59 protein-coding genes (2 of these 59 cut by a window edge) are annotated in these 55,998 nt (G+C 73.4%); 35 read left to right on the top strand and 24 right to left on the bottom strand.

Annotated features, from left to right (window positions below; translation table 11 throughout):
- Positions 1-565: the 3' portion of an HU family DNA-binding protein gene (locus JOF41_RS23865; RefSeq protein WP_209622099.1), read on the top strand. 266 nt of this gene lie to the left of the window's left edge; 565 of the gene's 831 nt are visible here — the last part of the coding sequence; the start codon falls outside the window, past its left edge; it ends in the stop codon at positions 563-565.
- Between the two features lie 474 nt (positions 566-1,039).
- Here the strand turns inward: JOF41_RS23865 and JOF41_RS23860 are convergent, their stop codons facing one another.
- From JOF41_RS23860 to JOF41_RS23850, 3 genes are all read right to left on the bottom strand, one after another.
- A complete protein-coding gene (locus JOF41_RS23860) occupies positions 1,040-1,966 on the bottom strand; it encodes an NUDIX hydrolase (protein WP_209622096.1) in 927 nt (308 codons plus the stop codon).
- A 3-nt stretch (positions 1,967-1,969) separates the two neighbouring features.
- Complete coding sequence (locus tag JOF41_RS23855) at positions 1,970-4,303, bottom strand: RNA degradosome polyphosphate kinase (RefSeq protein WP_372448493.1); 2,334 nt, start codon at positions 4,301-4,303, stop codon at positions 1,970-1,972.
- Between the two features lie 67 nt (positions 4,304-4,370).
- Positions 4,371-4,580: a cupin domain-containing protein gene (locus JOF41_RS23850; RefSeq protein ID WP_189222797.1), complete on the bottom strand. Its 210-nt coding sequence runs from the start codon at positions 4,578-4,580 to the stop codon at positions 4,371-4,373.
- Positions 4,581-4,689: 109 nt separating this feature from the next.
- On the opposite strand from JOF41_RS23850, the gene JOF41_RS23845 reads away from it, so the two are divergent.
- Entirely contained in the window at positions 4,690-6,231 is a 1,542-nt protein-coding gene (locus tag JOF41_RS23845; protein ID WP_229795348.1) for an LVIVD repeat-containing protein, read from the top strand.
- A 55-nt stretch (positions 6,232-6,286) separates the two neighbouring features.
- Here JOF41_RS23845 and cofC read toward each other — a convergent pair whose 3' ends face one another.
- Positions 6,287-6,892 (bottom strand): 2-phospho-L-lactate guanylyltransferase, encoded by a 606-nt coding sequence (gene cofC / locus JOF41_RS23840; protein ID WP_189222798.1) that lies wholly within the window; start codon positions 6,890-6,892, stop codon positions 6,287-6,289.
- Between the two features lie 82 nt (positions 6,893-6,974).
- Between cofC and JOF41_RS23835 the strand changes: the two genes are divergently transcribed.
- From JOF41_RS23835 to JOF41_RS23820, 4 genes are all read left to right on the top strand, one after another.
- Positions 6,975-7,676 (top strand): lysophospholipid acyltransferase family protein, encoded by a 702-nt coding sequence (locus JOF41_RS23835; RefSeq protein ID WP_189222799.1) that lies wholly within the window; start codon positions 6,975-6,977, stop codon positions 7,674-7,676.
- Between the two features lies 1 nt (position 7,677).
- Positions 7,678-8,682, top strand: coding sequence for an NAD(P)H-dependent glycerol-3-phosphate dehydrogenase (locus JOF41_RS23830; RefSeq protein WP_209622093.1), 1,005 nt, complete (start codon positions 7,678-7,680; stop codon positions 8,680-8,682).
- Positions 8,679-9,743 (top strand): cystathionine gamma-lyase, encoded by a 1,065-nt coding sequence (locus tag JOF41_RS23825; protein WP_189222801.1) that lies wholly within the window; start codon positions 8,679-8,681, stop codon positions 9,741-9,743. The genes JOF41_RS23830 and JOF41_RS23825 overlap by 4 nt, the downstream gene beginning before the upstream one ends.
- A gap of 207 nt (positions 9,744-9,950) precedes the next feature.
- Entirely contained in the window at positions 9,951-10,397 is a 447-nt protein-coding gene (locus JOF41_RS23820) for a cysteine dioxygenase (RefSeq protein WP_189222802.1), read from the top strand.
- 105 nt (positions 10,398-10,502) lie between these two features.
- Here the strand turns inward: JOF41_RS23820 and JOF41_RS23815 are convergent, their stop codons facing one another.
- Positions 10,503-11,150, bottom strand: coding sequence for a pyridoxamine 5'-phosphate oxidase family protein (locus JOF41_RS23815; RefSeq protein ID WP_209622090.1), 648 nt, complete (start codon positions 11,148-11,150; stop codon positions 10,503-10,505).
- A gap of 66 nt (positions 11,151-11,216) precedes the next feature.
- Between JOF41_RS23815 and pdxR the strand changes: the two genes are divergently transcribed.
- Positions 11,217-12,638 carry a MocR-like pyridoxine biosynthesis transcription factor PdxR gene (pdxR, locus tag JOF41_RS23810; RefSeq protein WP_189222804.1) on the top strand — a complete coding sequence of 474 codons (1,422 nt, stop codon included), beginning with the start codon at positions 11,217-11,219 and terminating at the stop codon, positions 12,636-12,638.
- An 11-nt stretch (positions 12,639-12,649) separates the two neighbouring features.
- A complete protein-coding gene (locus tag JOF41_RS23805; protein WP_189222805.1) occupies positions 12,650-13,717 on the top strand; it encodes a D-alanine--D-alanine ligase family protein in 1,068 nt (355 codons plus the stop codon).
- Between the two features lie 535 nt (positions 13,718-14,252).
- On the opposite strand, the gene JOF41_RS23800 is transcribed toward JOF41_RS23805, so the two are convergent.
- Both JOF41_RS23800 and JOF41_RS23795 read right to left on the bottom strand, forming a co-directional pair.
- On the bottom strand, positions 14,253-14,813 hold the full coding sequence (locus JOF41_RS23800) for a DUF3515 domain-containing protein (RefSeq protein WP_189222806.1): 561 nt from the start codon (positions 14,811-14,813) through the stop codon (positions 14,253-14,255).
- A gap of 20 nt (positions 14,814-14,833) precedes the next feature.
- Entirely contained in the window at positions 14,834-15,067 is a 234-nt protein-coding gene (locus JOF41_RS23795) for an Lrp/AsnC family transcriptional regulator (RefSeq protein ID WP_189222807.1), read from the bottom strand.
- Positions 15,068-15,164: 97 nt separating this feature from the next.
- On the opposite strand from JOF41_RS23795, the gene JOF41_RS23790 reads away from it, so the two are divergent.
- The 4 genes from JOF41_RS23790 to JOF41_RS23775 are packed head-to-tail and all read left to right on the top strand — an operon-like array spanning position 15,165 to position 17,840.
- Complete coding sequence (locus JOF41_RS23790; RefSeq protein ID WP_209622086.1) at positions 15,165-16,130, top strand: thiamine-phosphate kinase; 966 nt, start codon at positions 15,165-15,167, stop codon at positions 16,128-16,130.
- Positions 16,131-16,145: 15 nt separating this feature from the next.
- Complete coding sequence (locus JOF41_RS23785) at positions 16,146-16,619, top strand: GNAT family N-acetyltransferase (RefSeq protein ID WP_189222809.1); 474 nt, start codon at positions 16,146-16,148, stop codon at positions 16,617-16,619.
- Positions 16,620-16,629: 10 nt separating this feature from the next.
- Positions 16,630-17,151 carry a gamma carbonic anhydrase family protein gene (locus tag JOF41_RS23780; RefSeq protein WP_189222810.1) on the top strand — a complete coding sequence of 174 codons (522 nt, stop codon included), beginning with the start codon at positions 16,630-16,632 and terminating at the stop codon, positions 17,149-17,151.
- A 38-nt stretch (positions 17,152-17,189) separates the two neighbouring features.
- Positions 17,190-17,840, top strand: coding sequence for a uracil-DNA glycosylase (locus JOF41_RS23775; protein WP_229795485.1), 651 nt, complete (start codon positions 17,190-17,192; stop codon positions 17,838-17,840).
- A 143-nt stretch (positions 17,841-17,983) separates the two neighbouring features.
- Here JOF41_RS23775 and JOF41_RS23770 read toward each other — a convergent pair whose 3' ends face one another.
- From JOF41_RS23770 to JOF41_RS23760, 3 genes are all read right to left on the bottom strand, one after another.
- Entirely contained in the window at positions 17,984-19,321 is a 1,338-nt protein-coding gene (locus JOF41_RS23770; protein WP_209622083.1) for a DUF6297 family protein, read from the bottom strand.
- A complete protein-coding gene (locus tag JOF41_RS23765) occupies positions 19,318-19,935 on the bottom strand; it encodes an ABC transporter ATP-binding protein (RefSeq protein ID WP_307867512.1) in 618 nt (205 codons plus the stop codon). The genes JOF41_RS23770 and JOF41_RS23765 overlap by 4 nt, the downstream gene beginning before the upstream one ends.
- Positions 19,936-20,178: 243 nt before the next feature.
- Positions 20,179-20,637, bottom strand: a complete 459-nt coding sequence (locus JOF41_RS23760) for a MarR family winged helix-turn-helix transcriptional regulator (RefSeq protein ID WP_209622077.1) — start codon at positions 20,635-20,637, stop codon at positions 20,179-20,181.
- 91 nt (positions 20,638-20,728) lie between these two features.
- On the opposite strand from JOF41_RS23760, the gene JOF41_RS23755 reads away from it, so the two are divergent.
- On the top strand, positions 20,729-21,613 hold the full coding sequence (locus tag JOF41_RS23755; protein ID WP_209622073.1) for an NAD-dependent epimerase/dehydratase family protein: 885 nt from the start codon (positions 20,729-20,731) through the stop codon (positions 21,611-21,613).
- Between the two features lie 44 nt (positions 21,614-21,657).
- Positions 21,658-22,473: an alpha/beta fold hydrolase gene (locus JOF41_RS23750; protein ID WP_209622070.1), complete on the top strand. Its 816-nt coding sequence runs from the start codon at positions 21,658-21,660 to the stop codon at positions 22,471-22,473.
- 73 nt (positions 22,474-22,546) lie between these two features.
- Here JOF41_RS23750 and rpmB read toward each other — a convergent pair whose 3' ends face one another.
- A complete protein-coding gene (rpmB, locus tag JOF41_RS23745) occupies positions 22,547-22,738 on the bottom strand; it encodes a 50S ribosomal protein L28 (RefSeq protein ID WP_073891577.1) in 192 nt (63 codons plus the stop codon).
- 147 nt (positions 22,739-22,885) lie between these two features.
- Here rpmB and JOF41_RS23740 point away from each other — a divergent pair, with 147 nt between their 5' ends.
- Genes JOF41_RS23740 through JOF41_RS23730 form a run of 3 tightly spaced genes read left to right on the top strand, consistent with a single transcriptional unit; the run spans position 22,886 to position 27,538 of the window.
- Positions 22,886-24,484: a DAK2 domain-containing protein gene (locus JOF41_RS23740; RefSeq protein WP_209622067.1), complete on the top strand. Its 1,599-nt coding sequence runs from the start codon at positions 22,886-22,888 to the stop codon at positions 24,482-24,484.
- Positions 24,485-24,498: 14 nt separating this feature from the next.
- Entirely contained in the window at positions 24,499-26,715 is a 2,217-nt protein-coding gene (gene recG / locus JOF41_RS23735) for an ATP-dependent DNA helicase RecG (protein ID WP_209622064.1), read from the top strand.
- Positions 26,716-26,734: 19 nt separating this feature from the next.
- Positions 26,735-27,538 (top strand): hypothetical protein, encoded by an 804-nt coding sequence (locus JOF41_RS23730; protein ID WP_209622061.1) that lies wholly within the window; start codon positions 26,735-26,737, stop codon positions 27,536-27,538.
- Positions 27,539-27,548: 10 nt separating this feature from the next.
- Here the strand turns inward: JOF41_RS23730 and JOF41_RS23725 are convergent, their stop codons facing one another.
- On the bottom strand, positions 27,549-28,628 hold the full coding sequence (locus JOF41_RS23725; protein WP_307867511.1) for a coiled-coil domain-containing protein: 1,080 nt from the start codon (positions 28,626-28,628) through the stop codon (positions 27,549-27,551).
- A 381-nt stretch (positions 28,629-29,009) separates the two neighbouring features.
- On the opposite strand from JOF41_RS23725, the gene JOF41_RS23720 reads away from it, so the two are divergent.
- Positions 29,010-32,387, top strand: a complete 3,378-nt coding sequence (locus JOF41_RS23720; protein ID WP_209622057.1) for a pyruvate carboxylase — start codon at positions 29,010-29,012, stop codon at positions 32,385-32,387.
- A gap of 110 nt (positions 32,388-32,497) precedes the next feature.
- Here the strand turns inward: JOF41_RS23720 and JOF41_RS23715 are convergent, their stop codons facing one another.
- The 3 genes from JOF41_RS23715 to JOF41_RS23705 all read right to left on the bottom strand — a co-directional run bounded on the left by JOF41_RS23715 (position 32,498) and on the right by JOF41_RS23705 (position 34,175).
- Positions 32,498-32,986 carry a nitroreductase/quinone reductase family protein gene (locus tag JOF41_RS23715; protein WP_209622054.1) on the bottom strand — a complete coding sequence of 163 codons (489 nt, stop codon included), beginning with the start codon at positions 32,984-32,986 and terminating at the stop codon, positions 32,498-32,500.
- 152 nt (positions 32,987-33,138) lie between these two features.
- A complete protein-coding gene (locus tag JOF41_RS23710) occupies positions 33,139-33,330 on the bottom strand; it encodes a DUF397 domain-containing protein (RefSeq protein ID WP_189222824.1) in 192 nt (63 codons plus the stop codon).
- Complete coding sequence (locus tag JOF41_RS23705) at positions 33,327-34,175, bottom strand: helix-turn-helix domain-containing protein (RefSeq protein WP_209622052.1); 849 nt, start codon at positions 34,173-34,175, stop codon at positions 33,327-33,329. The genes JOF41_RS23710 and JOF41_RS23705 overlap by 4 nt, the downstream gene beginning before the upstream one ends.
- 246 nt (positions 34,176-34,421) lie before the next feature.
- On the opposite strand from JOF41_RS23705, the gene JOF41_RS23700 reads away from it, so the two are divergent.
- The 11 genes from JOF41_RS23700 to mutM all read left to right on the top strand — a co-directional run bounded on the left by JOF41_RS23700 (position 34,422) and on the right by mutM (position 40,934).
- Positions 34,422-34,577, top strand: a complete 156-nt coding sequence (locus JOF41_RS23700) for a hypothetical protein (RefSeq protein ID WP_189222826.1) — start codon at positions 34,422-34,424, stop codon at positions 34,575-34,577.
- Positions 34,574-35,659: an MBL fold metallo-hydrolase gene (locus JOF41_RS23695; RefSeq protein ID WP_189222827.1), complete on the top strand. Its 1,086-nt coding sequence runs from the start codon at positions 34,574-34,576 to the stop codon at positions 35,657-35,659. Before JOF41_RS23700 ends, JOF41_RS23695 begins: the two co-directional genes overlap by 4 nt.
- Positions 35,660-35,724: 65 nt before the next feature.
- The gene (gene rsmD / locus JOF41_RS23690) at positions 35,725-36,291 is read left to right on the top strand and encodes a 16S rRNA (guanine(966)-N(2))-methyltransferase RsmD (RefSeq protein ID WP_209622049.1); all 567 of its coding nucleotides are present in this window, start codon (positions 35,725-35,727) and stop codon (positions 36,289-36,291) included.
- Positions 36,292-36,344: 53 nt separating this feature from the next.
- The gene (gene coaD / locus JOF41_RS23685) at positions 36,345-36,827 is read left to right on the top strand and encodes a pantetheine-phosphate adenylyltransferase (RefSeq protein ID WP_189222829.1); all 483 of its coding nucleotides are present in this window, start codon (positions 36,345-36,347) and stop codon (positions 36,825-36,827) included.
- A gap of 64 nt (positions 36,828-36,891) precedes the next feature.
- Positions 36,892-37,311 carry a guanyl-specific ribonuclease gene (locus JOF41_RS23680; protein ID WP_209622046.1) on the top strand — a complete coding sequence of 140 codons (420 nt, stop codon included), beginning with the start codon at positions 36,892-36,894 and terminating at the stop codon, positions 37,309-37,311.
- 90 nt (positions 37,312-37,401) lie between these two features.
- On the top strand, positions 37,402-38,118 hold the full coding sequence (locus JOF41_RS23675; RefSeq protein WP_189222830.1) for an SPFH domain-containing protein: 717 nt from the start codon (positions 37,402-37,404) through the stop codon (positions 38,116-38,118).
- A 95-nt stretch (positions 38,119-38,213) separates the two neighbouring features.
- Positions 38,214-38,801, top strand: coding sequence for a YceD family protein (locus tag JOF41_RS23670; protein WP_189222831.1), 588 nt, complete (start codon positions 38,214-38,216; stop codon positions 38,799-38,801).
- Positions 38,802-38,803: 2 nt separating this feature from the next.
- Entirely contained in the window at positions 38,804-38,986 is a 183-nt protein-coding gene (gene rpmF, locus JOF41_RS23665) for a 50S ribosomal protein L32 (protein WP_189222832.1), read from the top strand.
- Between the two features lie 27 nt (positions 38,987-39,013).
- Complete coding sequence (gene rnc, locus JOF41_RS23660; RefSeq protein ID WP_189222833.1) at positions 39,014-39,817, top strand: ribonuclease III; 804 nt, start codon at positions 39,014-39,016, stop codon at positions 39,815-39,817.
- 7 nt (positions 39,818-39,824) lie between these two features.
- On the top strand, positions 39,825-40,052 hold the full coding sequence (locus tag JOF41_RS23655; RefSeq protein WP_209622043.1) for a hypothetical protein: 228 nt from the start codon (positions 39,825-39,827) through the stop codon (positions 40,050-40,052).
- Between the two features lie 9 nt (positions 40,053-40,061).
- Entirely contained in the window at positions 40,062-40,934 is an 873-nt protein-coding gene (gene mutM / locus JOF41_RS23650) for a bifunctional DNA-formamidopyrimidine glycosylase/DNA-(apurinic or apyrimidinic site) lyase (protein WP_189222835.1), read from the top strand.
- 66 nt (positions 40,935-41,000) lie between these two features.
- Here the strand turns inward: mutM and JOF41_RS23645 are convergent, their stop codons facing one another.
- Positions 41,001-41,438: a MarR family winged helix-turn-helix transcriptional regulator gene (locus JOF41_RS23645; RefSeq protein WP_189222836.1), complete on the bottom strand. Its 438-nt coding sequence runs from the start codon at positions 41,436-41,438 to the stop codon at positions 41,001-41,003.
- A 282-nt stretch (positions 41,439-41,720) separates the two neighbouring features.
- On the opposite strand from JOF41_RS23645, the gene JOF41_RS23640 reads away from it, so the two are divergent.
- A complete protein-coding gene (locus JOF41_RS23640) occupies positions 41,721-42,407 on the top strand; it encodes a response regulator (RefSeq protein ID WP_189222837.1) in 687 nt (228 codons plus the stop codon).
- Positions 42,408-42,468: 61 nt separating this feature from the next.
- Here JOF41_RS23640 and JOF41_RS23635 read toward each other — a convergent pair whose 3' ends face one another.
- The 4 genes from JOF41_RS23635 to JOF41_RS23620 form a co-directional block, all read right to left on the bottom strand.
- Positions 42,469-43,563, bottom strand: a complete 1,095-nt coding sequence (locus JOF41_RS23635; RefSeq protein WP_209622037.1) for an NAD(P)/FAD-dependent oxidoreductase — start codon at positions 43,561-43,563, stop codon at positions 42,469-42,471.
- Positions 43,564-43,632: 69 nt separating this feature from the next.
- Positions 43,633-44,136 (bottom strand): hypothetical protein, encoded by a 504-nt coding sequence (locus JOF41_RS23630; protein ID WP_189222839.1) that lies wholly within the window; start codon positions 44,134-44,136, stop codon positions 43,633-43,635.
- 125 nt (positions 44,137-44,261) lie between these two features.
- On the bottom strand, positions 44,262-44,792 hold the full coding sequence (locus tag JOF41_RS23625; RefSeq protein ID WP_209622034.1) for a hypothetical protein: 531 nt from the start codon (positions 44,790-44,792) through the stop codon (positions 44,262-44,264).
- Positions 44,793-44,810: 18 nt separating this feature from the next.
- Positions 44,811-45,578: a CAP domain-containing protein gene (locus JOF41_RS23620; protein ID WP_209622032.1), complete on the bottom strand. Its 768-nt coding sequence runs from the start codon at positions 45,576-45,578 to the stop codon at positions 44,811-44,813.
- A 45-nt stretch (positions 45,579-45,623) separates the two neighbouring features.
- On the opposite strand from JOF41_RS23620, the gene JOF41_RS23615 reads away from it, so the two are divergent.
- The 4 genes from JOF41_RS23615 (at position 45,624) to smc (ending at position 50,791) form a co-directional block, all read left to right on the top strand.
- The gene (locus JOF41_RS23615) at positions 45,624-45,911 is read left to right on the top strand and encodes an acylphosphatase (protein WP_189222842.1); all 288 of its coding nucleotides are present in this window, start codon (positions 45,624-45,626) and stop codon (positions 45,909-45,911) included.
- Between the two features lie 32 nt (positions 45,912-45,943).
- Entirely contained in the window at positions 45,944-46,450 is a 507-nt protein-coding gene (locus tag JOF41_RS23610; protein WP_189222843.1) for a sigma-70 family RNA polymerase sigma factor, read from the top strand.
- On the top strand, positions 46,447-47,127 hold the full coding sequence (locus tag JOF41_RS23605; RefSeq protein WP_209622030.1) for an anti-sigma factor family protein: 681 nt from the start codon (positions 46,447-46,449) through the stop codon (positions 47,125-47,127). Before JOF41_RS23610 ends, JOF41_RS23605 begins: the two co-directional genes overlap by 4 nt.
- A gap of 73 nt (positions 47,128-47,200) precedes the next feature.
- On the top strand, positions 47,201-50,791 hold the full coding sequence (gene smc, locus JOF41_RS23600; RefSeq protein ID WP_209622027.1) for a chromosome segregation protein SMC: 3,591 nt from the start codon (positions 47,201-47,203) through the stop codon (positions 50,789-50,791).
- 408 nt (positions 50,792-51,199) lie between these two features.
- Here the strand turns inward: smc and JOF41_RS23595 are convergent, their stop codons facing one another.
- Together JOF41_RS23595 and JOF41_RS23590 are read right to left on the bottom strand one after the other, a co-directional pair.
- On the bottom strand, positions 51,200-51,898 hold the full coding sequence (locus JOF41_RS23595; protein WP_189222846.1) for a lysophospholipid acyltransferase family protein: 699 nt from the start codon (positions 51,896-51,898) through the stop codon (positions 51,200-51,202).
- 100 nt (positions 51,899-51,998) lie between these two features.
- Entirely contained in the window at positions 51,999-52,334 is a 336-nt protein-coding gene (locus JOF41_RS23590) for a hypothetical protein (RefSeq protein ID WP_189222847.1), read from the bottom strand.
- A gap of 112 nt (positions 52,335-52,446) precedes the next feature.
- On the opposite strand from JOF41_RS23590, the gene JOF41_RS23585 reads away from it, so the two are divergent.
- Positions 52,447-53,370: a GNAT family N-acetyltransferase gene (locus tag JOF41_RS23585; protein ID WP_209622023.1), complete on the top strand. Its 924-nt coding sequence runs from the start codon at positions 52,447-52,449 to the stop codon at positions 53,368-53,370.
- Positions 53,371-53,415: 45 nt separating this feature from the next.
- On the opposite strand, the gene JOF41_RS23580 is transcribed toward JOF41_RS23585, so the two are convergent.
- Together JOF41_RS23580 and JOF41_RS23575 are read right to left on the bottom strand one after the other, a co-directional pair.
- Positions 53,416-54,987, bottom strand: a complete 1,572-nt coding sequence (locus tag JOF41_RS23580) for a sodium:solute symporter (protein ID WP_189222849.1) — start codon at positions 54,985-54,987, stop codon at positions 53,416-53,418.
- On the bottom strand, positions 54,974-55,998 hold the 3' portion of the coding sequence (locus JOF41_RS23575; protein WP_209622020.1) for an anhydro-N-acetylmuramic acid kinase. It continues 130 nt past the right edge of the window; the window shows 1,025 of its 1,155 coding nt (coding positions 131-1,155); its start codon lies off the right edge, out of view; the stop codon is at positions 54,974-54,976. Before JOF41_RS23575 ends, JOF41_RS23580 begins: the two co-directional genes overlap by 14 nt.

Raw genomic sequence — 55,998 nt, 5'->3', positions numbered from 1 at the left:
CGGCACCAAGAAGCTGCCGCGCGTCACGGCCGCCAAGTCCGCCGCTTCGGCGGGCGCCAAGGCCGCCTCGGCGAAGGCGCCTGCCACCCGCGCCACCACGGCGCGCGCCGCGCGCGGCACCACCGCCACCACCACGACGCGCGCCGCCGCCGCCGCGACCAAGGCCCCGGCCACCCGCCGGACCGCCGCGGCCACCGCCACCAAGGCCCCGGCCACCAAGGGCGCGACGGCGAAGACCACGGCCAAGGCCACGGCGCCCAAGGCGACCGCGCCGAAGGCGACCGCGGCGAAGACCACGGCGCCCAAGGCGACCGCGGCCAAGTCCACGGCCGCCAAGGCGACCGCGGCCAAGTCCACGGCCGCCAAGACCACGGCGGCCAAGCCCGCGGCTGCCAAGCCCGCGGCCAAGAGGACCACCACGGCCAAGGCGACGGCGGCCAAGTCCACCGCGGCCACCGCGGCCACCACGACCACCGCGGACAGCACCGCCGCCACCCCGGCGGCCAAGCCCGCGGCGAAGCGGACCAGCGCGGCGAGGAAGACCACGGCGGCCAAGGCGAAGTGACCCGCCTGCCCGGTTCCGCGGCGCGATGCCGGTGGAACCGGGAAAGCGGTCTGACCCGTGGTTCGGGAGTCGGTGGGAGAAGCGGTTCCCGAACCGCCCGCGACACGGGCGGGAGCGGTCGCGGTCGGCGCCGCAATGGCGTGCGCCGCGCCGGGAATCCCGTTCCGGTGGCGGAAGGGGTGGCCCGTTCCGCCCGTCGAATGGAGTTCGGCGGGCGGGTGCGGAATCGGGGCGGCGCACCCCGGTTCCGGTGGGCCGGTCATTCCACCCGAGCGCGGACTCGGGTGGGCGCGGTGAACCCCGGCGGTGCGAGAGGCCGGGGGAGGACGTGCGGGGCGGCGCGAACCGGAATTCCGGTCGGGCACGATTCCCGCCGACACGTCGAGGGCCCGGTGCGGACGCGCACCGGGCCCTCAACTCGTCAGAGGCGAAAACGGCCTCCAGCGGGCCCGTGAGCGGGCCTGCGGGGCTCGCTCAGGGGCCGGGCCTGCCCAGCGCCGTCGGCACGTAGTGCGCGCCCACGAGCTGCGGCCACCGCCGCGGCTCGTCCGCAGTGGACCACCCGCCTGCCCGCTCGCGGAACGCCAGCACCCACGCGCTGCCCTTCTTGCACGGCACGCCGTCGTCCAGCTTCACGCCGCCCAGCTCGGCCAGCGCCGACACCAGGTCCGGGATGACCCCGCCCTGGCTGCACACCACCGGCACGCCCCCGGCGCCCGCGATCTCCAGCAGCCGCACCAGTGCCGCGTCGCGGTCGGGCCAGTAGCCCTCCTCGCTCAGCCTCGGCTCCCGCGCCACCTCGACCGACAGGTCCTCCGCCACGCCCTGCACGGTCTGCGCGCACCGCACGCGCGGGGCGGCGTGCACCCGCGTCACGCCCCACAGCGGCAGCATCGACCGCAGCGCCTCGGCCTGCCGCCACCCCGCCGGGCTGAGCGGTCGCAGGTCGTCGTCGCCCTGCCAGTGGTCCCGCTTGCCCGCCTTGGCGTGCCGCACCAGCAGCAGCGTCCGCAGGTCCGCCGGGGCCGCCGCGAACGCGTGCAGCACCTCGCGGTCCTCGTCCCGCGTCACCAGCCGCAGCGCCAGCGGCACGGGCAGCCAGCGCAGCTCGTCCACCTCCTCGTTGGGGACGAACTCGCCGGAGGTGGCGCGGGCGCTGTAGTAGTCCACCGTTTTCGGCTTGCCGAACGCGGTGTAGCGGACCTGCGCGAGGTGGCGGCCGAGCACGGCGTGGAAGCCGGTCTCCTCCAGCACCTCGCGGACCGCCGCCGCCGCGACGGTCTCACCGGGGTCGAGCTTGCCCTTGGGCAGCGACCAGTCGTCGTACCTGGGCCGGTGCACCACCGCGACGCGGTCGTCGCGCCACAGCACGGCACCGGCCGCGCGGATCGTGGAACCCAATGCTCACCCCAACGCGCGGTGCTTGCGCAGCAGATCGGTCTGGTGGTCGCGGACGCGGCTGCCGTCGGAGGGCGAGGCCTCCCACTCGCCGTCCGGGCGCAGCACCCAGCAGCGGGTGGTCGGCTCCAGCGCGGAGTCCAGCACCTCGTCCAGCTGGGCGGTCAGCTTCGGGTCGGTCACCCGCACCTGCACCTCGACGCGGCGGTCGAGGTTGCGGTGCATCATGTCCGCGCTGCCGATCCAGTGCTCGCCGCAGCCGACGAAGTGGAACACCCGCGAGTGCTCCAGGAACCGGCCCAGGATCGAGCGGACGTGGATGTTCTCGCTCAGCCCCTTGATGCCCGGCTTGAGCGAGCACACGCCCCGCACCACCACGTCCACCGGCACACCGGCCTGCGACGCCCGGTACAGCGAGTCGATGACCTGCTCGTCCACCAACGAGTTCACCTTGATGCGCACGCCCGCGCGCTTGCCCTCGCGGGCCAGCTCGATCTCGCGCTCGATGCGCTCGACGATGCCGCGCCGCACGCCGTAGGGCGCCACCAGCAGGCTGCGGTAGTGGTCCTGGCGGGCGTAGCCGGTCAGCACGTTGAACAGGTCGGTGAGGTCCGCGCCGATGGTGGGCTCGGCGGTGAGCAGGCCGATGTCCTCGTACAGCCGAGCGGTCTTCGGGTTGTAGTTGCCGGTGCCGATGTGGCAGTAGCGGCGGATCGTCGAGCCCTCCTGGCGCACCACGAGCGCGGTCTTGCAGTGCGTCTTGAGGCCCATCAGGCCGTAGACCACGTGCACGCCAGCCTTTTCCAGCGCCCGCGCCCACTTGATGTTGGCCTGCTCGTCGAAGCGGGCCTTGATCTCCACCAGCGCCACGACCTGCTTGCCCGCCTCGGCCGCGTCGATCAGCGCGTCGACGATCGGCGAGTCGCCGGAGGTGCGGTACAGCGTCTGCTTGATGGCCAGCACCTGCGGGTCGGCGGCGGCCTGCTCGACGAACCGCTGCACGCTGGTGGAGAACGAGTCGTAGGGGTGGTGCACCAGCACGTCGCCCTCGCGCAGGGTGGCGAAGATGCTCTTGGGCGTCTCCCGCTCGCCGAACGCCGGGTGCGTGGACGGCACGAACGGCCGGTCCTTGAGCTGCTTGTTGTCCAGGCCGTAGAGCTGGAACAGGCACGACAGGTCCAGCAGGCCGGGCACCTGCACCACGTCGTGCGGGTCGACCTCCAGCTCCCGCAGCAGCCGCTCCAGCATGTCCTCGGTCATGTCGTCGGCGACTTCCAGCCGCACCGGCGGGCCGAACCGGCGGCGCGCCAGCTCCCGCTCCAACGCCTGCAGCAGGTCCTCGTCGCGGTCCTCCTCGACCTCCAGGTCGGCGTTGCGGGTGACCCGGAAGGCGTGGCACTCGATGACCTGCATGCCCGCGAACAGCTCGCCCAGGTGCGCGGCGATCAGCTCCTCCAGCGGCAGGAACGTCGCGGTGCTGCTGGAGCGGTCGGTCTCCACCCGCACCAGCCGAGGCACGTTGTCGGGCACCTTCACGCGGGCGAACCGGTCGGTGCCGCCCTCCGGGTCGCGCACGCTCACCGCGAGGTTCAGCGACAGCCCGGAGATGTAGGGGAAGGGGTGGGCGGCGTCCACGGCCAGCGGCGTGAGCACCGGGAAGACCTGGTCGGTGAAGTAGCCGGACAGCCGCATCCGCTCGCTGTCGGTCAGCTGCGCCCAGGTGACCAGGCTGATGCCGTGCTTCTCCAGCTCCGGCCGCACGTGGTCGAGGAAGGCGCGGGCGTGCTGCTCCACCAGTTCCTGGGTGCGCTTGGAGATGTTGGCCAGCTGCTCGCGCGGGGTGAGCCCGTCCGCGCTGCGCACCGACAGGCCGGTCTCGGCGCGGCGCTTGAGGCCCGCGACGCGCACCATGTAGAACTCGTCGAGGTTGGAGGCGAAGATGGCCAGGAACTTGGCCCGCTCCAGCAGCGGCTGGGACGGGTCCTCGGCCAGCGCCAGCACCCGCGCGTTGAAGTCCAACCAGGACAGCTCCCGGTTGAAGTAGCGGTCGTCGGGCAGGTCCGCGGGGACCTCGGCGGCGGTCTCGGCGGGCGGTGAGCTCGGGAACGCGCGGGCGGGCGCCTCGGCGACGGCCGGGGGCGCCGCCGGGTGCACCACCGAAGGCGCCGCCGGGGGGTCGGCCGGTTGGGGAGCAGCGGGTTGCGAGGAATCCCGGACCGCACCGCGGCGGGCCGCCGGGCGCGGGCGCCTGCGCGGTGCGCCTGCTGCGGAGGTGGTGGTCCGGGGGGCTCTGGCGCGTCGCGCGGGCTTCGGCTGCTGGTCGCTGTTGTCCGTGCTCACGGTGGCATTGTCCCCCAGATCGGGGATGCACGCGCTGATCGGAACCGTCCTGGAGGTGAACTCCCGGTCACACCGGAGGGCGCAGCGCGTCCACCCGGCCACCCTCGGCGCGTTCCAGGGTGACCCGCTGGCCGGGGCGCAGCGAACGCCACCCGCCCGCCGCCACCGCCCGCGCGGGCACCTCCACCAGAACGCCGTCGTCGCGCAGCACGGTGGCGGAGCCGTCCGGGTGGTGCGCGCTGACGGTCGCCTGCTCGGGACGGGGTGCCTCTGCCACGCGGGCAACGCTAGCCGATCGGCAGTGCGACGCCAGCCGATCGGCAGTAGTCCGCCCGCCCGTCCGCCTGCCACGCTGCGCGGTGACGCCGTCGCGGAAGGGAGCGACCATGAGGGTGTTGGCAGGGATCACCGCCGTGCTGGTCGGTTTCACCGGCCACGGCGCGGCGGACGCGGCCCCGCGCGCGGAGACCGGGCGGCCGGGCCTGCCCGCGGCGTCGAGGAACGTCGAGCTGCGCGCGGCGATCCCGGAGACCGAGGGCGCGATCTCCATCAACTTCCTGCGCTACCGCGACCGGGACGTCATGTTCCTCAGCGGCGAGTTCGGGCTCAAGACCTTCGACGTCACCGACCTCGACGCGCCGGTGCCGCTGGACCACCTGACCAAGCGGGAGCTGGCGCTGCCGGGCGACGACCCGGAGCAGAGCTTCTGGGAGAACGAGGACGTCGACGTCGATCCCAAGCGCAAGCTGGTGTTCCTGGCGCGGGAGCGCAGCGCGTTCGGGCGGGAGCAGGGCGAGGGGCAGCCCACCGGCGTCTACTTCGTCTCCGCCGCGGACCCGGCGCACCTGGAGCTGCTCAGCTTCGCGCCGATGGGCACCGGGCACATCACCACGTGCGTCAACGACTGCTCGTACCTGTGGACGACCGGCTACGACGGGACGCCCTCCACCGACCCCGATCCCTACCGGATCTCCGGCAAGGTCTTCGTCACCGACATCCGCGACCCGCGCCACCCGCGGACCCTGGACCAGCACGTGGACCTCCACCGCAACCAGGGCGAGACGCACATGACCCACGACGTGCAGGTCGACGCCGAGGGCGTCGCCTGGGTCGCGGGCACCGGCGGCACGCGCGGGTACCACACGCGCGGTTGGCATCGCGACCCGCTGACCGGACGGGTCCGCCAGGCCACGGCGGTCGACCCGGTGCCGTACGCGGGCGGGGCCGCGCCCCCGCCGGACATGCCCACGTCGTTCTCGCACAACTCGTTCCGGCCGGTGGGGGCGACCCTGGCGGACGGGCCGCGACCGACCCGCGAGCACCCGGCGGGGTCGCTGCTGCTGCACACGGAGGAGGCGTTCGGCTCGCCCACGTGCGAGGACCAGGGGCGGTTCGTGATCTCCTCGCTGGAGGGCTCGCGCGACGGCGAGTCCTGGCGGGCCACCCCGGAGCGGCCGTTCCACCTCAGGACCGTGGGCGTGTGGAGCCCGGACGACCAGGAGGGCACGCTGCCCGGCCCCGACGCGTTCTGCTCCGCGCACTACTTCGACGTGCACCGGCGGATCGTGGCCTACTCCTGGTACCAGCAGGGGACGCGGTTCCTGGACATCACCGACCCGACCGCGCCGCGCCAGGTCGGCTACTGGCGGCCCGAGGGCGCGGTGTCGTTCGCGCCGTACTGGCACCGGGGCCGGGTGTTCCTGGCCGACCTGGCTCGCGGGGTGGAAATCCTCAAGCTCACCAAGGGCGCCTACGACGCGCAGGCGTCCGGGACCTCCGTGACGCTGAGGACCCGACCGGTGTCGGTGTCGTTCCGGCCGTTGGAGAATCCGCGCGAGCGCCTGCCGCTGGCCCCCGACCCCGTCTACGGCTCGGCCTGCCCGATGCTGGTGGGTCGCGGCTGCGGCTCCGGCTCCGCCTGCTGCTGACACCGGCGTCTGCAAGTACCACCCGACCCCCGTCGGGTGGTACTTGCAGACGCGGTCAGCAGACCGGGGCCAGCGCGGCGCGCGTGCGCCTGCCCAAGCCGAAGGCCGCGGCGACGTCCAGGTCCTCCGCGGTGTCCACGTCGCAGCGCAGCGTCGGCCACGGCCCCACCAGCGGTCGCGCCCCGGCCGCCTCGTGCGCCGCCGCCGAGCCCACGCCGAACTCCGGCGCCAGGTCACCGCCCGGTTCGGACAGCAGCAGCGTCGTGCCGGTGCCCTGGCGGTCCGGGCAGAACGCCCGCCCGTCCGCCGCCGCGATCGCCGCCCGCAGCTCCTCCGGGCGCAGCGCGGGCAGGTCGGCCTGCAGCGCGCCGACCACCGAGCGCGGGTCGCGCGACCGCAGCAGCGCCGCCCCGTGCCGCAGCGCCGGGTTCAGCCCCTCGGGGCCGGGGGTGGTCTCCACGCCCAGCACCGCCAGCTCCGCCACCACCACCGGGTCGTCGGTGATGGCCACCACGCTGCGCACCACCGGCAGCGCCGCGCGGATCGTGTCCAAGGCGAACGCCAGCGCCAGCGCGGGCCGGTCCGCGGTCACCCCGCGCAGCCTCGACTTCGCCCTGTCCAGGGTCTTGACCGGCACCACCAGGTCCACGTCCGCGCGCACCCCGCCATACTCCCCGATGCCGGCTGGACCTGGCCGGGGGCTCCGGGGAAGACTCCAGGTCCACGACGAGTAGGGAGAGCACGTGGCCAGAGAGAAGGGCGGCTTCTGGGTGGGGTTCGCCGCGGCGGTCTTCTACCCGGCCACCGCGCTGATGACGCGGTGGCGCACCGAGGGCGCGCACCACATCCCGGAAACCGGTGGCGTGCTGCTGGTCATGAACCACGTGTCCCACCTCGACCCGGTCTACGACGCGGTGCTGGTGCACCGCAGCAAGCGGGTGCCGCGGTTCCTGGCCAAGCACAGCCTGTGGAAGGTGCCGGTGCTGGGCAGCGTGCTGCGCGGCGCGCAGCAGATCCCGGTCTACCGCGGCAGCGCCGACGCCCAGCAGTCGCTGCGCGCCGCGCACGAGGCGCTGGAGGCGGGCAAGGTCGTGGTGATCTACCCGGAGGGCACCATCACCCGCGACCCGGACGGCTGGCCGATGGCCGCGCGCACCGGCGTGGCCCGGCTGGCGCTGGAGCACGACGTGCCGGTGCTGCCCGCCGCCCGCTGGGGCACCAGGGACGTCTACGACCACTACCGCAAGAAGTTCCGGCCGCTGCCCCGCAAGACCGTGGTCACCGCGGTCGGCGAGCCGGTCGACCTCGACGCGCTGCGCGCCCAGCCGCAGAACCTGGCGCTGCTGCGGGAGACCACCGACCTGATCATGGGCCGGGTCAAGGACCTGCTCGCGGACATCCGCCACGAGCAGGCGCCCGACGGCTTCTACGGCAAGAAGGTCTGACGTGGACCGGATCGCCGTGCTGGGTGCCGGGTCGTGGGGCACCGCCTTCGCCAAGGTGCTCGCCGACTCCGGCACCGACGTCGTGCTGTGGGCGCGCCGCCCCGAGGTGGCCGACGCCATCGCCGGTTCCCGCGCCAACCCCGACTACCTGCCGGGCGTGTCGCTGCCCGCGAACCTCACCGCCACCTCGGACGCGGAGAAGGCGCTGGACGGCGCGCGGGCCGTGGTGCTGGCCGTGCCCAGCCAGACGCTGCGGGAGAACCTGACCGCGTGGCGGCCGTGGCTGCCGCCGGACGCGACCCTGGTCAGCCTCGCCAAGGGCGTGGAGCTGGGCACGCTCAAGCGGATGAGCGAGGTCATCCGCGAGGTCGCGGGCGTGCCCGAGGACCAGGTGGCCGTGGTGACCGGGCCGAACCTGGCCAAGGAGATCGCCGCCGAGCAGCCCACCGCCACGGTCATCGCGTGCACCGACCACGACCGCGCCGTGCAGCTCCAGCTGGCCTGCACCAACTCCTACTTCCGGCCCTACACCAACGTCGACGTGATCGGCTGCGAGCTGGGCGGGGCGTGCAAGAACGTCATCGCGCTGGCCTGCGGCATGGCCGCCGGGCTCGGCTTCGGCGACAACACCATGGCCTCGATCATCACCCGCGGCCTGGCCGAGACCGCGCGGCTGGGCGCGGCGCTGGGCGCGGACCCGCTGACCTTCGCGGGCCTTGCCGGACTGGGTGATCTCGTGGCCACGTGCGCGTCACCGCTGTCGCGCAACCGGACGTTCGGCGAGAGGCTGGGGCGCGGTGAGTCGCTGGCGCAGGCGCAGCGGGCCGCGCACGGCCAGGTCGCGGAGGGCGTGAAGTCCTGTTCGTCCATCCGGGAGCTGGCCGCCAGGAAGGGAGTGGACATGCCGATCACCGACGGCGTGCACCGGGTGTGCCACGACGGGCTGGACCCGAGGGTGCTCACCGCGGCGCTGCTGGGCCGGGAGCCGAAGGCGGAGCGGCAGTGACCGCGCGGGGCGACGGGACGCGGGTGGTGCACTCCGCGCCCACCTCGGAGGGCGAGCCGTTCCTGGCCGGTCCGGTGTTCGCCGCGCCGTACCACCTGGGCGGCGCGGATACCTACGGGCGCGCGCACAACCCGACGTGGCGCGCGTTGGAGGCCGCGCTGGGCGAGCTGGACGGCGGCGAGTGCGTGCTGTTCCCGTCCGGCATGGCGGCGATCTCGACGCTGCTGCGCGTGGTGCTGAGCCCCGGCGACACCGTGGTGGTGCCCAGCGACGGCTACTACCTGACCCGCACCCTGCTGGCCGAGATGCCGGTGCGGGTGCTGGAGGCGCCCACCGCCGGGCCGTACCCGCCGTTCGACGGCGTGCGGCTGGTGCTGCTGGAGTCGCCGTCCAACCCCGGACTGGACGTGTGCGACATCGCCGAGCTGTCGGCGCGGGCGCACGCGGCGGGCGCGCTGGTGGCGGTGGACAACACGACCGCGACCCCGCTGGGGCAGAAGCCGCTGGAGCTGGGCGCGGACGTGGTGCTCAGCAGCGACACCAAGGCCGTGTCCGGGCACAGCGACCTGGTGCTGGGGCACATGTCCACAGCGGACGTCGAGCTGGCCGAGCGGGTGCGCACCGCGCGGACCACCAGCGGGGCGATCCCCGGCCCGTTCGAGGCGTGGCTGGCCCACCGCGGCCTGGGCACGCTGGACCTGCGGCTGGCGCGGCAGGCGCAGAACGCGGCGGCGCTGTACCGGGCGCTGCGCGAGCACCCGGCGGTGACCGGCCTGCGCTGGCCGGGCGCCCCGGAGGACCCGGCGCACGAGGTGGCGTCGCGGCAGATGCGGCGCTTCGGCGGGGTGCTGACGTTCGTGCTGGCCGACGAGGCGGCGGTGGCGGAGTTCCTGGCGCGGTCGCGGCTGGTCGCGGCCAGCACCAGCTTCGGCGGCCTGCACACCAGCGCGGACCGGCGCGCGCAGTGGGGCGACCCGGTGCCGGAGGGGCTGGTCCGGCTGTCCGCCGGCTGCGAGGACACCGAGGACCTGGTGGCCGACGTGCTGGCGGCGCTGGCCTGATGTCGTTTCGGGTCCACTTCGTGGGACTCGGTTGCCCGCTCGCGGGCGGCCTGCCACCCTCGACGGCATGTCCTTCCGCGCCATGATCGACGGGCGGGGTCACATCGACCTCCGCCTGGTCGCCAGCGCGCTGTGTCTCCCTCGGTGATCGACTCGCGTCCGGCGGGCCGCTGACGCCCGCACTCCCGAGCACCCCGAGAAGGAACCATGTTCGCCGTTCCGGAGAACACGATCGCCCTGCCGCAGACCCGAGGCGCGCTGCACCCCGTGCGCATCGCGCTGGACACCGCCGCCCGCCGCGAGCTGTGGGCGCACCGGTTGCGCTACGACCCCGACCAGCGCTTCTCCGCCCTGATCGAGGCCACCGACGAGCAGGAGGTGTGGTTGCTGAGCTGGTTGCCCGGCCAGGGCACCGACCTGCACGACCACGGTCCGGCCACCGGCGCGTTCACCGTGGTCAGCGGTGCGCTGACCGAGGTGGTCGCGGTGGGGTCGAGGCAGGTGCTGCACCACCTGCACGCGGGCCAGTCCCGCGTGTTCGGGCCCGACTACGCGCATCAGGTGCGCAACGACGGGCCCGACCCGGCGGTGACCATCCACGTCTACCGCGACGGCGGGCGCACCATGCGCCCCCGCCACTTCCTCCTCGACTGACGCCTGCAAGTACTACCCGACCCGCTTCACAGGGCCGGTAACTACTACCCGGCTCCGGTAGTAGTTACCGGCCCCGCGACGGGGCACGGGTAGTACTTGCAGGCGCTACAGGCGGGTGGTGACGTGCTCGGGGACGGGGGTGCCCTCGGGCAGCCGGGGGCACGGCTCGGGCTCGCCCCACGTGGTGCGCAGCGGCAGCACGCCCGCCCACGCCACCCCGGCGGCCACGTCCTCGTCCTCGTCGCCGGGCGGCCCGGTGCGGATCTTCACCGACGCCTCGGTGAGGTCCAGCGCCAGCACGCTGGTCGCGGCCAGCTCCTTGGCGCTGGGCGGGCGGACGTGGTCCCACGCGCCGGGCGCGACGTGCTCGGTGAGCACGCGCAGGCCGTGCAGCTTGCGCTCCGGGTCGGTGACCCGCTCCGCCGTGCCGTGCACCACCGCGGAGCGGTAGTTCATCGAGAAGTCGAACGCCGCGCGGGAGTAGACCACCCCGTCCACCAGCGTCACCGCCACGCACACCGGCATCCCGGCGGACGCCTCGCGCAGCGTCCGGGCACCGGTCGAGCCGTGCAGGTACAGGGTGTCGCCGTCGCGGCCGTAGGCGGTCGGCAGCACCACCGGCGCGTCGTCCACGACCACGGCCAGGTGGCACACCAGGCCCGCGTCGAGCACCGCGTGCAGGGCCTCCCGCTCGACCACGGCGCGCTTGCGACCGCGCTTGACCGTGCTGCGGGGTGTCGGCTGGAGTGTCATGCGCCCACCGTCATCCGCGAAGTGGCATCATTCAAGGGCCATTTATCGCTGAATTCAGGAGTCCACTTGTCCGAGACGGCACTGCCGGTCTCGCTGGACCGCGCCTCGCCCGAGCCGCTGGCCGTGCAGCTGGCCGACGCCCTGCGCGCGGCGGCGGCCGACGGGCGGCTGCGCAGTGGCGACCGGCTGCCCTCGACCAGGGCGCTGGCCGAACGCCTCGGCGTGAGCCGCACGGTCACCGCCGCCGCCTACGAGCAGCTGCACGCCGAGGGCTGGATCGCCGGGCGGCACGGCTCCGGCACCTACGTCACCACCACGCCGCCGGGATCGCTGCGCACCCCCGCCCGCCGGTCCGCGCCCGCCGCGCCCGCCCCGGAAGTGGTCGACCTCGCGCCCGGCGCCCCGTGGGCGGGCGGGCTGGACCGCGCCGCGTGGCGGCGGGCGTGGCGGGCGGCGGCGGACGCGCTGCCGCTGTTCCGGCCCCAGCGCGGCGGCCTGCCCGAGTACCGCGCGGTGGTGGCCGAGCACCTGCTGCGCCACCGCGGCCTGGCCGTGCGCGGCGGGCTGAACGAGGAGCTGGTGCTGGCCACCGGCGGCACCACGGCCGCGCTGGTGGAACTGGGCGCGGCCGTGTTCGAACCGGGCGACGTGGTGGCCGTGGAGGAACCGGGCTACCAGCGGGCGGTGTGGGCGCTGCGGGCGGCCGGGCTGCGCGTGGTGCCCGCGCCGGTGGACGAGGAGGGGATGCTCGTCGACGCGGTGCCCAGGGGCGTGCGCGGGGTCTACTGCTCGCCCGCGCACCAGTACCCGATGGGCGGCCGCATGTCGGCGGGGCGGCGGGTGGCGCTGGTGGAACGCGCCCGCCGGGACGGCTGGCTGGTGGTGGAGGACGACTACGACGGCGAACTGCGCTACGACGTGGCGCCGTTGCCGCTGCTGGCGGCGCTGGCCCCGGACGTGGTGGTGCACCTGGGCACCACCAGCAAGATCCTCACCCCCACGCTGGGCGCGGGCTGGATGGTCGCCCCGGAACCCGTCGCCGCGGCCGTGCTGGCGCACCGCGACCGCACCGGCACCGGTCCGGCCCCCGCCGGGCAGCGGGTGCTGGTGGAACTGGCCCGCAACGGCGACCTGGGCAGGCACCTGCGCAGGCTGCGCCGCGAGCTGTCCGAGCGGCGCGCGCTGGTGGCCGAGGCGCTGTCGGCGGCCGGGCTGCGGGTGCTCGGCGACGACGCGGGCGCGCACGTCGTGGTGCCGCTGCCCACCGCGCGGGCCGAGCGCGACCTGCTCGCGGCGGCGGAGGCGCGCGGCCTGCGCGTGGACGGGCTGGCCCGGCACCACGCGGGCAGGCCGAAGGTGCACGGCGTGGCCATCGGGTACGGCGCGTGCTCGCGGGAGCAGCTGGCGGCGGCGCTGCCGGTACTGGTGGAACTTCTCACCACCCGTGGGGCGCGCGAGGGTGGGCCGGGCGGCAGTCCGTGCAGGTAGTGTCCGGAGCCATGACACAGCGCAAGACCAGAGTCGCCGTGGTGTTCGGCGGGCGCAGCAGCGAGCACACCGTCTCGTGCCTGTCGGCGGGCAGCGTCCTGCCGCACCTGGACCGCGACCGGTTCGAGGTCGTGCCCGTCGGCATCACGCCCGAGGGCGGGTGGGTGATCGGGGCCGACGACACCAAGGCGCTGGAGGTCCGCGACCGGCAGCTGCCCACGGTCAACGCGCTGGTCCCGGCCTCCGGCGGGGCGCTGGTGCCGGTCGCCCCCGGCGAGGCGCTGGCCGACGTGGACGTGGTGTTCCCGCTGCTGCACGGCGCGTGGGGCGAGGACGGCACCGTGCAGGGCCTGCTGGAGCTGGCCGACCTGCCCTACGTCGGCCCCGGCGTGCTGGCCTCCGCGGTCGCCATGGACAAGGAGTTCACCAAGCGGCTGCTGCAGGGCGTGGGCCTGCCGGTGGGCCGGTTCGCGGTGCTGCGCCGCGACCAGGAGACGCTGTCGGACCAGGACCGCGACCGGCTGGGGCTGCCGGTGTTCGTCAAGCCCGCCCGCGCGGGCTCCTCGGTCGGCATCTCCAAGGTGACCGCCTGGGAGCAGCTCGACGACGCGATCGCGCTGGCCCGCAAGACCGACCCCAAGGTGATCGTCGAGGCCGCCGTGGTGGGCCGCGAGGTCGAGTGCGGGGTGCTGGAGTTCCCCGACGGCCGGGTCGAGGCGTCGCTGCCCGCCGAGCTGCGCGTCGTCGGCGGCGAGGTCGACTGGTACGACTTCGACGCCAAGTACCTCGACGACGTGTGCGAGTTCGACATCCCGGCCGAGCTGGACGACCGGATCACCGGCGACCTGCGCGAGATGGCGGTCACCGCGTTCCGCGCCCTGGACTGCCAGGGCCTGGCCCGCGTCGACTTCTTCGTCACCGGGGACGGCGGGCTGGTCATCAACGAGGTCAACACGATGCCCGGCTTCACGCCGATCTCGATGTACCCGCGGATGTGGGCGGAGACCGGCGTGGACTACCCCACGCTGCTGACCACCCTGGTGGAGACCGCGCTGGCCCGCGGCACCGGCCTGCGCTGACCCGGGACGGCCGCGCCTCCCCGGCGCGGCCCCACCCTCTCCGCGAGTCGAACGCTCAGGACCCCTGAGTTCAACGCTCAGGACGGCCACGCCCGCCCCCGGTGCCACCCACCTATGGGCGTGTCGGACGTGTCGCCCCCGCGAGTCGCGCGTTCCGACACCACGAACCGAGCGTTCGGACACCCCGCCCGCACTTTCGCGCCCCGGACCGCGCTTCCGCGCCTTGGTCCGCGCTTCCGCGCCCCTCGGGTAGTAGTTACCGCCCCTCCCACCCTCGCCGGGTAGTACTTGCCGACGCACCAGGGGGGCGCGCGGAGCGCGCGCAGTGGGGTGCCCGCGAGCGCCATCCTTGGCGACCTGCCGCGCGGCGAGCGCACCCTTTGCTGGATAACCCAACCCCAACGGCGAACTCACCCAACCCGAACGTAGAACTCAGGGGTCCTGAGCGTTCGACTCGCGGTACCTGAGCGTTCGACTCGCGGTACCTGAGCGTTCGACTCGCGGTACCTGAGCGTTCGACTCGCGGACGAGGGGGTCAGCGGGCCTGGGGGAGGGTGTCGCGGATGGTGGTGGAGATGTCCTGCAGGGGGCCGGTGCCCGCTTCGGAGGGCACGGTCAGCGCCACGTACACCTCGCGGTCCACGACGTACCATGTGGACTGGCCGCCCTCGGAGACCTCCAGCCACCGCACGGCGGAGATCTCCCGCAGCTCCGAGGTCGGCGTCAGGTCCGCGGGCCGGTCCAGGCCGCAGCGCAGCACCAGCGGCTCGTGCTCCGCGTCGCCCCACGCCAGCGCGCCCGCCGGGGCGGGCGCGGCCAGCTCGCGCCGCGGCAGGGTGTCCCCGTTCGACACCAGCTGCATCGGCAGCGCGCTCAGCAGCGCCTGGCACCGCTCGGACTCGGCCTGCGGCGCGGGCACGGGCACCAGCGCCAGGGGACCGGTGTGGTCGGCGGCGGGGGCGGCGGGGTCGTCCTTGCCCGCCCCGAGGAAGAGCCCGACGGCCGCGACCCCGGCCGCCAGCAGCGCCGGCAGGCCGATGGCCAGGGCGAGCAGCGGCTTGGGCAGCGGGGAGGTGGGTTCCGGTTCCTGTGCCACCCGGTTATGACAGCACGACGCTAGAGGTGCACCACCGGGCAGGTCAGCGTTCGGGTGATGCCCTCCACGTTCTGGATGCGGGCGACCACGAGCTGGCCCAGCTGGTCGACGGTGTCGGCGTCGGCGCGGACGATGACGTCGTACGGGCCGGTGACGTCCTCCGCGGTGGCCACGCCGGGGATGCCGGAGATCTCAGCCGCCACGGCGGCTGCCTTCCCGACCTCGGTCTGGATGAGGATGTATGCGTGCACCACGGCGTGCCCCTTCGTCGCGACAGGTTAGGTCGGGGTAGGAACGTGGTCAGCAACGTACCCCAGTTGGGGTTCCGAATGCTCAGAGTGGGAGGCAACCTTGCGTCCGGAGCCGCCGCAGAACGCGGACACGGTCGCTGAAGTGGGTGAGTTCGGTCTCATCCGCCGGGTGACGGCAGGCCGGACGCAGCCACCCAGCACCCTGCTGGGCCCTGGTGACGACGCGGCCGTGGTGGCCGCGCCGGACGGCCGGGTGGTGGCCTCGACCGACGTGCTCGTCGAGGGCGTCCACTTCAGACTCGACTGGTCTTCTCCCGAGCAGGTGGGCCGAAAAGCCGCCGCGGTGAACCTGGCCGACGTGGTGGCGATGGGCGCGATGCCCACGGCGCTGCTGGTCGGATTGGCCTGCCCGGCGGACACGCCCACGTCGGTGGTGGAGGGGATCACCGCCGGGCTGTGGCAGGAGGCCGTGGTGGCGGGGGCGGGCGTGGTGGGCGGTGACATGGTGAGCTCCGCGACTCTGGTGATCTCCGTTACTGCGCTGGGCGACATGGGCGGCTATGAGCCGGTCACCCGTTCGGGTGCGCAAGTGGGTGATGTGGTGGCGGTGTGCGGCAGGCTGGGGTGGGCGGCGGCGGGACTGGCGGTGCTGGGCCGGGGGTTCCGCTCGCCGGTGGCGGTGGTCGGCGCGCAGCGCAACCCCGAACCCCCGTACGCCGCCGGGCCGCAGGCCGCCGCCGCGGGCGCGACGGCGATGATCGACGTCTCCGACGGCCTGCTGGCCGACCTGGGCCACATCGCCGAGGAGTCCGGCATCGGCATCGACATCCGCACCGAGCTGCTGCAGGTGCACCCCCGGCTGATCGACGTGGCCGCGGCGCTGGGAGCGGACGCGCGGCACTGGACGCTGACCGGTGGCGAGGACCACGCGCTGGCCGCGACCTTCCCCGAGCCCGCCGCGGTGCCCGAGGGCTGGCAGACCATCGGGACGGTCCGACACGGCAGCGGGGTCACCGTGGACGGCAGGGCGTACGAGAAACCACCTGGTTGGGAGCACTGGCGCTAGGTAACCTGACCTCCCGTGGAACTATGCACAGTCCCGTATGACCATCCGGACGCGGTGAAGTTGATCACCGATCTCCAGCAGGTCTACGTGGACCGCTACGGCGACGGCGACATCACGCCGGTGGAGCCCGCCCAGTTCGCCCCGCCCCTGGGGCACTTCCTGGTCGGCTACCTCGACGGCGTCCCGGTCGCCTGCGGCGGCTGGCGCGCGCACGACGAGGACCCGGAGGAGCCGCTGCTGCCCGGCGACGCGGAGATCAAGCGCATGTACGTGGTCGACAGCGCTCGCGGCCGGGGCCTGTCCCGCGTGGTGCTGGCGGCGCTGGAGCGCGCCGCGGCCGAGGCCGGGCGCACCCGGATGGTCCTGGAAACCGGCCTCCGCCAGCCGGAAGCCATCCGCCTCTACGAAACCAGCGGATACGCGCGCATCGACAACTTCGGGGTCTACCGGCATCATCCGGAAAGCCTTTGTTTCGGAAAGCGCCTGTAGGAGGACTTCGGTGGCGATTTACGCGCTGGGCGACTACGTGCCGGTGATCCACCCGGACGCCTACGTGCACCCGGACGCCACCGTCATCGGCGACGTCCGTCTCCACGCGCACGCCTCGGTGTGGCCGGGGGCGGTGCTGCGCGGTGACTACGGCCGCATCGAGATCGGGGCGCGCACCAGCGTGCAGGACGGCACCGTCATCCACTGCACCGAAGTGCACCCCACGCTGGTCGGCGAGGAGTGCGTGATCGGCCACAACGTGCACATCGAGGGCGCGACCATCGCCGACCGGTGCCTGATCGCCTCCGGGTCGGTGGTGCTCAACGGCGCCGTCGTGGAGACCGGGGCGATCGTCGGCGCGGGCGCGGTGGTGCCGTTCGAGGGGCACGTGCCCTCGCGGTCGATGGCCCTCGGCGTGCCCGCGAAGGTGCGCGAGGGATACGTGGTCCCCGAAGGCGCGTGGCAGTTCGCGGTGGACAAGTACGTGAAGAACATCGAGGTGTACCGCAAGGAACTGCGCCGCCTGGACTGAGATAAGGTCCCGCCGTGGCGCGTCCGCTGGAAGAGATCATGGAAGCGGGTTGGGCACGGGCGATGGCGCCGGTGGCCGACCAGATCGCGAAAATGGGGGAGTTCCTCCGGGCCGAGGTGGCGGCGGGGCGGACGTACCTGCCCGCGGGCGAGAACGTGCTCCGCGCGTTCCAGCAGCCGTTCCACGAGGTGCGGGTGCTCGTCGTGGGCCAGGACCCGTACCCCACGCCGGGACACGCGGTCGGGCTGAGCTTCTCGGTCTCCCCGGAGACCAAGCCCATCCCGAAGAGCCTGCAGAACATCTTCCGCGAGTACGTGGACGACCTGGGGCACCCCATGCCGTCCAACGGCGACCTCACGCCGTGGACCCAACAGGGGGTGCTGCTGCTCAACAGGGTCCTCACGGTGCGCCCGCGCAGCTCCAACTCCCACCAGAACAAGGGCTGGGAGGCGGTCACCGAGCAGGCCGTGCGCGCCCTGGCCGCCAGGGGCGAGCCGCTGGTGGGCCTGCTGTGGGGCCGCAACGCGCGCAACCTGCGCCCGCTGCTGGAGCCCTACCCCTGCGTGGAGGGCGTGCACCCGAGCCCGATGTCGGCGGCGGGCGGCTTCTTCGGCTCGCGCCCGTTCAGCAAGGTCAACGAGCTGCTGGTCAAGCAGGGCGCGGACCCGGTGGACTGGAAGCTGCCATGACGCCGATGGTGCCCGTCAGCACCATCGTCTGCGTGGACCGCACCACGTGGGCCGTCTCCAGCACAACGCCGGAGGGCTCCAGCGGGTAGGTGGGTCTGCTGGGTGGTGCCGCAGCAGAAGCTGCCTCCCACAGCAGGTCCGCTTCACGGCGTGCCGGTCAGCAGGCTCATCAGAATCGAGAACAGCAGCAGGACTCCCGCACCCCGGAACAGCTGGCGGAGCAGACCCCACGGGATCATCACGCCGAAGCCGATGTCGAGCAGGGTCGCGTGGTAGTCCATCGGCGGGCGGGTCGCCAGCCGGTAGGTCGTCGCCACCGCCCCCACCGCCGCGACGAGCCACCCCAATGGGTGAGCGCCCCAGGTCGCCGGGGCGGTCAGCGCGCACCACACGAGCGCTCCGGCCGCCGGGACGACGAGGTGCGTCACGCGCAGGCTCGCGTCGGTTCCGCCCAGCGCACGGCGCAGCGCCGCGGACCGGCACACCGCGCGCAGGCCCCCGGCGAGCCGGTGGCTCGCGACGCAGGCCGTCACCAGTTGCGCCTGCGCCGCCCACTGCGGGACCTCCACGACCACCACGTACGGGACGAGTGCGACCAGCAGCCACGACAACGCGATGCCGGGGGAGCGGGAGATCCGCCGCAGGTCGGCCACGAGGAGCGCGCGGGTGCGCCCGGCGGGCAGGCCGCGGGACCGCACTCGGCCCCTCCGCTGCCAGCGCCGCACCTCCAGCACCCCGGTGAGCAGGGTGACGTCCAGGAACGTGCCCGCCGTGGCCGCCGCGGCGGTGACCGCCGCGCCCGAGGTCAGCTCGGGCCGTGCCAGCTCGCCGAGCCTGCGGTCGACGACGCCGATCAGCACGATCGCGGCAGGAGCGGCCACGGCGGCCACGGCGGGCAGAACCGAACCCGCGTTGGCGCCGATCCCGCCGACCAGGTCGCGCGCCGCATCCCCCAGTCGTTCCGCGACCACACCGGCCAGCGCGCTGAGCACGCCGATGGTGAGCGTGACACCGGGCAGCCACCGCCAGGGCTCGCGCCGGATCTGGGCGAGCGCCGCCAGTGCGACGAGCCCGCCGCCCACGGCCCCGCCGAGCAGCGCGGCCCATCCCGTGCCCAGGTGGAAGAGCAGGCTGAGGACCAGGCCGAGAGCCACGCCCGCCAGCGCGCCGACCGCCGTCAGAGCCCGGTACCAGGTCTTCACCGCCGCGCGGCGGTCCAGGGGCGTGGTCAGCAGCCAGGTGACCGTGGCGGGACTGGCCACCAGCGGACCCGTCGCGGTGAGGACGAGCGTCGCGACGCCGATCAGCGACGCGGCGGTGGCCAGCGACAGCCATCCGGGCGGGACGTCGGAAGCCCCCGCCGGGGGCCGCGCCAGCGCGGAGCGCACGAGTTGGACGGCCATGCCGGAGCCGATGACGATCAGGCCGATCAGGACCGCCCGCTGGTCCCGGTCGCGCCAGCCCGCACCGAGCCGGATCACCGATCGGCCCGCGCGGGCCCGGAGATGTCGACCAGCCGGTCGGCTACCGCGTCGATCAGGTCGCGGTCGTGCGATGCCAGCACGATGGCGACACCAGCGGCCTTCTCCGCGCGCAGCCGGTCGGCCAGCCACCCGCGCGAGCGGGTGTCGAGGCGCTGCTCGGGCTCGTCGAGCACCAGCAGCCGCCGCGGGCGCGCCAGCACCGACGCCAGGACCAGCCGCTGGCGCTGACCGCTGGACAGGGCCACGGGCAACTGGTCGGCGGCCTGGCCGAGTCCGACCTCCGCGATCAGCGCGTTGACGTCGACCTCGCTCGCGTGGGCGCGGGCGAGGAGGTCGACGTGCTCCCGCACCGACAGGTCGGGGAAGAAGTCGGCGTCGTCCAACGCGCAAGCCACCGCGGCCCGCACGCGGGGGTCGGTCTCGTCGAGCGGCTCGCCGTCCAGCAGCACCTCCCCGCTGTCGGCGCGGTCGGCTTGGACCAGGCAGCGCAGCAGCGTGCTCTTCCCCGCGCCGTTGGGCCCCACCACCGCCACCGCCTGACCGCCGTCGACGGTGAAGCAGATCCGGTCCAGGACCGTGACGGTCCCGAACCGCCTTGTCAGATCACGCACTTCCAGCAAGTCGTTCCCTCTTCCGCTGCCCGGACCAGAACCGGGCGCAGTGACTCCCGCTCTTCTCGCCCGCACCCCGCGACCAGGTCGCGGAGCAGATCCGCGATGGCCTGCGCGCGCGGGGCGTCCAGCGCCGCGCTCAACTCGTACAGCTCTCCCGGCGGCAGGCTGCGACGCCTGCCACAGCTGGCGTCGTCGTCCTCCGAGGAGATGCCGCCCGCGCCTGTTCGCGGTGTCTCCGGATCAGCTGCCGGAGGTGTGGTCGGCCAGGCGTTGGAGGACTCGGACCGCGGCGGCCAAGTCCTCGGGGGGCACGTGGTCGAGCACCCGCCGCCGGGCGCTGGCGGTGTGCCGGGGAGCGGCTTCCCGCTGGCGGCGCAGGCCCTCCCCGGTGAGCACGGCCGCCGACCCGCGCGCGTCGCCGGGCGGCTTCTCCTTGGTGACCAGGCCGTAGCGGGCCAGGCCGTCCACGACGCGGGTCATCCGGCTGGCCGACAGCGCGGTGGCGCTCGCCAACTCGGTCATCCGCAGCCGGTGCTCGGGCGCTTCGGCCAGGACGTGCAGCACGGCGTACTCGGTCATGGACAGGCCGGTGGCCTTGGTCATGTCCTCGTCCAGCAGGCGTGGCAGGACGTGCACCACCCGCCCCAGCGCGCGCCAGAGCGCGTCCTCGTCGGCTGACAGCTCCCGCACCTCGGTCATGGGGGCAGCTTGGCGCAAAGAACTTGCCTGCGCAAACCAGTACCTATAACTTTGCCTGCGCAGGCAAGTATCCTTCGTCAGGAGAACCGAAGTGCAGATCCTCGTCATCGGCGCCACCGGCTACGCGGGCCGCCAAGTCGCCACCGCGCTGCGCAGGCAGGGCCACTCCGTGCTGGGCATGACCCGCGACACCACCAGCGCCCGCGCGACGGCGCTGACCGCCGCGGAGGTGCGACCGGTCGCGGGCGACCTCGCCGACCCCGCGAGCTACCGCTCCCACCTGCGCGAAGTCGACGCCGTGGTGCACCTGAGCATGGACACCAACGACCCGGCGGGGGCGGACCTAGCGCTGTTCGCCGAACTGGAAGCGGCGGGCGGCCCCCACCTCGTCTACACCACCGGGTGCTCCTCCTACGGCCGCGTTGACGCGCCCGTGCTGGACGAGAACACCCCCGGCAACCCCGGTGGAGCGCTCTACTTCCGCTTGGAGTTGGAGCAGCGGTTGGCCGCGAGCGGTCTGCCGCACACCGTGCTGCGGCCGGGCTTCATCTACGGCGGCGAGGCGCGCACCTCGCAGGCGGGCAACTGGTTCGCCGCGGGCCGCTCCGGCCGCGCGGTGTTCTACGGCGACCGCGCCAAGTCGTGGACCTGGGTGCACGTGGACGACCTCGCCGAGGCGTACACCGCTGTCGTGGCGGGCATCGGCGGCGGCCTGCCCTCCGGCGAGGTCTTCTGCGTCGGCGAGGAGAACCCGCCGACCGCGCTGGAGGTGTTCACCGCGTGCGTGCGCGCCGCCGGGCACACCGGACCGGTGGAGTTCGCCCCCATCGAGCAGGCCGGGTGGCTCGACCGGGCCGCCGACCACGACGAGGTGATGACCAGCGCCAAGGCCCGCGAGGTGCTCGGCTGGACCCCGCGCCACGCCGGGGTGCTCGCCGACGTCGACACCTACTACCGGGCCTGGGCCGCCTCATGACCCCGGCCGACGCAACGCCTGCCGACGGAAGCCAGGTCGACGGGATGCCGGGGTTCGCGCACCGCTACGCCGAGGTCAACGGCACCCGCCTGCACTACGTCATCGGCGGGGAGGGGCCGGTGGTGGTCCTGCTGCACGGCTGGCCGTTCACCTGGCGGGAGTGGCGGCCGACGATGCCGCTCCTGGCCGAGGCGGGTTTCACGGTCGTCGCGCCGGACCTGCGCGGCATCGGCGACTCGGCGAAACCGGCCACCGGCTACACCAAGCGCGAGGTCGCCGAGGACCTGCACCAGCTGGGGCTGGGGCCGGTGCGCGTCGTGGGCGCGGACATCGGCGCGATGGTCGCGCACGCCTGGGCCGCCGCCTACCCGCAGGAGGTGCGGCGGCTGGTGCTGGCCGAGTCGGTCCTGCCCGGCTACGGCCTGGAGGAGGCGATGAACCCGGCCACCGGCGGCTACTGGCACTTCGGCTTCCACATGCAGGTGGACCTGGCCGAGCAGCTCACCGAGGGCAAGGAGGCCGCCTACCTGGAGCGGATGTGGGCGCTGATGGCGCCCGGCGGTGTGCCCGACGCCGAGGAGCAGCTGCGCGCCTACCGCGCGCCGGGCGGGATGCGCGGCGGGTTCCAGCACTACGCGACGCTGCTGGAGGACGGCGCGGCGATCCGCGCGACCCCGCCGCTGCCGATGCCGGTGCTCGTGCTCAACGGCGAGCACGGCCTGCCGCAGGAGCCGCTGCTGGCCGGGGCGCGGCGGGCGGCGCTGGACGTGCGGGCCGACGTCGTGCTCGGCAGCGCGCACTGCCTCGGCGCGGGCAACCCGCGCCGGCTGGTGGACAGGCTCGCGGAGTTCTTCGCCTGAGCGCGGGAAGGCAGGGGAAAGCCGAAGGGCCCCGGAGCACGCTCCGGGGCCCTTCGCTACGCGTGACGCGGTCTCAGCCGCGCACCACCTTGCCCGCCTTCAGGCAGGAGGTGCACACGTTCAGCCGCTGGCGCGTCGACGACGAGACCTTCGCGCGCACGGTCTGGATGTTCGGGTTCCACCGGCGGTTGGTGCGCCGGTGGGAGTGCGAGACCGACTTGCCGAAGCCCGGCCCCTTGCCACAGACGTCGCACACGGCAGCCACGTCAGCCACTCCTTAAGGTTTCTCCAGCGGTACTCACGCCCCGGCGGGCGCGCAAGCGTGCACAAGCCTCAGCCGGGCATGGCAACCTGGACAGACTAGCCGGTGGGCCGCGCGGCCACCAAACCGGGTTCGAATACCCTGCCCGCTGTGCAGGCTCTCGACGCGGTCGCGGTGCGCCAGTGGGCGAACGCCTGCGTGCGCTCGCTGGACGCGAACCGGGAGGACATCGACCGGATCAACGTCTTCCCCGTCCCCGACGGCGACACCGGCACGAACCTGCTGCAGACCATGCGCAGCGCGCTGGACTCGCTGCTGCGCACCCCCGGCGACTCGGTGGGCGCGGCGCTGGCCGCGCTGGCGCGGGGCGCGCTGGCGGGCGCGCGGGGCAACTCCGGGGTGATCCTGTCCCAGGTGCTGCGCGGCTTGGCCGAGGCGGCGCAGGGCGCGTCCACGGCCTCCGGCGCTGCGCTGCGCGACGCCCTGCTCAGGGCCGACGAGCTGGCCACCGCGGCGGTGTCCAGGCCGGTGCCCGGCACCGTGCTGACCGTGCTGCGCGCCGCCGCCGAGGCCGCCCGCGACGCGGGCTCCGACGACCTGGACCAGGTGGTCACCGCCGCGGCCAAGGCGGGCGCGGCGGCGCTGGCCGAGACCCCGCGCCAGCTCGCGGTGCTGGCCAAGGCGGGCGTGGTCGACGCGGGCGGGCGCGGCCTGGTCGTGCTGCTGGACACCCTCGCCTCGGTCATCACCGGCCGCGAGCAGCCACCGCCGCCGGTCACGCCGGTGCTGCCCCGCCCGCCCGAAGCCCTCACCACGGCCCGCGAGGCCGGGTCGGCCGACTACGAGTACGAGGTCATGTACCTGCTCGACGGCCTGGACGATCCCGAGCCGCTCAGGACCGCACTGGAGGGGCTGGGCGACTGCGTCTCCGTGGTCGGCGACGGCAACGGCCTGTGGACCGTCCACGTGCACTGCAACGACATCGGCGCGGCCGTCGAGGCGGGTGTCGAGGCGGGCAGGCCGCACCGCATCACCGTGGCCAGGTTCGCCGACCAGGTCGCCGCCCAGGCCGCCCGCTTCTCCCGCGACCGGGCCGTGGTGGCGCTGGTGGAGGGCGACGGCGTGGCCGAGCTGTTCCGCGCGGAGGGCGCGGCCGTGCTGCGGCCGGACGGCCCGGTCCCGCCCGCCGACCTGCTCGCCCTGATCACCGGCACCCGCGCCCGCCACGTCACCGTCCTGCCCTGCGCCGAGGGCGTGCGCGCACCGCTGGACGAGGCCGTCTCCCAGGCCGTCGCGGCGGGCCAGGACGTGGTCGTGGTGCCCACCGCCTCCCCGGTGCAGGCGCTGGCCGCGCTGGCGGTGCACGACCCCGCCCGGCGCGCGGGCGACGACGTGGTGGCGATGGCCGAGGCCGCCGCCGCCACCCGCTGGGGCCGCGTCGAGGTCTGCCAGAGCGAGGCGATCACCTGGGTCGGCCGCTGCCGCCCCGGCGACCTGCTCGCCGTGCTCGACGGCGACGTGGTGCGCGTCCAGCCCGAGCCCGCCGACGTCGCCGGGCTGGCCCGCCTGCTGGTGGACCGGATGCTGGCGGCGGGCGGCGAGCTGGTCACCGCGCTGCTGGGCGCGGACGCCCCCGAAGACCTGGACCGCGCGCTGGAGGAGCACCTGCGCGCCGCCCACCCGGAAGTCGAGCTGGTCCGCTACCCCGGCGGGCAGGCCGACGCGCTGCTGATTGTCGGTGTCGAGTAGTTGAATGGGCCGCGATGACGACCTTCGACGACAAGCTGGTCCCGCTGCTGGGCAAGAAGAGCGCGGACGCGCTGGAGGCCGGGCTCGGCCTGACCACGGTCGGTGAGCTGCTGCGCCACTACCCGCGCCGCTACGACGAGCGGGGCAAGCTCACCGAGATCGCCGGGCTGGAGCTGGGCGAGCACGTCACCGTGCAGGCGAAGGTCAAGAGCGCCCGGCAGCGCCGGATGAAGAGCCGCAGCGGCGAGCTGCTCGAAGCGGTCATCACCGACGGCACCAGCGACCTGCACCTGGTCTTCTTCGGCCGGGGCTCGCGCAAGGTCGAGCGCGAGCTGCTGCCCGGCCGCAAGGCCATGTTCGCGGGCAAGGTCGGCGTGTTCAACGGCAAGCTCCAGCTCGCCCACCCCGACTACGAGATCCTCGACGGCGCGGAGGGCGGCGCGGAGGGCGGCGCGGCGAGCGGCGCGGACAACGCCGCGGCGTCGAAGTTCGCCGAGGCGTTCATCCCGGTCTACCCGGCCGCGCAGGGCATCCAGTCCTGGAACATCGCCCGCTGCGTCGAGCAGGTGCTGGCGGTGTGGGACGGCGTGCCCGACGAGCAGGACCCGCTGCCGCCGTCGCTGCGCGCCGAGCGGGGGCTGGTGCCGCTGGAGAAGGCGCTGCGCGACATCCACCGCCCGGACGGCTGGGCCGCCGTCGCGGTGGCGCAGCAGCGGCTCAAGTGGGACGAGGCGATGGCCGTGCAGCTGGCGCTGGCCCAGCGCCGCCGCTCCGCCACCGCCCGCCCCGCGCCCGCCTGCCCGCCGCGCGATGGCCTGATCCGCGACGCCTTCGACGCGCGGCTGCCGTTCCAGCTCACCGCGGGGCAGCGCGAGGTGGGCGAGCAGATCGCCCGCGACCTGTCCGGCGAGCACCCGATGAACCGCCTGCTGCAGGGCGAGGTGGGCTCGGGCAAGACGATGGTGGCGCTGCGGGCCATGCTGCAGGTGGTCGACGCGGGCCGCCAGGCGGCCATGCTCGCGCCCACGGAGGTGCTGGCCGCGCAGCACGCCCGCTCGCTGCGCGACCTGCTGGGCGACCTGGCGCAGGCCGGGGAGCTGGGCGGCGCCGAGCACGCCACGCGGGTGACGCTGCTCACCGGCTCGATGCCCGCCGCGCAGCGCAAGAAGGCGCTGCTGGAGATCGTGACCGGGCAGGCGGGCATCGTCGTCGGCACGCACGCGCTGATCCAGGACAAGGTGGAGTTCGCCGACCTCGGGCTGGTCGTGGTGGACGAGCAGCACCGCTTCGGCGTCGAGCAGCGGGCGGCGCTCAGCGGCCGGGCGGGCGGGGTCACCCCGCACGTGCTGGTGATGACGGCCACGCCGATCCCGCGCACGGTGGCCATGACGGTCTACGGCGACCTGGAGGTCTCCGCGCTGCGCGAGCTGCCGCAGGGGCGTTCGCCGATCAGCACGTCGGTGGTGCCGGTGGCGGAGAAGCCGCAGTGGCTGGACCGGGCGTGGCAGCGCATCCACGAGGAGGTGGCCAAGGGCCACCAGGTGTACGTGGTGTGCCCGCGCATCGGCGACGGCGAGTCCGACGGGGAGGAGCCGCCCAAGGGCGAGGACGACCGCCGCCCGCCGCTGGCGGTGGTGGACGTGGCCAACCGGCTGGCCGCCGGGCCGCTGAAGGGGCTGCGCGTCGACATCCTGCACGGCCGGATGGCCCCGGACGACAAGGACGCCGTGATGCGCGCGTTCGCGGCGAACGAGGTGCAGGTGCTGGTCGCCACGACCGTGGTCGAGGTCGGCGTGAACGTGCCGAACGCGACGGTCATGGTGATCATGGACGCGGACCGGTTCGGCGTCAGCCAGCTGCACCAGCTGCGCGGGCGGGTCGGCCGGGGCAGCGCGCCGGGGCTGTGCCTGCTGGTGACGGAGGTGCCCGAGGGCACGTCGACGATGCAGCGGCTGCGCGCGGTGGAGTCCACGCTGGACGGTTTCGAGCTGGCCCAGCTGGACCTGGAGCTGCGCCGGGAGGGCGACATCCTGGGCGCCGCGCAGTCGGGCACGCGCAGCGGGCTGAAGATGCTGTCGCTGCTGCGCGACGAGGACGTGATCACCGCGGCCCGCGCGGTGGCGCAGCGGGTCGTGGACGAGGACCCGGACCTGCGCGCCCACCCCGGTCTGGCGTCGCTGGTGGCGGGGCTGCTGGACGAGGAGCGGGCGGAGTACCTGGAGAAGGCGTAGCGGGTATCGTCGTGCGACTGTGCGCCGCCTGCTGCTGCTCCTCGTGCCGTTCCTGCTGCTCGCCTGCTCCGCCGAGCAGGCGCCGCCCGCACCCACGTCCGCGGTGGTCGACGAGCTGGCCGCGCTGGCGGAGAAGGTCGACGCGCGCCGGGCGGAGCTGAGGACGGCCCGGTTCCACACCGAGGGGTTCGCCTCCGACGGCGAGGCGACCGAGGTCGGCAACGTGGTGGACGGGGCGCTGCGGCAGGACCCCGAGGGGCTGGTCGGCAGCATGAGCATGGACGTCACCACCGGCGGGCAGTCGCGCCGGATCGACCTGGTGATCGTCCGCGACGGCATGTACGTCAGCGTGGCGGGCGCGCCGATGCCCGAGGGCAAGAAGTGGGGCTACTACACCGAGCAGAACAGCGGTGACCTGTCCGCGCTGCTGCGCGGGTTCGGGCCGGGGTCGACCGTCGGCGCGGAGCTGGACTACGTGCAGCCGCGCGCGGCGGCCATCGTCGGCAAGGCGGAGGAGGAGCTGGACGGCACCCCGGTCACCCGCTACGACCTGGTGGTGGACCCGGTGAAGATGGCCAAGGTGATCGAGGACCCGGACATCCAGCTCCAGCACGCCCAGCTCGCCGAGCACGGGGTGGCCATCCGCGCCACCGTCCGGGTCGACGCCACCGGCGCGCCGCTGCAGGCGGAGTACCGGTTCGAGCTGGACGGGAAGGTGGTCAAGCGGTCCGCCACCCGGTTCCGCGACTGGGGGCAGCCCATCGACATCCCGGTGCCGCCCGAGGCCGAGGTCGTCCCGGCCGACCAGCTCCCCTCGCGGTGACCTCCGGGGGCTACGCCTTCTTGGCCGCGCCCTTGTTCTCGGGGGCGTTCCTGGGGGCGTTCTCTGGGGCCGACTTGGCGGCCTCCGCCTCGGGGGCAGCCTTGTCGCCCGACTTGGGCTGCACCTTCGGCCTGGGCAGCTGCTTGGTCGGCTGGTCCTCGGGGGCTTCCTCGATCGGCGTGAGCGATCCCACAGCCTGCGCCACCGCCGCCTGAGCCGCCGCGAACTGCTCGGTCAGCGACTTGTGCAGCTGCTTGAGCTCGGCCAGCTTCTGGTCGGCCGCGGTGATCCGCCTGGCCGCGTGCGCGTCGGCGTCGCGGACCGCCCGCTCGGCCTTGGCCAGCGCGTCGGACTCCAGCTCGGCGATCTGCTTCTCGGTCTCCGCGCGCAGCGCGGCGGCCTCCTCGCGGGCGGCGGCCAGCAGCCGGGACGCCTCGGCCTTGGCCTCGACGACGTGCGCCTCATGCTCCTTGCGCAGCGTGGCGCGCAGCTCGTCGTACTCCTTGTCCAGGTCGTCGTGGTAGCCCTTGTACTTCTGCTCCAGCTCGGCGCGCCGCTTCTCCAGCTCGGCGGTCTTGGCCTCGTACTCCGCCGCGGCCCGCTCGCGCTCGGCGCGCGCCTCGGCCATCAGCGCCTCGTGCTCGGCGGTCAGCTTGGCGCGCAGCTCCTCGTGCGAGCGCTCCAGCTCGGCGCGGCGCTCCTCGTGCCTGCGGTCGAGCTCGGCGGTGCGCTGCTTGAGGTTGGCCTCCAGCTGCCTGCGCCGGTCCTCCAGCTCGCCCATGGCCCGCTGGTGGGCCGCCTTGCCCTCGGCGGCCTGGCGCTCGGCCTCCGCGCGGGTGGCGTTGGCCTGGTCCAGCGCGGCCTTGCGGATGTCGGCGATCTCCTCCTCGGCCAGCGCCATCATCACCCGCACCCGCTCGGTGACGTTGGAGGCGTTGACCGGGCTGCTGGCCAGGTTGCTCAGCTGGGCCTTGACCTTGTCCAGCTCGGCCCTGGTGCTGGTGAGGGCCTTGGTCAGCTCCGCGACCTGCGCGGCGGCGGCGTCGCGACTGCGGTTGGAGTTCTTCAGGTCGAACTCCAACCTGGTCACGCGCTCGTTGACCTGCCGCTGGTTGTACCCGCGCAGAACGACGTCGAAATGAGGAGTGCGGGCAGCAGGCTGCCCAGTCCCTTCAGCCCCGGCCATATGCCCAACACTACCGAGGAGCCGACCTGGGCTGTCACCCGATGCAGTGAACGCAGCGTGAGGGGGCGGTGATCCAGCGCTAACCGGACCACACCGGCCAGGGGCTGCGCGAGCCGCCCGGACAAGGGAGAATCCCCTGGCGCGTCCGCAGGTCAGGGGCGTTGTCCCGGCGGGGAGGGCGAACCGCCGGAATGACGTCCGTCACGTGAGATGGAACTCCCGAAACGCGGGACGCGCACGCTAACGTGCCTTGATTGCCCCCACGTGACCGGGAGGGAACGCCGAATGTTCCGCAAGGTTCTTGTCGCCAACCGCGGCGAGATCGCGATCCGGGCTTTTCGCGCTGCCTATGAGCTGGGCGCGGGCACCGTCGCGGTCTTCCCCCACGAGGACCGCAACTCGCTGCACCGCCTGAAGGCCGACGAGTCCTACGAGATCGGCGAGCCGGGCCACCCGGTCCGGGCCTACCTGTCCGTCGAGGAGATCATCAAAGCCGCCCGCAAGGCGGGCGCGGACGCCGTCTACCCCGGCTACGGCTTCCTGTCGGAGAACCCGGAGCTGGCCAAGGCGTGCGCCGAGGCGGGCATCACCTTCGTCGGCCCGCCCGCCGAGGTGCTGGAGCTGACCGGCAACAAGGCCCGCGCGATCGCCGCGGCCCGCGAGGCCGGCCTGCCGGTGCTGAAGTCCAGCGCGCCGTCGAGCGACGTGGACGCCCTGCTCGCCGCCGCCGAGGAGATCGACTTCCCGGTGTTCGTCAAGGCCGTCGCGGGCGGCGGCGGGCGCGGGATGCGGCGCGTGGAGGACCCGGCCGCGCTGCGCGAGGCGCTGGAGGCCGCCTCGCGGGAAGCGGAGTCCGCGTTCGGCGACCCGACCGTCTTCCTGGAACAGGCCGTGGTCGAGCCCCGGCACATCGAGGTGCAGATCCTCGCCGACGGCGAGGGCAACGTGATGCACCTGTTCGAGCGGGACTGCTCGGTGCAGCGGCGGCACCAGAAGGTCATCGAGATCGCCCCCGCGCCCAACCTCGACCCCGAGCTGCGCGAGCGCATCTGCGGCGACGCGGTCCGGTTCGCCCGGCACATCGGCTACCGCAACGCGGGCACCGTCGAGTTCCTGCTCGACCCCAGCGGCAACTACGTCTTCATCGAGATGAACCCGCGCATCCAGGTCGAGCACACGGTCACCGAGGAGGTGACCGACGTGGACCTGGTGCAGTCGCAGATGCGCATCGCCAGCGGCGAGACCCTCGACGACCTGGGGCTGAGCCAGGAGACCGTGCAGCTGCGCGGCGCGGCGCTGCAGTGCCGCATCACCACCGAGGACCCGGCCAACGGGTTCCGCCCGGACACCGGCATGATCAGCGCCTACCGCTCGCCGGGCGGCTCGGGCATCCGGCTCGACGGCGGCACCACCGGCGCGGGCACGGCCATCAGCGCCCACTTCGACTCCATGCTGGTCAAGCTGACCTGCCGGGGCCGCACGTTCGCCGCCGCCGTGGCGCGGGCCCGCCGCGCGGTCGCCGAGTTCCGCATCCGCGGCGTGTCCACGAACATCCCGTTCCTGCAGGCGGTGCTGGACGACCGGGACTTCTACGAGGGCCGCGTCACCACCTCGTTCATCGAGAAGCGCCCGCACCTGCTCACCGCGCGGACCTCCGCCGACCGCGGCACCCGCCTGCTGACCTACCTGGCCGACGTGACGGTCAACCAGCCCAACGGCCCGCGCCCGGCCGTGGTGGACCCGAGGGTGAAGCTGCCCGCCGTCGACCTCAACGCCGAGCCGCCCGCCGGGTCGCGGCAGCGGCTGCTGGAGCTGGGACCGGAGGGCTTCGCCCGCTGGCTGCGGGAGAGCAAGGCCGTCGGGGTGACCGACACCACCTTCCGCGACGCGCACCAGTCGCTGCTGGCCACCCGCGTGCGCACCAAGGACCTGCTGGCCGTGGCGCCGCACGTGGCGCGGATGACGCCGCAGCTGCTGTCGCTGGAGGCGTGGGGCGGCGCGACCTACGACGTGGCGCTGCGGTTCCTGGCCGAGGACCCGTGGGAGCGGCTGGCCGCGCTGCGCGAAGCGGTGCCCAACATCGCGCTGCAGATGCTGCTGCGCGGGCGCAACACCGTCGGCTACACCCCCTACCCGGAGGCGGTGACCACCGCGTTCGTGCGGGAGGCCACCAGGACCGGCATCGACATCTTCCGCATCTTCGACGCGCTCAACGACGTGGAGCAGATGCGGCCCGCGATCGACGCGGTGCGCGAGACCGGCACGGCGGTCGCCGAGGTGGCGCTGTGCTACACCGCCGACCTGTCCAACCCCGACGAGCGCCTCTACACCCTGGACTACTACCTCAAGCTGGCCGAGCAGATCGTCGGCGCGGGCGCGCACGTGCTGGCCATCAAGGACATGGCGGGCCTGCTGCGCCCGCCCGCCGCGGCCCGGCTGGTGAGCGCGCTGCGCAAGGAGTTCGGCCTGCCGGTGCACCTGCACACGCACGACACCGCGGGCGGCCAGCTGGCCACCTACCTGGCGGCCATCCAGTCCGGTGTGGACGCGGTGGACGGCGCGGCGGCGTCCATGGCGGGCACCACCTCGCAGCCGCCGCTGTCGTCGATCGTCGCGGCCACCGACCACACCGACCACGCCACGGGCCTGGACCTGCAGGCGGTGTGCGACCTGGAGCCGTACTGGGAGTCGGTGCGCAAGGTCTACGCGCCGTTCGAGTCCGGCATCCCCGGCCCGACCGGCCGCGTCTACCGGCACGAGATCCCCGGCGGCCAGCTGTCGAACCTGCGCACCCAGGCCGTCGCGCTCGGGCTGGGGCAGAAGTTCGAGGAGATCGAGGCGATGTACGCCGCGGCCGACCGGATGCTGGGCAGGCTGGTGAAGGTCACCCCGTCGTCCAAGGTGGTCGGCGACCTGGCGCTGCACCTGGTCGGCGCGGGCGTCTCGCCCGCCGAGTTCGAGGCCGATCCCGGCAAGTACGACATCCCGGCGTCGGTGATCGGCTTCCTGCACGGCGAGCTGGGCGACCCGCCCGGCGGCTGGCCGGAGCCGTTCCGCAGCAAGGCGCTCCAGGGCAGGTCCGCGCCCAAGGGCGTGTCCGAGCTGACCGACGAGGACCGCAAGGGCCTGGAGGAGGACACGCGGGCCACCCTCAACCGCCTGCTGTTCCCCGCGCCCACCAAGGAGTTCCGGGCGCACCGCGAGGCCTACGGCGACACGAGCGCGCTCAGCAGCAAGGACTTCTTCTACGGCCTCAAGCCGGGCGAGGAGTACTCGGTCGACCTGGAGCCGGGCGTGCGGCTGCTGTTCGGCCTGGAGGCCATCGGCGAAGCCGACGAGCGCGGCATGCGCACCGTGATGGCCGTGCTCAACGGCCAGCTGCGGCCCATCCAGGTGCGCGACCGGAAGGTCGCCGCCGAGGTGCCCGCCGCGGAGAAGGCCGACCGGAGCAACCCCGACCACGTGGCCGCGCCGTTCGCGGGCGTGGTCACGCCCAACGTGGCCGAGGGCGACCAGGTCGAGGCGGGCGCGACGATCGCCACCATCGAGGCGATGAAGATGGAGGCCGCGATCACCGCGCCCAAGTCCGGCCGGGTCAAGCGGCTGGCGGTGCGGGGCGTGCAGCAGGTGGAGGGCGGCGACCTGCTGGCCGTGCTGGAGTGACCCGACCGGGGCCGGGCACCCCTCGTGGTGCCCGGCCCCGCGCCTGCAAGTACCACCCGAGACGTCCACAGGGGCCGGTGACTACTACCCGGCGGTGGGCGGGGCGGGGCTCAGGCGGGAACGCGCTCCAGCACGACGACGGGGATCTGCCTGCCCGACGCCGCCTCGAACTCGGCGAACTTCGGGACGAGCGCGACCTCCTTGGCCCAGAGCCGCTCGCGCTCCGCGCCCCGCGCGAGCCGGGCTGCGACCGGCACTCGTTCCGCACCCACCTCGACCACGGCTCGCGGGTTCGCCATGAGGTTCAGGTACCAGGCCGGATGACGCGGACTGCCGCCGTGGGTGCCGAAGACGGCCCAGTTGTCGCCGACCGGCTGGAAGAACAGCGGGCTGATCCGCTCGCGCCCGGTCTTGGCCCCGGTGTGGTGCACCAGGATCAGCGGCATGCCCCGCTCGTCGAACCCCGGCATCCGGGGCGGCACGGGGCGTCCGGCGGCGAACTCCTCTTCGGTGCTCCAGGGGGCGTACCCGGCGTTGGCCCGGACCTCGGCGACGATCCGCTCGTTCCAGCCAGGGGTGGTCGTGGATGGATCGGACATGGCGTCCCCTCGTTATCCGGAGCACTTGCTCCGCAAAGTAGCACAAAGAGGAGCGCCCGCTCCGTCTACTGCGTCTGCAAGTACTACCCGGGACCTCTGAGAGGGCCGGTAACTACTACCCGGCGTTCCGGCCGCTCGGTTCGCGGCGTGGGTCAGTCGAGGTCGAAGACGCCGAGCTTGGCGCCCTGGGTGAAGTAGGCCCACTCGGTGTGGGTGAAGCGCTGCGGAGGCTCGTCGGGGCGGTTGGAGTTGCGGACGAGGACTTCGTCGGCGGTGCGCATGACCTCCACGCAGTTGGAGCCGCCGCCGCTGAACTTGGTCCACTCGTACGACTTCAGCGTCATCTGGTTCCCTCCGTGATTTGACTCAGGAGTTCGCGGCTCTCGTCCACTCCCAGCGCCTTCGCGCGGGTGTACTCGAACCAGCGAGCGACCTTCTCCACTTGCTCGGGTCGGTCCAGGAAGTGGTCACCGAAAGGCGTGTCGACGCTGATCAGCGACGGCAGTTTGTCGGGCAGCCGGAACAGCGTGAGTGTAGTGCCGAGCAACGGGTGCGCTCCTGCTCCTTCCGGCATAACCTGCACGTTGACGTGCTCCAGTTCGGTCATCGCCAGGATGTGCGCGATCTGCTCCCGCATGACCTCCGGGCCGCCGACGTTGGCTCGCAACGCGGGTTCCGCGATCACCGCCCACAGCCTCAGCGGCGGTTCCCGGTCGGTCAGCAGTGACCGCCTGTCCATGCGCAGTCGGAGGTTCTTCTCCAGGACTTCGCCCGCGAGGCCGATGCTCGTCATCAGCGTTCGCGCGTACGCCTCTGTCTGGAGCACGGCGGGCACCAGTTCGAAGGACGAGTAGACGGCTTCGACGGCGCTGGCCTCCACGTCGAGGACGCGCCGCAGCCACGGGGCGATCAGTCCGCCGATCTTGCTCTTGGGGCGCCTGCGGTGGGCCTCCGAGTTGAGCGCGAGCAGGTCCTCCCGCGTGGCCTCGTCCACCTCGTAGAGGTCGAGCAGCTTCTCCAGTTCGGCCTGCTTGATGCCGCTGACCGCCGTCTCGATGTTGCCGATCTTGGTGTTGGTGCAGTTCAGCACCTCGGCCGAGCGCTCGCGCGGGAGCCCGGCTTCCTCGCGCAGCCTGCGCAGGGTGGTGCCGATCTGGATGCGCGCGGCGCTGCGGTGAGGGTTGGTCATGGATCACCCGATCGATATGTATTCAAAGATTGTGCTCACAACCTATGCTCCCCGTGTTCAGAGAGTGTCAAAGGCTAACAGCGAGTGATCAGCGTGTCATACCTGCTCCAGTTGTCGGAGGTCCGGAGGAGTCACGGCGGGCGGGCGGGCTTCCACGTGGTCGAGCGACTGGAGTAGGAGTCCACTGAGGACGGTCTCACGCTGGCCGACTGGGCCGTGGAGAGGCTCGCCGCGCATCGGTGCGAGATGGGGCTGTACGTCGCCGAAGCGGGCCGGGTCGCCGAGGACGGCGAAGACGAGTACGACGCGGACGTGTGGCTGGCTTGGGACGGCGTGGGTGTTCTCAGCACCGGCGACCGCGTGGGAACCCCCTGTCCGGCCCCGGCGTTGGACCGGCCATGAGAACAGTGACCGGTCTGGTGGCCGCCGCGGCGGTGGGTGCGGCGGCGTGGGCGGTGCGGGACGTGCCCGCCGCCCTGGGCGGCAAGCCGCGCGAGGAGCGGCTGCGGCGCTCGCCGCAGTACCGGGACGGCAAGTTCCGCAACCCCCGGCCCGCTCGCACGCTGACCGCGGACGACGCGCCCAACATGTTCCGCGAGATGCTGTTCGGCGAGCAGCGGCGGCACCCCGCCGGTCCGGTGCCTCTGGTGGGGCCGCAGGGCGGTCCGCGCACCGAGGGCCTGCACCTGACCTGGTACGGCCACGCCTCCACGCTGGTGGAGATCGACGGCGCGCGCGTGCTGATCGACCCGGTGTGGAGCGACCGCTGCTCACCTTCCTCTTTGGTCGGCCCGCGCAGGTTGCACCCCGTGCCGCACCAGCTGGAGGAGGTCGGTCCGGTCGACGCGGTGGTGATCTCGCACGACCACTACGACCACCTCGACCTGCCCACGGTGCGGGCGATCACGCGCGGCCAGGACGCGGTCTTCGTGGTGCCGCTGGGCGTGGGGGAGCACCTGCGCCGCTGGAAGGTGCCGGAGGCGCGGATCGTCGAGCTGGACTGGGACGAGTCGCACGAGGTCGCGGGCGTCCGGTTGACGGCGACGCCCGCGCAGCACTTCTCCGGCCGGGGTTTCCAGCGCGACAACACGCTGTGGGCGTCGTGGGTGATCGCCGGACCGCGGCACCGCGTCTACTACAGCGGCGACACGGGTTACTTCGACGGCTACGAGCGGATCGGTCGGGAGCACGGGCCGTTCGACGCCTCGCTGATCCAGATCGGCGCGTACAACGCGCGGTGGTCGGACATCCACATGACCCCCGAGGAGGGTGTCGCGGCGCACCGCGACCTGCGCGGCGGGCTGCTGGTGCCGGTGCACTGGGCGACGTTCAACCTGGCGATGCACGACTGGACCGAGCCGGTGGACCGGGTGTGGCGGGAGGCCAAGGCGCACGACGTGCCGTTGGCCGTGCCGCGACCGGGGGAGCGCATCGACGTGGCGGCCCCGCCGTCGGTCGACGGCTGGTGGCAGGCGCTGGTCTGACCGGTCCGGCGGCGCGTCCGATGTGGACGCGGCAGCGGGCGGGCGCGGGGTGAGAGGATGGCGGCGTGACTCGGATCGTGGCGGGGGTGGCCGGTGGGCGGCGCCTCCAGGTGCCGCCGCGCGGGACGCGCCCCACCTCCGACCGGGTGCGCGAGGCGCTGTTCAGCGCGCTGGAGGCCAGGGTGGACCTGGACGGCGCGCACGTGCTGGACCTGTACGCGGGCTCGGGGGCGCTGGGGTTCGAGGCGCTGTCCAGGGGTGCGGCGCGGGCCACCTTCGTGGAGTCCGACCGCAGGGCCGCCGAGGTGCTCAAGGCCAACGCCAGGGCGCTGGGCCTGCCCGGCGCGACGGTGCTCAACCGCACCGCCGAGGCGGTCGCGGGCACCCCGCCGGAGCACCCGTGCGACGTGGTCCTCGCCGACCCGCCCTACGACGTGGCCGACGAGCGGCTGGCCTCGGTGCTGGCCGGGCTGGTGGCGGCGGGCTGGCTGGCCGAGGGCGCCGTGGTGGTGGTCGAACGGGCCGCGCGCAGCCCCGAGCCGCAGTGGCCAAGTGGCTTGGAATCGTTGCGCGGCAAGCGTTATGGGGACACCGCGCTGCACTGGGCTGAGCGGGTGCGCGCCGCCGGGTGATGCGGGCCACGACCGGTCTGGGCGCGTCCGATCGGGTGCTACCGTCCGGAGTCATGACACGTGCCGTGTGCCCCGGCTCCTACGACCCGGCGACCAACGGACACCTGGACATCATCGGCAGAGCGGCGAAGCTCTTCGACGAGGTCGTCGTCGCCGTGCTCATCAACAAGAACAAGCGCACCCTGTTCTCCGTCGAGGAGCGCACGGACATGCTGCGCGAGGTCACCGCGCAGTGGACCAACGTGCGCGTGGACTCCTGGCACGGCCTGCTGGTCGACTACTGCCGGGAGAACGACATCAGGGCCATCGTCAAGGGCCTGCGCGCGGTCAGCGACTACGACTACGAGCTGCAGATGGCGCAGATGAACCACCAGCTCAGCGGGGTGGACACGCTGTTCATGCCGACCAACCCGATCTACAGCTTCCTGGCCAGCTCGCTGGTCAAGGACGTGGCCACCTACGGTGGCGACGTCGCCGCCCTGCTGCCCCCCTCGATCATGACCCGGCTCCAGCAGCGGCTCGCCGAAGGTCGCTGACCGTCACCCGCGGTTAACGCGCAAGTGGTGACCTGATCACTCGGTGTGATTACTGTCGATCACCATGAGCCAGATTACCTCGCGCACCGCCTCGGTGCTGCTCTCCCTGCTGCTGGCCCTCACCGCCACCCTCGGCATCGCGCCGGGGGCCGTCGCGGCGACCTCGGCCCAGGCCGCCTGCGGCGACACCTCGGGCTTCCGCAAGGTCGCCCTGTCCTCCCTGCCGCCCCAGGCCGCCGACACCACCAGGCTGATCCGCGCGGGCGGCCCGTACCCGTATCCGCAGGACAACCAGACCTTCCACAACCGCGAGGGCGTCCTGCCCAGCTGCTCGACCGGCTACTACCGCGAGTACACGGTCAAGACGCCCGGCTCGGCCACGCGCGGGGCGCGCCGGATCGTCACCGGCAACGGCAGCCCGAAGCTGTACTTCTACACCGCCGACCACTACGCCACCTTCGTCCTGGTCGACATCGGCCGGTAGGCGGACACGCCCTGCCGATCTCCCCACCCGCGCGAGATCGGCAGGGCACACTAGGACGGGTACGTGTGCGACGGGCGCGAGGAGTGTGACGTGTACCGGGTGTTCGAGGCCCTCGACGAGCTGGTCACGATCGTCGAGGAGGCGCGCGGGGTGCCGATGACCTCCGGCTGCGTCGTGCCGCGCGGTGACGTGCTCGAACTGCTCGACGACGTGCGCGACGCGATCCCCGCGGAGCTGGACGACGCGCAGGACGTGCTCGACCACCGCGACGAGCTGATCGGCAAGGCGCAGCACGAGGCCGAGCAGAGCGTGGGCAAGGCTCGCGCCGAGGCCGAGCGGCTGGTCGCCGAGGCGCAGCGCGAGGCGGAGCGGATGCTGGCCGAGGCGCGGGCGCACGCCGAGCGCGTGGTGGGCGAGGCCGAGGACCAGGCCGAGCGCACCGTGGCCGCGGGCCGCCAGGAGTACGAGGACCTGGTGGGCCGGGCGCACGCCGAGGCCGACCGGATGGTCCAGGCGGGCCGGGCCAACTACGAGCGCGCGATCGAGGAGGGGCGGGCGGAGCAGGCGCGGCTGGTCGACCAGACCGAGGTCGTGCAGGCCGCGCACGCCGAGGCCGCCCGCGTGCTCGACGCCGCGCAGACCGAGGCGATCCGGCTGCGCAGCGAGTGCGACGCCTACGTGGACGGCAAGCTGGCCGACTTCGAGGACCTGCTCGCGCACACCCTGCGCAGCGTCGGCAAGGGCCGCTCGCACCTGCGCGGCCCGGCCGTGGCCAGCGCCGCCGCGCCGTTCGACTACCACGACTGACCTGCGGTTCGACCACCGATTTCACGACCGGGCGGGTTGTCCCGTACCCTTGACAGGCTGGCCGTGGCAAGTCGCCCGGCAGCCACCCACACATCATGTCCGAGTACCGTCACGCCGCCGCGCGTCCCCCAGTAGCCGGGCCCTGGATCATCGACACCAGGGACCTCGGTCGTCGCGCGGGCTCCAGCCGCGCCTACCGCAGGACGGTGCCCGCAGCGGGTCTCGGCCTGCGGGACGTGATCGCCGTGCCCGAGGGCGGCAGCGTGGAACTGGACCTCCTGCTCGAAGCGGTGGTCGAGGGCGTGCTGGTCACGGGCACCGCGTCGACGGTGGTGGAGGGGGAGTGCTCGCGCTGCCTCGAACCGCTGTCGGCCGAGGTGGAGGTGGAGCTGACCGAGTTGTACGCCTACCCGGACAGCACCACCGACGAGACCACCGAGGAAGACGAGGTCAGCCGGATCACCGACGACCTGATCGACCTCGAACCAGTGGTGCGCGACGCGATCGTGCTCGCGCTGCCGCAGGTGCCGCTGTGCTCGCCGGACTGCCAAGGGCTGTGCGTCGACTGCGGCGGGAAGTTGGCCGATCTCGGCCCCGACCACGGGCATGAGACGATTGACCCCCGTTGGGCCGCTCTGCAGGAGCGGTTCGGCGGGACTCGTGACAATCCAGAGGAGAACTAGTCGTGGCCGTCCCGAAGCGGAAGATGTCGCGCTCGAACACGCGCTCGCGCCGCGCTCAGTGGAAGACCGCTGCCGTGCACCTGGTCGCTTGCCAGAACAAGGCGTGCCGCCAGCCCAAGCCGCAGCACGTCGCCTGCCCGAACTGCGGTCAGTACGACGGCCGCCAGGTCGTCCAGCCGGCCTGATCTCCCTGGCGAAGGTAACTTAGAACCGTGGGGGGTAGGCCGCCGCGCGGACGGTCCACCGACCGCGCCACGTTGCTCGAAGCGCTCGGCGTCCCGTTGGACGCCGAGCTGCTCGTGCTCGCGCTGACGCACCGGTCGTACGCGTACGAGAACGGCGGTCTGCCGCCGAATGAGCGGTTGGAGTTCCTCGGCGACGCGGTGTTGAGCCTCGTCGTCACCGACCACCTCTACAACAAGCACCCCGAGCTGCCCGAGGGGCAGCTGGCGAAGTTGCGCGCCAGCGTGGTCAACATGCACGCGCTGGCCGGGGTCGCCCGCGGCCTGGGCGAGGACGGGCTGGGCGGGTACCTGCTGCTCGGCCGGGGCGAGGAGCTGACCGGCGGCAGGGACAAGGCGAGCATCCTCGCCGACGGCCTGGAGGCCGTCATCGGCGCGGTGTACCTGCAGTTCGGCATCGACACCGCGCGCCAGCTGGTCCACCGGCTGTTCGACCCGCTCCTGGCCGAGGCGCCGCTGCGCGGCGCGGGCCTGGACTGGAAGACCAGCCTGCAGGAGCTGACCGCATCGGCGGGCCTGGGTGTCCCCGAGTACCGGGTGGACGACCAGGGCCCGGACCACCGCAAGGAGTTCACCGCCACGGTGTTCGTCGGTGGTCTGCCCCACGGCTCCGGTAACGGGCGCACGAAGAAGGAAGCCGAGCAGAAGGCGGCCGAGGCCGCCTACCGCGTGCTGTCCGAGCGGGTCCGCGCCGAACAGGAGTCGGCCGCGTCCGGCAACGGGCACGCCCCCAACTCGGCGAACAAGCACACCTCACAGACCGAGGAAGACTGACGCCGACATGTATGCCACGAACGTACGGACGAACCGGCGCCCGCGTACGCGGCGCCCGTCCCGCCCGCTGAGCGCCGCCCGCAACGGCGGCATCCAGGGTCTGGTCCTCGTCCGCGACACCGCGCAGGCAGGCGGGTGGATGCTCAAGCCGACCAAGCCGCAGGCCGCCGCCTACGAGCTCCTGGAGGAGCTGGAGCGGGCCGAGCGCGAGGGCGACACCACCACCGAGGACTGATCACCGCACGTGCCCGAACTCCCCGAGGTCGAAGTGGTCCGCCGGGGGCTGCACGCGCACGTCGCCGGTCGGACCGTCGCTTCGGTCCAGGTGCTGCACGACCGGGCGATCCGCCGCCACCTGCCGGGGGCGGCGGACTTCGCGCTGCGCCTGACCGGTCAGCGGATGGAGGGCGCCCGCAGGCGCGGCAAGTACCTGTGGGTCGACCTGTCCGGCGGTGACGCGCTGCTGGCCCACCTGGGCATGAGCGGCCAGATGCTGGTCCAGCCCCCGGACGCGCCCGACGAGAAGCACCTGCGGGTGCGGCTGCGCTTCGACGACGGCGGTCCCGAGCTGCGCTTCGTCGACCAGCGCACGTTCGGCGGCCTGGCGCTGGCCGAGGTCGTCGAGGTGGACGGCACGCCGCTGCCCCAGCCCGTGGCGCACATCGCCCGCGACCCGATGGACCCCCGGTTCGACCCGGACGCGGCGGTACGCGCGCTGCGGTCCCGCCGCACCGACGTCAAGCGCGCCCTGCTGGACCAGACGCTGGTCTCCGGCGTGGGCAACATCTACGCCGACGAGGCGCTGTGGCGCGCCCGGCTGCACGGCCTGCGGCCCACCGGGAAGCTCACCAAGGCCAAGGTCGCGGAACTGCTGGAGCACGCCACCGCGGTCATGCACGAGGCGCTGGGCGAGGGCGGCACGTCGTTCGACGCGCTCTACGTCAACGTCAACGGCCAGTCCGGCTACTTCGACCGCTCACTGGCCGTCTACGGGCAGGAGGACCGCCCCTGCCGCCGCTGCGGCACCCCGATCGTCCGCGAGCCCTTCATGAACCGCTCGTCCTACTCCTGCCCTCGCTGCCAACCCCGCCCCCGCGCGAGTCGAACTTCCGGCTAGCGCGAGGCGAACCGCCAGGATCTCCGAATTCGCGCCCAGGAATGCGAAAATGTTGCGAATGGCGCGCTAGCGGACTTCGGGGTCGGCCAGGCGGCGCAGCAGCGGGGTGACCGAGCGGATGCGCTCGCGCTCCTCGCCGGACAGCCGGGACAGCCGCTCGGACAGCAGTTCCGCCTCGCCGTGCGCCAGCGACAGCACCGTTTCCCGCCCGGCCGCGGTGAGCACCACGATGGTCGCGCGCCCGTCCGCCGGGTCGGCCTCCCGCCGCACCAGGCCGCTGGACTCCAGGCCGGTGACCACGGTGGTCGCGGTGGGCTGGGAGCACAGCGCGCGCACCGCGATCTCGCCGATCCGCATCGGCCCGTGGCTGGACAGCTCGGCGAGGACGAGGAGCTGGGTCGGCTGCAACCGCCGCATCGGTGCCGATTGACGCAGGCTGCGCACCAGCCGGTGGACGGCGACCACGAGCTGTAAGGCGTCCTGGCTCGTCACACTGGTGGTCATCGAGGGCCTCCTCGTGGCTCACCCACAGTGAGCGGTTGTCCTAATTCGGACAGGACATTCGCACTGAAGAACTACCGGTGTCCAGGCTTATTCACTATTCGCACCCGGATGTACTCCGCTGTCTCCGCACCAATGCGGAGACATCTCCGTCAAAGTTGCGTAAATGCGATGGGTCCTGCCGTCAAGAGAGTGGCAGAGGGCCACTTCGGGATGAATCGCGGGGGCACACTGCGGACGACGACGGCCGCGAGAGGCGCTGCGGGAGATGCGGACAATGGACCGGTGAACACGACCAGGGTGCTGGTGGTCGACGACGAGCCGCAGATCGTGCGGGCGCTGCGGATCAACCTGTCCGCCAGGGGCTACCAGGTGCTCACCGCGCCCGACGGCACCGCCGCGCTCAAGGCCGCCGCGGAGGGCAAGCCGGACGTGGTGGTGCTCGACCTGGGCCTGCCCGACGTGGACGGCACCGAGGTGATCGCGGGCCTGCGCGGCTGGACCTCGGTGCCCATCATCGTGCTGTCCGCGCGCACCGACTCCACCGACAAGGTCGAGGCGCTGGACGCGGGCGCGGACGACTACGTGACCAAGCCGTTCGGCATGGACGAGCTGCTGGCGCGGTTGCGCGCGGCGGTCCGGCGGGCGGCGGTGTCCGCCGAGGGCGAGGAGGCGGTGGTGCGCACCGCGTCGTTCACCGTGGATCTGGCGGCCAAGAAGGTGCACCGCGACGGCGCCGAGGTGCACCTGACCCCCACCGAGTGGGGCCTGCTGGAGACCCTGGCCCGCAACCGGGGCAAGCTGGTCGGGCAGAAGCAGCTGCTCCAGGAGGTGTGGGGCCCCGCGTACGCCAAGGAGACCCACTACCTGCGGGTGTACCTGGCGCAGCTGCGCCGCAAGCTGGAGCCCGAGCCGTCCCGCCCCCGGCACCTGGTGACAGAGCCGGGGATGGGGTACCGGTTCGAGCCCTGAAGATCCCGCTGAAAACCCCGCTGAGAACGCCGCTGAAGCCCCGCTGGGGCCGCAGGTGGGTTCACCGCCGGGCGAACAGCTGCGGGCGCCGCTGGTAGAGCACCACGCCGCGCACCACGGCCTCCTTGTAGCGCGCCGCGAGGCGTCCGGTGAGCACCGCCTCGCGCGGGTTGTCGTCGGCGTCGACGAACTGGATCAGCCCGTCCCGCCTGCCCAGGCTGACGCACTGGTTGAAGTAGCGGAAGCCCAGCGGCTCGGGTTCCCGCCCGGCCAGCACGCGCACCGCGTGCTGCATGGTCGGCACGCCGGTGGCGCAGGCCATCCGCAGCTCCAGCCCGTCGTGCCTGCGGATCGCCGCCGCGTCGCCGACGCCGAGCACCTCCGGGTGCGACACCGACCGCAGCGCCTCGTCCACCACCAGGCGCCCGCTGCCGTCGACCTCGAACCCGGCCTCACGCGCCAGCTCGGGCACCCGGAACCCCGTCGCCCACACCACGACGTCGGCCGGGACGACCTCGCCGCCCGCCAGCACCAGCCCGTCGGCGCGGACCTCGGCCACCCGCACCCGGTCGCGCACCTGAACGCCGAGCCGGTCGAACACCGCGCGCACGTGGCGGCGGCCCTTCACCGACAGCGCGCCGCCCAGCTCGCCGCCGGTGACCAGCCGCACCCGCAGGTCCGGCCGCGACTCGGCCAGCTCGGCGGCGGCCTCGACGCCGGTCAGCCCGCCGCCGACGACCGCGACGGTCCGGGCGTCGCGCAGGTCCTCGCGCAGCCGCTCGGCATCCTCCAGGGTGGCCACGGCGCGGGCGTGCTCGGCGGCTCCGGGCACCGACCCCAGGTCGGCGCGGCTGCCCAGCGCGTAGATCAGCCGGTCGTAGCCCAGGGCGCCGCCGGTGAGCTCGACCTTGCGGGTGGCCGCCTCGATCGCGGTCACCCGGTCCACCGCCAGCTCCACACCGGTGCCCGCGAGCAGCTCGGCCAGCGGCAGATCGCGCAGCCGCTGGCCCGCGGCGAGCTGGTGCAGCCGCACCCGCTCCACGAACCGGTCCCGCTCGTTGACCAGCGTCACCCGCGCCCCGGTCCACCGGGCGGCCAGCTTCGCCGCTGCCAACCCCGCGTACCCCGCGCCGACGACCACGATGCGCTCTGCCATGTCCCCGTCCTCCTCGCCTCGGTGACATGAAGAGCGAGGGGGGACGGGGGAACGTGACAGTGGCGCTCGTCATCCTTCTTCGGGCGCCGCCGTCGTGGTGACCGCGGTGGTGGTCGTCGTCGTGGTGGTGGTCGACGAGGACGACGAGGTGACCGGCTCCCAGGAGGTCGGCGGGTTGCTCGGCGGCTGCGACGCGGGCGGTGTCAGCGCGGGCTGGGCCGTCGTGGTCGTCGTCGCCGCGGCCTGCGTGCCCCGCGCCGTCTTCTCGGCGGGCTGGGGCTGCTCCGCGGGCCTGCGGACCGGGGGCGCGGCGGAGCGGCCGACGGTCACCGACCCCGACACCGTCACGACCACGGTGGACGTCCGCCCGCCCGGACCGACGACGAGCCGCGTGCTGGTCTGCGGGACCACCACCACCTCGCCCTCCGGCTGGGGTGGCTTCGCCCACGGCTTGGTGACCAGCAGCGCCGTCAGCACGACGCCCGCGGTGGCCACGACGGCGCCGCCCGCGGTGAGCAGCACCGCGGAGGACAGCTTCCTCGTCGGCGACTCGGGCTGATCTTCCTCGAACACACCATCTCCCTGGAGGGCCGGGTCGGGTGTTCGAGTTATCGGCGGCGAGCGCCGGTCACCGGATTTATCGCGGAACTATCCACACCTTCGTGTGGATCACCGTCACCTGGCGACCGGCTCCTCGTTCACGCCCCGGACGACGGCTCGGTCGAGGACGGGGTGGTCGGCTCGGTCGGGGTGCTCGACGAGGAGGACTGCGTGGGCGGCGTCGTGGTGGTGGTCGTCGTCTTCGGGGTGGTGGTCGGGGCCACCGGGTTCGACGGCTGCACGGCCGGTTGCGTGGTGTCCTCGACGGTGGTCGTCGTGGTGGTGCCGTCCGCCCGCGTCACCGTGGTCACCCGCACCCGGCGTGAGGTGCTCGTGGTCGTGGTGGTGGTCGACGTGCTCGCCCCCGAGGACGACGACTCCGCCGCCGTGGTGGTCACCGACACCACCGAGGTGCCGGACGGGCCGGTCACCAGGCTGTTGCGGGACACCACGTCCTCGCGTGGCGTGGGCCGGGAGGGGGCGGCTTCCTCGGTGGTGCCCCCGGCGATCGCCGCGACCGAGGCGAAGATCGTCGCCACGACCACGCCCGAGGCCGCCAGCAGCACGTGCGGGGACACCCGAGGGCGGGGGCGGTCGGGTTCCGGGGTCTGGTACTGCCCGTCGGTCACGCGCTCTCCTCTGACGGTCTAACGGCCGAAGTTCTGGGTCCAGTACCAGCCGCGGGTGTCCAGGCCCACCCCGATGGCCACGAACGAGCAGTCCAGGATGTTGCGCCGGTGCCCGTCGGAGTTCATCCACGACTTCATGACGTCCTCGGCGTTGCGCTGGCCCTTGGCGATGTTCTCACCACCGGGGCGGGAGTAGCCCGCCGCCCGCATCCTCGTGGCGAAGTCCACGCCTTCGGGGGTCGTGTGCGAGAAGTAGCCCCGCGTCGCCATGTCCGTGCTATGCGCCTTGGCCGCGGCGGTGATCCGGTCGTCCACCTTCAACGGCCTGCAGCCCGCCGCCTCGCGCGCCTCGTTGACCAGCTGCACGACCCACTGCGCCTGGCTCGCGTCCACCGCCCTGCTCGGCGTGGTGGTGGTCGCCTGCGCCTGCGGCGCGGCCTGCGAGGAGGACGGTTCCGCGCTCGTCGTCTCCGCGGTGGTGGTCGTGGTCGTCGTCGTGGAGGAGGTCGTCGTGGTGGTGGTCGTGGTCGTCGTGGTGGCGGACGAGGCGGGGGGCCGGTCGCCGCCCCCGGTGGGGGTGCCGCCGCCCTCCGTGGCGGGCTCGCCGATGCCGCCGATGCCGCCCAGGCCGATGTTGAACGAGCCGCCGTCCTGTGCTGTGGTGTCCGGGGTGAGCCGGGCGAGCGTGACCGGGCTCGCGAAGGCCACCCCGGTGGCTCCAGCGGCCCCGAGCAGCAGCCCGACGAGCACACCGGCGACCGATCGCTTACCGCGCCGTGCAGTCACGGTCGCGCACCGTACCACTAATGAGTGAAATCTCGGGATGGCAGAGTGACTGAACCGGAGCAGAGCGTGCGCGTCACGGCCTGGGTGCGCGGGCACGTCCAGGGCGTCGGCTTCCGGTGGTGGACCCGAGCCAGGGCGCTGGAGCTGGGACTGGTCGGCTCCGCGTCCAACCTGCGGGACGGTCGGGTGGAGGTCAACGCCGAAGGCCCGGAGGAGGCGTGCCGGGCGCTGGTCGCGGCACTGCGCTCGGGCGCTACCCCCGGACGGGTGGATTCCGTGGTCGAGCGCTGGTCGCGGGCCCGCGGCGGCCTCACCGGTTTCGCGGAGCGTTGAACGCGCGGGCCCCGCGTGGCGTAGTTAACCCCGTGGACCGTGGCGAAGATGTCGTCAGGCAGCTCTACGGCCGCTGGCGCGGCCCGCTGCACGGCTACGTCCTGCGCTTGGTCGGGGGAGACCACCAGCAAGCCGAGGACGTGGTCCAGGAGACGCTGCTGCGGGCCTGGAAGCACGCCGACGAGCTGACCCCGGCCCAAGCCGGGCCGTGGCTCTACACGGTCGCGCGCAACCTGGTCATCTCCGGGTTCCGGCGGCGCGGCGGGCGCAACTCCGAGGTGCCGATCCAGCCCGCCGACCTGCCGCCGGTCGCCGACGAGGTGGAGCACGTCCTGCAGAGCTGGCAGGTGGCCGAGGCGCTGCGGGCCCTCAGCGCCGACCACCGCAACGTCGTCGTGGAGCTGTACTACCGACGCCGCACGGTCGCCGAGGCCGCCGCCGTGCTCGGCATCCCGGCGGGCACGGTCAAGTCGCGCTGCTTCTACGCGCTGCGGGCGCTGCGGGACGCGCTGGAGGAGCGGGGGGTGACCGAACCGTGAGCTGCTCGCACGCCCTCGAACTCGGCGCCTACCTGCTGGGCTCCCTGGACCCCGCCGAGCGCTCCCACTTCGAGCGGCACCTGCGCGCCTGCGCCCCGTGCCGCCGCGAGATGCTGCGGCTGGCCCCGCTGCCCGGACTGCTCAGCCAGGTCCGGCTGACCGACCTGGAACTGCCCTTCGAGGACCCGCAGCCCTCGCCCGACCTGCTGCCGCTGCCGCCGAGGCAGGTCGCCGAGCCCGCACCGCCCCCGCCGCCCGCCGCCCCGCGCAGGCGCTGGCCGCTGCTGGTGGGCGCGGGCGCGCTGGTGGTCGTGCTGCTGGCGGCCGTGCTGGTGGCGCCCCGGCTGCTGGAGCGCTCCGGCGACCCCGCGCCCGCCGCGGGCACCGCGGCCACCTGGACCGCCACCGACGCGGCCAGCGGCGTGGCGGCCAGCGCGGAGCTGGTGGGCAGGTCGTGGGGCACCGAGCTGCGGGTGTCCACGCGCGGGATGCCCAAGGGCGCCCGGTGCAAGCTGGTCGTGCACGACCGGGCGGGCCGCACCGAGATCGGCGGCTGGTGGGGCACCGACCACCCCGAGGACGCGCGCATCCCCGGCTCCACCTCGTTCGCCTACCCCGACATCGAGCGGCTCGACGTGGTGGTCGACATGAAGGTCCTGGTCTCGGTGAAACCGTGATCGGCGAAACCGCGATCGCCCTGGTCAGCGCGCCTGGGGTGGGTCGCGCACCGGCACGGGTACGCTGCCCGGCGTGCACCTCAAGAGCCTGACGCTGAAGGGCTTCAAGTCCTTCGCCTCGGCTACCACGCTGCGCTTCGAGCCCGGCATCACCTGCGTGGTCGGTCCCAACGGGTCCGGCAAGTCCAACGTGCTCGACGCGCTGCGGTGGGTGATGGGCACGCAGGGGGCCAAGGACCTGCGCGGCGGCAAGATGGAGGACGTCATCTTCGCGGGCACCTCCGGCCGCGCGCCGCTGGGCCGCGCCGAGGTGACGCTGACCATCGACAACTCCGACGGCGCGCTGCCCATCGACTACGTCGAGGTCTCCATCACCCGCCGGATGTTCCGCGAGGGCGCCACCGAGTACGAGATCAACGGCAACTCCTGCAGGCTGATGGACATCCAGGAGCTGCTGTCGGACTCCGGCATCGGCCGCGAGATGCACGTCATCGTCGGCCAGGGGCAGCTCTCGGCGATCCTGGAGTCCAAGCCCGAGGAGCGCCGCGCGTTCGTCGAGGAGGCCGCGGGCGTCCTCAAGCACCGCAAGCGCAAGGAGAAGGCGCTGCGCAAGCTGGAGGCGATGCAGGCGAACCTGACCCGCCTGACCGACCTCACCGCCGAGCTGCGCCGCCAGCTCAAGCCGCTGGGCAAGCAGGCCGAGATCGCCCGCCGCGCCCAGGTCGTGCAGGCCGAGCTGCGCGACGCCCGGATGCGCCTGCTGGCCGACGACCTGGTCACCCAGCGCGAGGCGCTGGCCCGCGAGGAGCAGGACGAGGCCGCCGCCCGCGCCCGCCGCGCCGAGGTGGAGAAGTCGCTGCAACAGGCGCAGCTGCAGCAGAACGAGCTGGAAGAGCTGGTCGCCGCCGACGCGCCCCGGCTCCAGCAGGCCCAGGACACCTGGTACCGGTTGTCCGCGCTGGAGGAGCGGCTGCGCGGCACCGTGCGGCTGGCCGTGGAGCGCGAGCGGCACCTGTCCGCCGCGGTGGACGCCCCGCGCGGCGGGCGCGACCCCGACGAGCTGGAAGCCGAGGCCGAGCAGACCGCGGCGCTGGAGCTGGAGCTGCAGGAGGGCGTGACCGAGGCGCGCGTCGCGCTGGCCGAAGCCGTGGAGACCCGAGCCGAGCTGGAGCGCACCGTCTCCGCCGCGGAGAAGGCCCACCTCGCCGCCGTGCGCGCGATCGCCGACCGCCGCGAAGGACTGGCCCGGCTGTCCGGCCAGGTCGAGGCGCTGCGGTCGAAGACGAACGCCACCGCCGAGGAGATCGAGCGGCTGTCCGCCGCGCTGGCCGAGGCCGTGGAGCGCGCGGAGGTGGCGCGGCAGGAGCTGGCCGAGGCCCGCGAGGTCACCGGCACCGAGGACGAGGACGACGAGGGCCTGGACGAGCGGCACCGGCTCGCCGTGGAGGCCGACCAGGCGGCCCGGCGGCGGGTGGAGGAGCTGGTCAAGGCCGAGCGCGCGGCCGAGCGGGACATCGCGTCGTGGAAGGCCCGCGTGGACGCGCTGTCGCTCGGGCTGACCCGCAAGGACGGCGCGGGCGCGCTGCTGGCGTCGCGGCTGCCGGGGCTGCTGGGGTCGGTGGCCGCGCTGCTGACCGTGGAACCGGGCTACGAGGTCGCGCTGGCCGCCGCGCTGGGACCGGTGGCCGACGCGGTGGCCGTCGAATCGGGCGAGGACGCGCTGGCCGCGCTGGAGCTGCTCAAGGAGCAGGACGCGGGCCGCGCGGGCGTGCTGGTCGGCGGCGGCGAGCCGCCGGAGCGGGCGGGGTGGCCCGCGCTGGGTGAGGGCGCTCGGTGGGCGGTGGAGCTGGTGCGGTCGCCGGACGCGCTGCGGCCCGCGCTGCACCGGGCGCTGGACCGGCTGGCCGTGGTCGACGACCTGGCCGCCGCGCGGGAGCTGGTGCGCGCCCACCCCGAGGTGCGGGCGGTGACCCGCGAGGGCGACCTGTTCGGCGCGGACTGGGCGGTCGGCGGGTCCGGCCGCAGCCAGAGCGTCATCGAGGTGCAGGCCGCCGTGGACGAGGCCAGCGAGCGACTGGCGCTGGCCGAGCGGGCGCTGGAGCAGTCCGCCGCCGCGCTGGAGGGCGCGCGGGCCGAGCAGCAGTCCCGCCGCGCCGAGGTCGCCGCGCTCAAGGAGCAGCTCAACGAGGCCAAGGTGCGCCGCGCCCGTTCCTCGGAGCGGCTCAACCGGCTCGGCGCCGCGGTGCGCTCCGCCGAGGCCGAGGTCGAGCGGGCGCGCGTGCAGCGGGAGAAGGTCGAAGCGGCGCGCGAGGAGAACCTGCTCAAGCTCGCCGAGCTGGAGGAGCGCCTGCTGGTGGCGCAGGAGCAGCAGCTCGACGACGAGCCGGACACCTCCCACCGCGACGAGGCCGCCGCCGAACTGGCCACCGCCCGGCAGGCGGAGATGGACGCCCGGCTCGGCCTGCGCACCGCCGAAGAGCGCGCGAGGGCGTTGCAGGGCAAGGCCGAAGGGCTGCGCCGCGCCGCTCGGGCCGAACGCGAAGCGCGGGAGCGCGCGGCCCGCGCCCACGCCGCGCGAGCCCGCGGCGCGGTGGTCGCCAGAGCCGTCGTGCGCGGCGGCGAAGCGGCGCTGGAGCGCATCGCGACCTCGCTGGCGCGGGCCGCCCGCGAGCGCGACGAGGCGCAGGAGCGGCGCACCCGGCACGAGACGCTGCTGACCCAGGTGCGCAACCTGGTGCGCGAGATGTCCGGCGAGCTGGAGAAGCTGACCGACGCCGTGCACCGCGACGAGGTGCTGCGGGCCGAGCAGCGGCTGCGCATCGAGCAGCTGGAGACCAAGATCGCCGAGGACTTCGGCATCGGCCTGGACGACCTGGTCGGCGAGTACGGCCCGGACGTGCCCGTCCCGCCGTCCCAGGCGGAGGTGGCCGAGTACGAGGCGGCCAAGGAGCGCGGCGAGGCGGTGACCGCCCCCCAGCCCATCCCGTACGACCGCGACACCCAGGCGCGGCGGGCCAAGCGGGCCGAGCGCGACCTGTCGCTGCTGGGCAAGGTCAACCCGCTGGCGCTGGAGGAGTTCGCCGCGCTGGAGGAGCGCTACAAGTTCCTGTCCAACCAGCTGGAGGACATCAAGGCCACCCGGCGCGACCTGCTGACCGTGGTCAAGGAGGTCGACGACAAGATCCTGGAGGTCTTCACGTCGGCCTACCACGACGTGGCGCGCGAGTTCGAGACCGTGTTCAAGGTGCTGTTCCCCGGCGGCGAGGGGCGGCTGGTGCTCACCGAGCCGGAGGACATGCTGACCACCGGCATCGAGCTGGAGGCCCGTCCGCCGGGGAAGAAGGTCAAGCGGCTGTCGCTGCTGTCGGGCGGGGAGAAGTCGCTGGCCGCGGTGGCCATGCTGGTGGCGATCTTCCGGGCCCGGCCGTCGCCGTTCTACGTGATGGACGAGGTCGAGGCGGCGCTGGACGACACCAACCTGCACCGGCTGATCGGGCTGTTCGAGCAGCTGCGGGAGCGGTCGCAGCTGCTGATCATCACGCACCAGAAGCCGACGATGGAGATCGCCGACGCGCTGTACGGCGTGTCCATGCGGGGGGACGGCATCAGCCAGGTCATCTCCCAGCGCCTGCGCGGCCGCGACACCACCCCCACCCCTTCTTGAGCCCGCGAGTCGAACGCTCAGGTACCGCGAGTCGAACGTTCGGGACCCCTGAGTTCGTCGTTCGGGTTGGGTTGTCCAGCAAAGCGGCGCTCGCCGCGCGGCAGGTCGCCAAGGATGGCGGGTCGCTGGGGCCCGCTGCGCCCTCTGGCGCGTCGGCAAGTACTACCTGAGGGGCGTGGGAGGGCCGGTAGCTACTACCCGAGGCGGGAAGCGCGGGGTGGAGGGCGCGAGCGCGGATGAGAGCGCGAAAGTGCGGGTCGGGGCGGCTGAACGCCCGGTTCGTGGTGTCTGGGTGCGCGACTCGCGGGGACGACACGCCCGACACGCCCATGATCAGGTGAGGCCGGGGGCGGGCGTGGGCGTCCTGAGCGTTGAATTCAGGGGTACTGAGCGTTCGACTCGCGGGGGTCAGTGGGCGTCGAGGGCGGCGGCTTCGGCGGGGGTGGGGGCGGTGCCGCCGAGGTGGGCGGGCTGCCACCACTGGCCCTCGCCGGACTCCGGGTACTCGCGCTGGGCGCGGTCGAGCAGGGCCTGCATCGCGGTGCGCAGGTCTTCGTCGGTGGTGGGGGTCATCGGGGCGCCCACGATGATGCGGATGGGCACGTGGCGCTGGGTGAGGTGCTTGGGGTGGCCCTTGGTCCACAGCCGCTGGGTGCCCCACACCGCCACCGGCAGCAGCGGCACGCCCGCCTCGGTGGCCAGGCGGACCGCGCCGCTCTTGACCGGCTTCACGGTGAACGAGCGGCTGATGGTCGCCTCGGGGAAGATGCCGACGACCTCGCCGGAGCGCAGTGCCGCGAGCGCCTGCTGGTAGGACTCCTGGCCCGCCGAGCGGTCGACGGGGATGTGTCGCATGCCACGCATCAGCGGACCGGACACGCGGTGCTTGAACACCGCGTCCTTGGCCATGAAGCGCACCCGCCGCCCGGACGGGTCGGCGCCGTAGCCCGCGAAGATGAAGTCGAGGTAGCTGACGTGGTTGCTGGCCAGCACCGCGCCGCCGGAGGTCGGCACGTGCTGCGTGCCCTCCATGGTGATGCGCAGGTCGAGCAGGCGGAACGCGAGCTTGGCGGCGGCGATCACCGGGGGGTACACGAGTTCGGGCATGACCGAATTCTACGTTACTGAGCGGTAACACGCTCGTCCCGACCACGACGTGGGAAGCCCCGCCCGTACCGGACGGGCGGGGCCTTGTACTCGCGGGGTGCTACTGGCGAGAGCCACCTTCGTGCTCGCGGACGACCTTCGGCACGCCTGCCAGGTCCTCCTCGTTGCACAGCAGCTTCAAGGCGTAGTAGGGCGAACCCTTCGTGTCGTCGTAGTCGAGGTGGACGGCGATGACGTCCACCGCCTCACCGAGCCACTCCTGGGTTTGCCGCAGCCACGACGCCGCCCGCTCCAACGCGGCGGGCAGATCGTCGTCGCGGAACTCCACCGGACGGTAGGGGACTTCCTGGACCTGGTCCCGCTGGTTGGCGGGCATCGGGAGGTCGACCGCCACCCCGCTGTCGTTGAGCTCCAGTTGGATCGTTTCCTCACTCACCCCAGCAGGGTCTACCACGCTCAGCCCGGCGGCAAGCCCAGAGGGGGACACCAGGGTCACACGGGACGAAAACTCCCTCGCCTTCCCGCCGCCCGCGGGCGACCATTCGGGCATGTACGACATCCGTTTCGCCGCCCCGGAAGACCTCGGGGACGTGCTGGACCTGCTCGTCCGGCTGCAGGCCGACACCGCGCACCACATCGGCTACCTCGGCGAGACGCTCGGCGAGCTCAGCGAGGAGTTGGACGGGTTCGAGCCGCGCACGGTGGTGGCCACCGACGACTCGGGACGGCTGTGCGGCTTCCTCGGCGTCGAGGTCGACCGCGAGCTGGGCCGCGCCTTCCTGCACGGGCCGTTCGTGGACGTGCCGGTCAACCACCCCGCGGGCAGCCGCATCTGGGACCAGAACGCCGACGCCCTCTACGCCGCCGTGGCACCGCTGCTCGACGGCATCGCCGACCGCGAGGTGTTCGGGCACACCCACCACCGCAGGCTCGCCGCGTTCGCCGAGCGGCACGGCTTCACCGCCGGGCGGGCCAGCGGCGTCTACCTCGCCGACGGCGACGCGCTGCGCGGCCTGCTGCTGCACGACGTCGACTGCCCCCGCACCGGACCCGCGCGGGAGATGCGCGTGCTGCCCACCGACGCCGCCGTCCACGAGGCCGTCGCGGTGCTGCACGAGCGCTGCTTCCCCAAGACCTACCTGTCCGGCAGGCAGCTGGTGGAGGGCTCGCGGGGGCACACCGTCGTGGTCGCGATGGACGGCGACGCCGTGCTCGGCTACGCGGCGGGCAAAGCCGAGCCGGGGGAGTACTACGTCGACTTCGTCGCCGTGGAACCGGGGCTGCGCGGCAGCGGCGTGGGCGCGGCGCTGGTGACCGAACTGGTGTGGAAGCTCGCCGAGCGGTTCGGTGCACGACCGCAGGCGGCCGCCGCCGTGCTGGAGGGCAATTCCTTGTCGGTGCGCATGTTCACCCGGCTCGGATTCCACTTGCACACCGAGCTGGTGGCCTACCGGATGCGCCCCGCGGCCTAGGAGAGCGGTCGGGGCCGATGCGGGAGGCACCGGCCCCGACCGGCGTCACACGGCCTTCGCGGTGACCGGCTCCTCCAGCTCCGGCGGCGCGGAGCCCTTGTGCCGCAACGACAGCAGCCCGCCCACCAGCAACGTGACCAGCACGCCCAGCGGCGTGTACCAGGGGTAGGCCAGCGCGAAGACCTGCTTGGCGGGCGCGGCGGCGCTGAAGTCGACGGTCAGCGCCAGGTCCGGTCCGACGAACTTCACGCCCAGGATCAGCAGCGCCATCACCGCCACGGTGGTCAGGAACGCCGCGATCGCGTCGCTCTGCCTGGCCCGGCGGAACAGCAGGCCCAGCAGGAACGCGCCCAGCAGCGCGCCGTAGGTGAACCCGGTGATGGACAGGCCCTGCTCGACGATCGGGTTGCCGCGCCGGGTGAACGAGGCGAACAGCCCGGCGCACACGATCAGCAGGCCCGCCCACACCACGGTCCAGATCCGGCCCTGCTTGAACACCTCCGCCTCGCTGAGCGGGCGGCGCACCAGCCTCTGGTAGACGTCGGTGACCGTGGAGGAGGCCAGCGCGCCCAGCGACGAGCTCAGCGCCGCGGCCAGGATGCCCGCGATGACGAACCCGGACAGCCCGGACGGCATGTCGTTGACGATGAAGTGCGCGAACAGCTCGTCGTTGTTGTTCAGCCCGAGGTCCTGCACCGGCCGCACGCCCCGGTAGAAGGCCCACAGCATCACGCCGATGAACAGGAACAGGGCGAACTGCAGGATCACCACGACACCGCTGCCGATCAGCGCCTTCTGGCTGGCGCGCACGTCCCTGGTGGCCATCAGCCGCTGCACGATCAGCTGGTCCGCGCCGTGCGAGGCCATGGACAGCACCGCGCCGCCGATGAACGCGGTGAGGATGGCGTAGGGGCTGGTGAGCGGGTTGGCGGCGAAGTCGAGGACCTGGAACTTGCCCGCGTCCGCCGCGCCGGAGAACCACCCGTCGGGCAGCTTCCCGGCCAGCACCGCGATCACCGCGACCGCGCCCAGCACGTACCAGAGCATCTGGATCGCGTCGACCCACACCACCGCGCGCACGCCGCCGAGGAAGCTGTAGACCACCATCGCGATGCCCAGCACCAGCACGATCGCCCAGTACGAGGCGTCGAGCCCGTAGGCGGCGAGCACGACCTTGACCGGGATGGCGGTGGCGAACAGCCGCAGGCCGTCCGCGAGCAGCCGGGTGAGCAGGAACGTCACCGACGCGGTGCTCTGCAGGCCGCCGCCGAACCGCTTGCCGAGGAACCCGTACGCGGTGATCAGGTCGCCCGCGACGTACTTGGGCAGCAGCACGAACGAGACCACGATTCGCCCGATCAGGTAGCCGATCGCCAGCGACAGGAACGTCATGCCGCCCGCGGCGGGGGTGGCCAGGTAGGCCACGGTCGGCACGCTGAGCACGGTGAGCGTCGAGGTCTCCGCCGACACCACCGACACGCAGACCACCCACCAGGAGATGCGGCGCTCGCTGACGAAGTAGTCGGTGGCCGACCGCTGCCTGCCGCCGATCCACACCCCCAGCAGCGGCATCCCCACCAGGAACAGCACGATGATGGCGAGATCAAGTGCGCGCACGGCTTCCTCCGTCCTCCGGCCGCCTCTGGTGGCTGATCCGCAGGCCGGTGATGGCGGTGGTCACCGGTCGGGGCAGGCGCGGCGGCTCGTGGCCGGGGGTGATGCTGCCGAGCAGGCGCGGCCCGGAGGCGCCTGTGGCGGTGGGCACGTTGGCGGGCAGCCCGTGCCAGGTCAGGAAGCCGAGCAGGGCGGCGAGGTAGGCCTCCTTGCCGTCCACCGGCAGTCCCAGCTCGTCGCTGCCGCGCAGGTCGGGCAGGTGCCGTCGGAGCGCGGCGACCAGCGCGGGGTTGCGCATCCCGCCTCCTGAGCCGATCACCAGGCCCGCGCCCGCGCACCCGGCGGCGACGGTGCGCGCGGTCAGCTCCACCAGCGTGGCCAGCAGGTCCTCGGCGGGCAGCACCAACCCCTCGGTCACCCGGTCGAGGTAGGCGCGGTTGAAGTGCTCCTTGCCGGTGGACTTGGGGGCGGGCAGTGCGTAGTACGGGTCGGCCAGCAGCCGGTCGAGCAGCTCGGCGTGCACCCGGCCGCGCAGCGCGAACTCGCCGTCCACGTCGTGCGTGCGCAGCCCGTTGGTCAGCACGGTCATCGCCGCGTCCATGAGCGCGTTGCCGGGACCGGTGTCGTAGGCGGTGACCGGCTCGCCGGGGGCGACCACGGTGATGTTGGCGATGCCGCCGACGTTCAGCGCCACCGCGGGCCCCTCCTCGGCGAACCCGGCCAGCCACAGCGCGTCCAGGGTGCTGGCCAGCGGGGCGCCGTGGCCGCCCGCGGCGACGTCGCGCACCCTCAGGTCGGCCACCACGGGCAGCCCGGTCGCTTCGGCTATCCACGCGGGCTGCCCGAGCTGCAGCGTGCCAAGGCACCGGCCGTCCTCCACCCAGTGGTGGACGGTCTGGCCCAGCGAGGCGACCAGGTCGCCGGGGTAGCGGGCGGCGACCGCGCCGAAGAGCCTGCCGAGCCGGGTGTCCAGCGCGCACACCTCGGCGGCGCTGGTGGGCGCGGTGCGCAGCT

The sequence above is a fragment of the Saccharothrix coeruleofusca genome (genome assembly GCF_017876325.1).
GTDB lineage: Bacteria > Actinomycetota > Actinomycetes > Mycobacteriales > Pseudonocardiaceae > Actinosynnema > Actinosynnema coeruleofuscum.
This window is presented reverse-complemented; position numbering and strand designations above follow the sequence as displayed.

What these genes read in the sequence shown, in the direction of transcription:
- JOF41_RS23585 (WP_209622023.1), top strand. Translation starts at nt 52,447, where the DNA reads ATGTACGACATCCGTTTCGCCGCCCCGGAAGACCTCGGGGACGTGCTG.
- JOF41_RS23670 (WP_189222831.1), top strand. Translation starts at nt 38,214, where the DNA reads ATGTCCGAGTACCGTCACGCCGCCGCGCGTCCCCCAGTAGCCGGGCCC.
- JOF41_RS23845 (WP_229795348.1), top strand. Translation starts at nt 4,690, where the DNA reads ATGAGGGTGTTGGCAGGGATCACCGCCGTGCTGGTCGGTTTCACCGGC.
- JOF41_RS23595 (WP_189222846.1), bottom strand. Translation starts at nt 51,898, where the DNA reads ATGCCCGAACTCGTGTACCCCCCGGTGATCGCCGCCGCCAAGCTCGCG.
- JOF41_RS23715 (WP_209622054.1), bottom strand. Translation starts at nt 32,986, where the DNA reads ATGTCCGATCCATCCACGACCACCCCTGGCTGGAACGAGCGGATCGTC.
- JOF41_RS23680 (WP_209622046.1), top strand. Translation starts at nt 36,892, where the DNA reads ATGAGCCAGATTACCTCGCGCACCGCCTCGGTGCTGCTCTCCCTGCTG.
- coaD (WP_189222829.1), top strand. Translation starts at nt 36,345, where the DNA reads ATGACACGTGCCGTGTGCCCCGGCTCCTACGACCCGGCGACCAACGGA.
- JOF41_RS23775 (WP_229795485.1), top strand. Translation starts at nt 17,190, where the DNA reads ATGGAAGCGGGTTGGGCACGGGCGATGGCGCCGGTGGCCGACCAGATC.
- JOF41_RS23645 (WP_189222836.1), bottom strand. Translation starts at nt 41,438, where the DNA reads ATGACCACCAGTGTGACGAGCCAGGACGCCTTACAGCTCGTGGTCGCC.
- recG (WP_209622064.1), top strand. Translation starts at nt 24,499, where the DNA reads ATGACGACCTTCGACGACAAGCTGGTCCCGCTGCTGGGCAAGAAGAGC.
- JOF41_RS23805 (WP_189222805.1), top strand. Translation starts at nt 12,650, where the DNA reads ATGACACAGCGCAAGACCAGAGTCGCCGTGGTGTTCGGCGGGCGCAGC.
- JOF41_RS23815 (WP_209622090.1), bottom strand. Translation starts at nt 11,150, where the DNA reads ATGACACTCCAGCCGACACCCCGCAGCACGGTCAAGCGCGGTCGCAAG.
- JOF41_RS23705 (WP_209622052.1), bottom strand. Translation starts at nt 34,175, where the DNA reads ATGACCAACCCTCACCGCAGCGCCGCGCGCATCCAGATCGGCACCACC.
- JOF41_RS23720 (WP_209622057.1), top strand. Translation starts at nt 29,010, where the DNA reads ATGTTCCGCAAGGTTCTTGTCGCCAACCGCGGCGAGATCGCGATCCGG.
- JOF41_RS23820 (WP_189222802.1), top strand. Translation starts at nt 9,951, where the DNA reads ATGTTCGCCGTTCCGGAGAACACGATCGCCCTGCCGCAGACCCGAGGC.
- JOF41_RS23710 (WP_189222824.1), bottom strand. Translation starts at nt 33,330, where the DNA reads ATGACGCTGAAGTCGTACGAGTGGACCAAGTTCAGCGGCGGCGGCTCC.
- JOF41_RS23635 (WP_209622037.1), bottom strand. Translation starts at nt 43,563, where the DNA reads ATGGCAGAGCGCATCGTGGTCGTCGGCGCGGGGTACGCGGGGTTGGCA.
- JOF41_RS23750 (WP_209622070.1), top strand. Translation starts at nt 21,658, where the DNA reads ATGCCGGGGTTCGCGCACCGCTACGCCGAGGTCAACGGCACCCGCCTG.
- JOF41_RS23700 (WP_189222826.1), top strand. Translation starts at nt 34,422, where the DNA reads ATGGGGCTGTACGTCGCCGAAGCGGGCCGGGTCGCCGAGGACGGCGAA.
- JOF41_RS23655 (WP_209622043.1), top strand. Translation starts at nt 39,825, where the DNA reads ATGTATGCCACGAACGTACGGACGAACCGGCGCCCGCGTACGCGGCGC.
- JOF41_RS23760 (WP_209622077.1), bottom strand. Translation starts at nt 20,637, where the DNA reads ATGACCGAGGTGCGGGAGCTGTCAGCCGACGAGGACGCGCTCTGGCGC.
- JOF41_RS23695 (WP_189222827.1), top strand. Translation starts at nt 34,574, where the DNA reads ATGAGAACAGTGACCGGTCTGGTGGCCGCCGCGGCGGTGGGTGCGGCG.